We start from the raw sequence: 53,761 nt of genomic DNA, 5'->3' as shown, positions 1-53,761 counted from the left end.
CGGGTCATCGACCGCGCCGGCCGCCATTAGGGCGAGCAGCGCCCAGGCGGTCTGCGAAGCGGTGGACGAGCCGGGCTCGAAGGCCGGGTCGATCTTGTACGAGGAGGCGTCCTCGCCCCAGCCGCCATCCGGGTTCTGGATCCGGATCAGCCAGGACACGGCCTTCTGGATGCGCGGATCGGCCGGGTCCACCCCGGCGGCGTTGAGGGCGCAGAGCACCGACCACGTGCCGTAGATGAAGTTCATGCCCCAGCGGCCGTACCACGAGCCGTCCTCCTCCTGGTCGTTCAGGAGGTAGTTCACGCCGCGGTCGAGGGCGCGGGAGGTCTCCCGGGTCTCGCCGAGCTGGGACAGCATCCCGACCACGCGGGCAGTCACGTCCGCGGTCGGCGGATCGAGCAGCGCGCCGTGATCCGAGAACGGGATGTGGTTGAGGTACATGTGGTTGTTGTCGGCGTCGAACGCCGCCCAGCCACCGTCCTCCGACTGCAGCCCCTCGACCCACTCGCGGGCGCGGGCGATCGAGGCCTTGTAGTCCGGCATGCCGGCGACGAGGCCGTGCTGGTGCATGGCCCGGTCCATCGCCATCACCACCACGGCGGTGTCGTCGAGGTCGGGATAGTGCGCGTTGGCGTACTGGAACGCCCAGCCGCCCGGCCGGACCTTCGGCTTGCGCGCCGCCCAGTCACCGACGATGTCGAGCACCTGGCGCGGCTTCAGCCAGTCCAGACCGGCGCGGGCCTGGGCCTCGGCCTCGGGGCCGCCCGCCTCGAGCAGCGCGTGGCTCGCGAGCGCCGTGTCCCAGACCGGCGAGACGCAGGGCTGGACGTAGGCCTCGTCGGCCTTCTCGACCACGAGCTTCTCGATGGCGTCGCAGGCGACGCGGACCTGCGGGTGATCGGGCCGGTAGCCCATCACCTCGTACATCAGCACCGAGTTGACCATGGCGGGGAAGATGGCGCCCAGGCCGTCCTCGCCGTTGAGGCGCTCGCTCACCCAGGCGCGGGCCATCTCCATGGCGCGCTGCCGGCTCTTGCGCGGCAGGTGATTCTCGACCCGCTGCAGCACCCGGTCGATGAAGCCGAAGATCGGCGTCCACGGCCACGTGGCGTGGGGGGAGCCCGGCCAGGAGCGGACGCTCTCCGGCGGCGTGACGAACAGCTCCTGCACGCTGATGCCGCGCGGGTTGCGCGCCCGGGGCTTGGTCGCCTGGAGCACGAACAGCGGCACCACGGTGGTGCGGGCCCAGTAGCTGATCTTGTCGAGGTGGAACGGGAACCACTTCGGCAGGAACATCACCTCGACGGGCATCACCGGCACGGCGCGCCACGGCACCTCGCCGTAGAGGGCCAGCATGAAGCGGGTGAACACGTTGGCGTTGGCCGCGCCGCCGCGGGACAGGATGCCCTCGCGCGCCCGGCGCATGTGCGGCGCCTCGATATCGTCGCCGATCATCTTGAGGGCGAAGTACGCCTTGACCGTGCAGCTCATGTCGAACGGCCCCTCGTGGACGAGGGCCCATCCGCCGTGCCGCCCCTGGGTGCGGCGGAGGTAATTGCCGATCTTGGCCTCGAGGTCGCCGGGGACCTGCGTGCCGCGGAAATGGTGGAACAGGATGTACTCGGACGGGATCGTGGCATCCGCCTCGAGCTCGAAGCAGATGTGCCCGTCGTCGTGCGCCAGGGCGGTCAGCGCGCGCGTCGCCTGCGCCACGCCGCGCTCGACGTCCTCGAGCGAGATCCCCTGAGTCTTGGAGCGCTGCAGCGCCTCGACTTTGCTTACGGCCTCTCTCATAGTCCTCGCCTCGAACGACCGCCTCGCGGCGGACGCCATGCCTCAAGCTGCGCCGCGCACCTGGGTTCCAGCGCGCACGACAGATCCCGCACGCAAGGAACGTGCGGCCGTCTGGCCCGAGCGGATCGCTCCCTCGATCGTCGACGGCAGGCCGGTGGCGGTCCAATCGCCTGCCAGGACGAGATTGTCGTAGGCGGTTTCGGCCTTCGGGCGCCGCGCGGCCTCCGCCGGCGTCGCCGCGAAGGTCGCACGCTTCTCCTTTACGATCTGCCAGCTGGGCAGGTCCGGTGCAAGGTTGTACAGCTGCGCGATCTCGGCCCAGATCTGCCGCGCGAGGTCTTCGCGAGGCACGTCGAGGAGCCGGTCTGCACCGCTGATCGTGACCGAATACCGGTCCGGATAGGCGAAAAGCCACTCTGTCAGGCTGTTGACGACGCCGAGGACGAGGGGGCTGCCGGGCTTCGGCGCCAGCGCGAAATGCGCGTTCACGATGGAGCGGAATTCCGTCGGGGCGAGGAGACCGGGCAACACCTCCCGGGCCACCCACGGCGGCAGCGCCAGCACGACGCCGTCCTCCGGGCCGAGGCTCTCGGGGCCGTCCGAGAACACGAGTTGCCCGACGCGGCCCTCCGCGCTTTCCAGTCCGCGCAGGCGCCGGCCGAGGCGGATCTCGCAGCCGCGCGCCGTGAGGTAGCGGATCGCCGGATCGACGAAGGCGTAGGACAGGCCCTCGACCGCGACGAGGGGACGGCAGGCCTTGCCGCCCGCGCCCAGGGTCTCGCGCAGGATCCGCGCAGCCAGCCCGACATCGCTGTCGCGGGGCTCGGTGTTGAGGGCCGCGAGCAGCACCGGGTGCCAGAGGCGCCGGTAGAGCGTGCCCTCGCAGGCCATGTGCGCGCCGATGGTTCCGCCCGCGCCCTCCGCCTTGCCGGAGGCCGCGCGCAGGATCCCGAGGGGCGCGAGGTAGTCCCGCGCCCGCGTCCCGGGGACGCGGCGGGCGGGACTCATCACCCACCAGGGCAGCCGCCCCGCGTTGGGCCGCAGCCGCCAGCGCTCGCCGGTCTGCAGGTCGGCGAAGTCGAATTCGGCCACATCCGGGCCGACCAGGGCGTCGGCCGGCGCGCCGACGGTCCGGAGGAAGCCGAGGGAATCGGCGTTGCCGGACAAGAGCAGGTGGTTGCCGTTGTCGATGGTCAGGCCGAGGGCCGGGTCATAGTACGAGCGGCACCGGCCGCCGGCCTGCTTGGCGGCCTCGTGCAGGACCACCCGGGCGCCGGTTTCGGCGAGCGCGACGGCCGCGGAGAGGCCGGCGAGGCCGGCGCCGACGACGTGGACGGTGCCCATCAGATCAGGCCGTGGCGGAGGACGACGCCCAGCAGCGCGAGCTTGCCGGGCTTCACCCGGGCGCGGGGCATCGCCCAGCCGCGCGCGAGGACCGCCTTGAGGTAGAGGTGATAGGCGGCGGCCATCAGCCGGGCGGCCTTGGTCGCCTTGCGGGGGCTGCGCCGGATGATCTCCCAGGTCGCCTGATAATGGTCCTCGGCCTCGCGGGCGAGGGAGACGCAGACCTCGCCGATGCGGGGATGGCTGATCGCCTGGACCGGCGTCGGGTCGGTGAGGCCGATCGCCCGGAGCTTCTCCCGGGGCAGGTAGAGGCGGCCGCGCTCGGCATCCTCGTCGATGTCGCGCAGGATGTTGGTGAGCTGGAGCGCGCGGCCCTGATGCCACGCCAGCCGGATGCCGTCCGCCTCCGGCATGCCGAAGATCCGCACCGACAGCCGGCCGACCGCGCTCGCGACCCGGTCGCAGTAGAGGTCGAGGGTCTCGGCGTCGGGGGCGACGATGTCCTCGACGGCGTCCATCGCCATGCCGTCGATGACCGCCTGGAAATCCTCGCGCTTCAGGCCGAAGCGGCGCACGGGCTCCACGAGGTCGCGCACGCGCGCGGCCGGCCGGCCGGCGTAGAGGGCGTCGATGTCGGCCCGCCAGCGGTCGAGCTCGACCTGCCGGACGGCGCGGGTGCCGCCGTCGTCGGCGACGTCGTCGACGGCGCGGCAGAAGGCGTAGACGGCGTACATCGCCTCCCGCCGCTCCTTCGGCAGCAGGCGCATCGCCGTGTAGAAGGAGGAGCCGGCGGCGGGCAGCGCCGGGGCGGCGCTCTCCGGGTCCTGGGCGGGCGTGGCGGTGGCGGTCACGAGCGGATTCCCTGAGCCGCGGCCCGGACGGTCCGGCCGCGGAAGGGCCGGCGCGCCAGGGTGGCGGCGATGCCGCCCAGCGCCGTCAGCGCGAAGGCGGCCTTGCCGTGATGAACTTTCTCGGAGAGCGGGTCGCGCTCCAGCAGGCCCCGGCTCAGCACGACGGCGAGCCGGTGGATGGCGGCGATCTCCAGTGACAGGCGCAGATCGTCGATCAGGTCCGGCAGGACCGCGCCCTCATCGAGGAGCTCGAGGCATCGCTGCGCGAGCTCGCGGATCGCGGCCCGGAGCTGCGGCGGCGCCTTGGCCTCGCCGAGCATCGCCACGGTGGCGCCGTGACGGTCCAGGCAATCCTGCGGGAGGTAGACCCGGTCGAGTGCGGCGAAGTCCTTGCCGCAATCCTGGAGATGATTGATGACCTGCAGCGCCGCGCAGATGGCGTCGGAGGCTCGGTAGACCCGGGCCGGATCCTCGCCGTGGACGTCGAGCACGAACCGCCCCACCGGCATGGCCGAGTAGCGGCAGTAATGGATCAGCTCGTCCCAGTCGGCGTAGCGGTTCTTGCGCGCGTCCATGCGGAACGCGTCGAGGAGCTCGAGCGCGTGCCGGGGCGGCAGGCCGCGGGCCGCGAGCTCGCGCTTCAGCGGCTCGGCCTCGGGATCGGACGGCCCGGCGCCCGTGAGCGCGTCGGCGAGGCGATCGAGCAGCTCGATCTTGCGCTCGGGCGACAGGGCGGCGTGATCGGCCACGTCGTCGCCGGCGCGGACGAAGTTGTAGAAGGCCAGGATCGCGCCCCGATGGTGGGGATGGATCAGGTGCGAGGCGACGGGGAAATTCTCGTCCCGGTGGCCCTTGCCGGAGCGCGTCGCGGTGGCGGAATCGAGGGTGCTCATGCGAGGTAGCCCGCCTCCCGGAACCACGTGATCGCGTCGGACAGGCCCTCGCGGTAGGGCCGGGCCGTGTAGCCGAGCTCGGCGCGCGCCTTCCGGTCCGAGAAGAACATCCGGTAGCGCGACATGCGGATCCCGTCGATCGTCGCGAAGGGCTGCCTGCCGGTGACCCGGGCGGCGAGCTGCGCGAAGAACGCCACCGGGTACACGGCGGCCCGGGGCAGGTTCACGGTCGGCGGCTTGCGGCCGACCATGCCGGCGATGTCGGCGAGCATCTGCGAGAGGAACACGTCCTCGCCGCCGAGGATGTAGCGCTCGCCGATCCGCCCCCTGCGCAGTGCCAGCAGATGCCCCTGGGCCACGTCGTCCACGTGAGCGAGGTTGAGGCCGGTGTCGACGAAGGCCGGCATCTTGCCGAGCGCCGCCTCCTGGATGATCCGCCCGGTCGGCGTCGGCTTGACGTCGCGGGGACCGATCGGCGTCGACGGGTTGACGATCACCGCCGGCAGGCCCTCCCGGGCGACCATCTCCTCGACCACGCGCTCGGCCACGACCTTGCTGCGCTTGTAGGCGCCGATCGCGGTCTCGGGCGTCAGCGGCATGGTCTCGTCGGAGGGCGTGACGCCGTCGGCCGGCGGTCTGATCGTCGCCACGCTCGACGTATAGACGACCCGCTCCACCCCGGCCTCGAGGGCGGCGCGCATCATGAGGCGCGTGCCGTCGCGGTTGGTCCGGACGATCTCCTCCATGTCCGGCGCCCAGAGCCGGTAATCGGCCGCGGCATGGATGAGGTAGCGCTGGCCGCGCATCGCCGCCGCCACGGCGGCCGGGTCGCGCATGTCGCCCTCGGCGATCTCCACGTCGGTCCAGGTGAGGTTCCGGCGGGGGCTCGAGGCGCGCACGAGGATGCGCACCGGGAAGCCGGCCCGGCGGAACACGTCGACCAGGGCTGAGCCGAGGAAACCGCTCGCGCCGGTGATCAGCACGGGACCGACCTCGGAGGGGCCGGAAGATGGGGCCTCTGCCATCGCGGATCTGGAGGATTACCGAAAAACCAGCGCGGCCGGGGATCCCCAGCCGCGCCGCGCTTGTGTCATCGAACCGCCCGAGCGGCAAGCCGCGGCGGGTCCGGACGGGGCCGCGCAGCGGCGCCGGGGCGCCCACACGCCGCCGCGAGGCATCGCACTGACAGAGGCTCCGGATCGGCATCCGGAATGACGGCGCACGGTCGGGCGAAGCGCCTGACACGGAACGGCCGCGCGCCGAGGGTCGATCCTGGTCGGCGCCGGACAGGGGCGAGGCCGCGCAGAGCCGCATCCGGCTCCGTGATGGGCAAGACGACCTTGCCACGCCCGCAAAAACCGACTATGCGCCGCCCCTCGCGTTCGCTCCGGCCGGGGGCTGAACGGACGGTGCCGCTCGCGGCACAGGGCTCTCCCAGATCCCGTCGTCCGGTGTCTCCGCCTTCGATCAACCGCTCGGGCCTGAAAATCGGCTCGAAGGGCTTGGCGCCGAGCGTAGCGCGAGATGAACCGGCCCGAATCAGCCGCCCTCCGGCGGCCGGGCTCCTTTTGACGATGAAAGGCCCGACGATGCCTCTCTACGAGCATGTGCTCTTGGCCCGCCAGGACGTGACGTCCCAGCAGGTCGAGACGATGATCGACACCTACAAGGGTGTGATCGAGCAGAACGGTGGCCGTCTCGAGAAGATCGAGATGTGGGGTGTGAAGTCCCTCGCCTACCGGATCAAGAAGAACCGCAAGGCGCATTTCGCGCTCCTCAACATCGACGCCCCGCCGGCCGCCATCGCCGAGATGGAGCGCCAGATGCAGATCTCCGAGGACGTGCTGCGCTTCATGACCATCCGGGTCGAGGAGCTCGATTCCGAGCCGTCCGCCATGATGCAGAAGCGCGACCGCGACGACCGCAAGGATCGCGAGCGCGGCCGTCGTCGCGATGACGAGGGCTTCGGTGGCGGTGGCGGCTTCGGCGGCGACCGGGGTGACCGCGGCGATCGCGGTGACCGCGGCGAGCGCAGCTTCGGCGGGGAGGGCTAACCCATGGCATTCGGTGCTGGTGCGGGCGGCGGACGCCGTCCCTTCTTCCGTCGTCGCAAGACCTGCCCGTTCTCCGGCGCGAACGCGCCGAAGATCGACTACAAGGACGTCAAGCTCCTGTCCCGCTACGTGTCCGAGCGCGGCAAGATCGTGCCGTCGCGGATCACCGCGGTCTCGGCCAAGAAGCAGCGCGAGCTCGCCCAGGCGATCAAGCGCGCCCGCTTCCTCGGCCTGCTGCCCTACGTGATCAAGTAGGCCATCGGAACCCGCCGGCCCGGCATCTGCCCGGGCCGGCCCTCTCAGAGGGCGGCTCGCGCCGCCCGATCGTTGGGGCGCGTAGCCGCCTCTAACCCTGCCGCACCGGCAGCGGGACAGCGGACTTCATGGCACAGCACATCGGCATCGGTATCGGCGCGGGCCTCGTCTCCGCACTCCTGTTCGGGGTGCTGCTGAAGGCGACCCCGCTCGCGATCCTGCTCTACCTCGTGGCGCCGCTGCCGATCCTGATCGTCGGCCTGGGCTGGAGCCACAAGGCCGCGCTCGCCGCGGCCGCCGCCGGCAGCCTCGCGCTGGTCCTGGTGATCGCACCCTTCATGGGATTGGCCTTCGCGGCCTACATCGCCCTGCCCGCCTGGTGGCTCGCCTACCTCACGCTCCTCGGGCGCGAGACGCGGGCGGGCCTCGAATGGTACCCGACCGGCCGCCTGCTCGGCTGGATCGCCGCCACGGCCGCCCTCGCCTTCATCGCCATCGCTGTCCTGTCCTCGCCGAACCACGCCACCTTCGACGCGCAGCTGCGCGGCCTCGCCCAGACCCTGGTCCAGACGCGGCTGCCCGCCACCCGCCCGTCCGTCGAGCCCCCGCGCACCGGGACTCCGCGCGCCGACGCGCCCTCGACCGGCAGCGAGGCGGCCGGCAGGGACGGGACGACCGCGTCCGATCCGGCTCCGCAGGCCGATGCCGATCCGGCGGACGTCACGCGGGCCGAGGTGGCGGACGCCCTCGCCCGCGTCGTGCCCGCCTTCGCGGCCAACGGCCTCGCGCTGCTCCTGGCCTTCTATCTCTGGGCCTCGGCCCGGATCGTGAAGATCTCCGGACGCCTGCCGCGGCCCTGGCCTGACATCCCGTCCACCGCCATGCCGCGCAGCACGCTCGTGGCGGTCGCGGCGGCCGTCGCGATGTGCTTCGCGCCCGGCTACGTCGGCGTGTTCGGGGTCGCGCTCCTCGGCGCGTTCAGCGCGGCCTTCGCGCTCCAGGGACTCGCCGCTTTCCACGACCGCTCGCGCGGCCGGCCGGGGCGCGGGCTCATGCTGTTCGGCATGTACCTGATCCTGTTCGTGACCCAGGGCATCGCTCTGGTCGCCCTCACCCTGTTCGGCCTCGCCGACACAGCCCTCGACCGCCGACGTCCCAAGGGCGATCCGGCGCCGTGAGACCCCGGCCCGCGTGGCCGAACACCTGAAGGAGAAAGACCATGGAAGTGATCCTGCTCGAGCGCGTGGCCAAGCTCGGCCAGATGGGCGAGACCGTGAATGTTCGCCCGGGCTTCGCCCGCAACTTCCTGCTCGCCCGCGGCAAGGCGCTGCGCGCGACGGAAGCCAACAAGAAGCACTTCGAGGCCCAGCGCGCCCAGCTCGAGGCCCGCAACCTCGACCGCAAGAAGGACGCGGAGGTCGTCGCCGAGAAGCTGAACGGCCAGAGCTTCATCCTGATCCGGCAGTCGGGCGAGACCGGCGTGCTCTACGGCTCGGTCTCGACCCGCGACCTCGCCGAGGTCGTCTCGAAGGAGGGCTTCACGGTGGATCGCGGTCAGTTCACCCTGAACCAGCCGATCAAGACGCTCGGCCTGCACACGGTCCCGGTGGTGCTGCACCCCGAGGTCGAGGTCGAGATCACCGTCAACGTCGCCCGCAGCCCCGAGGAGGCCGAGCGCCAGGCCCGCGGTGAGTCGGTCACCGAGCGCGAGGCGTTCAACCTCGACGACCTCGGCCTCGAGGTCGGTCAGGCGCTGGCCGATGCCGGCGAGGGTGCCGACGACCGCGGCTGATCCCGGTTCGAGGTCCCGGCCAGCCAACCGGCCGGCCGGGCGGCGGGGTCCTTGCCCGCCGTGTATACCGGTGAACACTGGGGATGATTGCCCCCGAGGCTTGACACGTTCCAGTTTTGTTCCAGCATGGACGCCCGTCGCTCGCGAGAGTCGGCGGGCGTCCGCTTTTCCGCGCCCCGGCCCGGGAGAACCGGCCGTCGGCTAGGCTTCGGTAACCATACCGGGGTCAAGGTCGTGCGGTGTGATCCTGGCGCGCCCGCCGCGGCGCCTGATACGGAGTCGTCCGCCGATGGCCCTGCCCAATGCGCTCACGGCCAAGCTCGAAGCGGTCCAGGCCGAGTACCGCGTCGCCCCGCACAACATCGACGCGGAGCAGGCGCTGCTGGGCGCGATCCTGGTGAACAACGACGCCTATTACCGGGTGTCGGACTTCCTGCTGGCCGAACACTTCATGGAGGATGCCCACCAGCAGATCTTCACAGTGGCAGCGTCCCTGATCAAGGCCGGCAAGCTCGCCACGCCCATCACCATGAAGACCTATCTGGGCGACGCCGATTTCGGCGGCCAGACGGTCATGCAGTACCTCGCGCGACTGGCCGCCGACGCCACGACGGTGATCAACGCCGGCGAGTACGGCCGCACGATCTACGATCTCGCCATCCGCCGCCGGCTGATCGCCATCGGCGAGGACCTGGTGAACGGCGCCTACGAGGCGCCGGTGGAGGAGTCGCCCCGCGACCAGATCGAGCACACGGAGCGGCGGCTCTACGAGCTCGCCGAGGCCGGACGCTACGACGGCGGCTTCCAGAAATTCTCGGACGCGCTGACCGCCGCGGTCGACATGGCCGCCAAGGCCTACCAGCGCGACGGCAAGCTCTCGGGCATCGCCACGGGCCTGTCCGACCTCGACGCCAAGATGGGCGGCCTGCAGCCCTCCGACCTGATCATCCTCGCGGGCCGCCCGGCCATGGGCAAGACCTCGCTGGTGACCAACATCGCCTTCAACATCGCCAAGGCCTACCGCGGCGAGAAGCAGCCGGACGGCACGACCAAGACCGTGAACGGCGGCATCGTGGGCTTCTTCTCGCTGGAAATGTCGGCGGAGCAGCTCGCCACCCGCATCATCGCCGAGCAGTCGGGCGTGCCGTCCTACAAGATCCGCCGCGGCGACATCCGGCCCGAGGATTTCTACAAGATCACCGACGCCGCCCGGGACATGCAGACGATCCCGTTCTACATCGACCAGACCGGCGGCATCTCGATCGCGCAGCTCGCCGCCCGCGCCCGGCGCCTGAAGCGCCAGAAGGGCCTCGACCTCCTGATCGTCGACTACCTCCAGCTCCTCTCGGGCTCGTCCAAGCGCAGCGACAACCGCGTGCAGGAGATGACCGAGATCACCACCGGCATGAAGGCGCTGGCCAAGGAGCTGGCCGTGCCGATCATCGGCCTGTCCCAGCTCTCCCGTCAGGTGGAGAACCGCGACGACAAGCGGCCGCAGCTCGCCGACCTGCGCGAGTCGGGCTCGATCGAGCAGGACGCCGACGTCGTCATGTTCGTGTTCCGCGAGGAGTACTACGTCGGGAACAAGAAGCCTCGCGAGGGCACGGAGGAGTTCTTCGCCTGGGAGGCCGAGATGCAGCGCGTCCACGGCAAGGCCGAGGTGATCCTCGGCAAGCAGCGTCACGGCCCCACCGGCACCGTGGAACTGCAGTTCGACGCGAACATCACCCGGTTCTCGAACCTCGCGCAGACGGACCGGATCCCCGAGCAGATGTGAGCGTCGCGCCGTCCTCGGGAGCGCAGCACGCGACCCAGGCCAGCGCCCCACGGGGAGGCCACGGCGCGACACGGGCCGGCTTCGCTACGCTCGCACCGTCGCGGAAGCCGTCCGCTCATCCGGCCCCGGAACGACGTCTGGGGCATCCGGGCCTTCGTCGGCAGACGCGAACCATCGCCAAGCCCGGCCGTTGTGGGAGGGTGAGTCCCGCCGCGGCAGGAGCGACGATGAGTGAGCCGACCCCTCCGAAGATGCCGTACTGGCACGTCTACACCGATGCGGAGGGTGTGAGCCGCCAGGAGCTGTTCCACCTCGAGCGGTTCAAGTTCGAGGGGATCAACCCCGAGACCGCGCCCCAGTGGAACGACAAGATGGATCCTGCGCCGTCGGTCGTGACCTTCACGGTCCTGCCGGTCGGCTGGGTCGGCGAGTGGCACGAGAACCCGCGGCCGCAATGGATCGCGATCCTCTCGGGCCGCTGGTTCGTGGAAACGATGGACGGCCACCGGGTCGAGATGGGCCCGGGCGAGCTGATGATGGGCGAGGATCAGAACACCAAGGAACGGGATGGCAAGAAGGGCCACCTCTCCGGCACGGTGGGCGACGAGCCCTGCACGATGATCGTGACCGGGCTCCAGGTTGAGCCGACCGTCAACCAGCCCGGCCGCTTCAAGTAAGGGCGGCCCCATGGACGGCTTCGAACTCACGCAGCCGCGCTTCAAGGCATACATCCTGCCGAACGCCCCGCTGCAGAAGCTCGCCGACGGGTTCCGCTGGACGGAGGGCCCGGTCTGGTTCGGCGACCGCGACGAGCTGCTGTTCTCCGATCTTCCCAACAATCGGGTGATGCGCTGGGCGGAGTACGCCGGCCTGAGCGTCTACCGGGAGGCGGGCGACTTCGAGAACGGCCACGCCCGCGACCGCCAGGGGCGGATGCTGTCCTGCTCGCACCGCGGCCGGCGCATCCATCGGACCGAGCTCGATGGCCGCATCACCAGCCTCGTGGAGCGCTACCGCGGGCGGCAGCTGAACTCGCCCAACGACATCGTCTGCAAGTCGGACGGGACGATCTGGTTCTCGGATCCACCCTACGGCATCCAGACCGACTACGAGGGTGGCAAGCAGGAATCCGAGCTGCCCGCCGCCGTCTACCGCTTCGACCCCCGCGACGGCTCGCTGCGGGTGGTGGCCGACGATTTCCAGGGCCCGAACGGGCTCTGCTTCTCGCCCGACGAGCGGCGGCTCTACATCGTCGAGACCGGGCTGCAGTTCGACACCGACCCGCTGCAGCACGTGCGCGTGTTCGACGTGGCCGAGGACGGCAGCCTGTCGGGCGGCTCGGTGCTCTTCAAGATCGCGCCCGGCAATGCCGATGGGATCCGGTGCGACGAGCACGGCAATGTCTGGTCGAGCGCCGGGGACGGGGTCCACTGCATCGACCCCGGCGGCGAACTGGTCGGCAAGATCCTCGTGCCCGCGACGGTCGCCAACCTCACCTTCGGCGGCCGCAACAACAGCCGCCTGTTCCTCTGCGCCTCGCAGGCACTCTACGCGATCTACGTGAACGTGCGGGGGGCACCGCTCCTGTGAGCGGCATCGCTCCCCCGAGCGGCATCGCTCCCAAGAGCGGCGTGCGCGCCCTCGTCGGCTTCGGCCGCACCGTCGCGGACCTCGCCGTCACCGAAGCCTTCTACCGGGACGGGCTCGGCTTCGCGCGGATCGCTCCACCGGAACCCCTGCCCGGCGCGCAGGCGGAGGCGATGGGCCTCGCGGGCCGGCGCGCCACGCAGCTGCGCATGCGGCTCGGCGGGCAGAGCGTGACATTCATGACGGTGGATCCGCCCGGCGCGCCCTACCCGGCCGATCCAGCGGCGACGGATCCGTTCTTCCAGCACCTAGCGGTCCCGGTCCGCGACATGGGGGCCGCGGCGGCGCAGCTGGCACGGCTCGCACCGATGCCGATCAGCCGCGGCGGGCCGCAGCGTCTGCCGGCCTCCACGGGAGGCGTGACCGCCTACAAGTTCCGCGACCCCGACGGGCATCCCCTGGAGTTGATATACTTTCCCGACGGGCCCGCCGCGACCCGCTGGCGCGACGCGCCGGGCCTGTTCCTGGGAATCGACCACTCGGCGATCACCGTCACCGACCTCGACGCCACCCTGGCCTTCCTGACCGGGTCCCTGGGGCTGTGGGTGGCGGAGCGCGGCCTGAACCGCGGACCGGAGCAGGCGCGCCTCGACGGCGTCGACGATCCGCAGGTCGACGTGATCGCCCTCGAGCCTCCGGAGCCCGCGCCGCACGTGGAGCTCCTGCATTACCGCACGCCCGCGACCGAGCGGCGGCTCGTCTTCGGGCCCGCCGACCGGGCCTCCACCCGCTCCGTGTTCACCGCGGCGGACCCGCAGTCCCTCTCGCACCGCCTGCGCGAGAGCGGACAAACTCCGCTGACCTCCGCCGACGGCGCGGCCGCCTATTGCGCCGGCCCGGACGGACACGGCTTCTTGTTCGTGCGCGGCTGAGGCCGCGCTTTCGGAAGGGGGCCTCCGGGCTTGACGCGTCGCCCCTCCGGCGTCCAAGCCGGCCGCCCCGGAGGTGAGATAGATGCCGCTCCTCGCCCTGCCCTTTCCGGCCATCGATCCGGTGGCGATCGCGATCGGGCCGATCACGATCAAATGGTACGCGCTCGCCTACATCGCCGGCCTGATCGGCGGCTGGTACTACGCGCGCCGCCTCGTCATGGCCGACGGTCTCTGGGGCGTGGTGAAGCGCCCGCAGGTCGCCGACATCGACGACCTCGTCGTCTGGGTGGCGCTCGGCGTCGTGCTCGGCGGGCGGATCGGCTACGTGCTGTTCTACAATCTGCCGATGTACATCTCCGATCCGTGGGAGATCCTGGCGATCCGCAACGGCGGCATGTCGTTCCACGGCGGCTTCATCGGGGCGATCCTGGCCTTCGTGCTGTTCGCCCGCGGCAAGGGCCTCAACGCCTACACGCTCCTCGATATCGGCGCCGTGGTGGTGCCGATCGGCCTGTTCTTCGGCCGGATCGCCAATTTCGTGAACGGCGAGCTCTGGGGCCGGGTCGCGCCGGACTTCCCCTACGCGATCGTGTTCCCGAGCGGCGGGCCGCTGCCGCGCCACCCGAGCCAGCTCTACGAGGCGGCCACCGAGGGCCTGCTGCTGTTCATCGTGATGGCGCTCAGCGTCCGCCGGTTCGGCTTCCGCAAGCCGGGGCTCCTCGGCGGCATCTTCGTCCTCGGCTACGCGCTGGCCCGGACCTTCTGCGAGTTCTTCCGCGAGCCGGATCGCCAGCTCGGCTTCCTGTTCGGCGACCATGTTGGTCCGATGGGCGGCGGCGTGACCATGGGCATGCTGCTGTGCGTGCCGATGATGATCGTCGGCCTCACCTACATCGTGCTGGCCGCGACCGGCCGGACACGTCCCCGCCATCCCGTCGAGGCGCCGGCGGCCGAGGCGGCCCGCAAGGCGGCCGTCGAGGCGTGACACCGCTCGGAGCCGAGATCGCGGCGCTGATCCGCCAGAACGGGCCGATCGGTGTCGACCGCTACATGGCCCTCTGCCTCGGGCACCCGGTCCACGGCTACTACCGCACCCGCGATCCCCTGGGCGCCCAGGGCGACTTCACCACCGCGCCCGAGATCAGCCAGATGTTCGGCGAGCTGCTCGGTGCCTGGACAGCCTACGTCCGCGGCTCGATCGGGGCGCCGGATCCGCTCCTCCTGGTGGAGCTGGGGCCCGGCCGCGGCACGCTGATGGCGGACGCGCTGCGCGCCTTGCGGGCGGCGCTCCCCGGGGTGCGCGTGGCACCGCACCTCGTCGAGACGAGCCCGGTGCTGCGGGCCGCGCAGGCCCGCGCCCTCTCCGGGACCGGCGCCGTGTGGCACGACAGCGTCGAGACGCTGCCCGAGGGGCCCACGATCATCCTGGCCAACGAGTTCTTCGACTGCCTGCCGGTGCGCCAGTTCGAGCGCCGGCCGTCGGGCTGGCACGAGCGGCAGATCGGCCTCGATCCGGCGGGCGGTCTCGCCTTCGGCCTGTCGCCGGAGCCGGTCCCGGGCCTCGTGGCGGACGGCCCGGACGGCGCGCTGATGAGCGTGCCGGCGGCCGGCCTCGCGCTGATCCGCGCGCTGGCCCGACGGCTGATTTCCGGTGGCGGCGCCCTGCTGGTCGTCGATTACGGCCATGTCCGCCCGGGCTTCGGCGACACCCTCCAGGCGCTGGCAGGACATCGTTTCGCCGACCCGCTGGCGGAGCCCGGCGAGGCGGATCTGACGCATCACGTCGATTTCGCCGCCCTCGCCCAGGCGGCCCGGGCCGAGGGCGCAGCGATCCACGGTCCGGTCGATCAGGGTGACTTCCTGGCGGCGCTCGGCCTCGGCGCCCGTGCCGAGCGGCTGAGGGCACGGGCCAATCCGGCGCAGGTCACCGCGATCGATGCGGCCGTCACCCGCCTGACCGATCCGGGCCGGGGCGGCATGGGCAGACTGTTCAAGATGCTGGCGGTGAGCGGCCCGTCCCTCGGGCCGCTCCCGGGATTTCCGGCGCCCTGAGCCGCCGGGAAGGTCCTCGGCCCCGAACGGGGTCGGGATCGCTCAGCCGAAGGAGCCGAAGCCGGAATCGGTCTGGCTGGCGGGCCGCGGCGTCGGCGGCGCGGGCGGGTTGAGGTCGGTCGGGTCGAAGGCGGCGGGCTCTCCCGTGACGGGGTGGGCAGGCGCGCTCGGGATCCGGGGCTCTTCGGCCTCGGGCGTCTCGGGCAGGGCGTCGGTCTCGATCCCTCGTGACATTGCGATCCTTCTCAAGGCGGAGCCGGATCGGCTCCATACTGCAATGCAGCAAGAATCTGACGCTTGAACGACATCGTCAAGGGTCCGCCCTTGCGCTATCGGGGCGCGACAGGGGCAAGCGCGAGGCCGACCGTGACCGCAGGCATGTTCATCGAGGCGCCGGAACTCTCCGCCCACGCGGGCATGCGCCACGCCTTCTTCACCCGCGTCGGCGGGGTCTCGGAGGGCCTGTACGCGTCGCTCAACGGCGGCCTCGGCTCGCAGGACGCGCCGGAGCGCGTCGCCGAGAACCGGGCGCGGATGTGCGCGCGGCTCGGCCTGCCGCCGGACCGGCTGGTGAGCCTGTATCAGGTCCATTCGGCCGAGGTGGTCACCGTCGAGGCGCCCTTCGCGGCGGAGCGGCCGAAGGCCGACGCCATGGTGACGCGGGTACCGGGCCTGGCGCTCGGCATCGCCACCGCGGATTGCGGGCCGATCCTGTTCGCGGACCCCGAGAACGGCGTCGTCGGCGCGGCCCATGCCGGCTGGAAGGGGGCGCTCACCGGCGTGATCGGCGCGACCGTGTCGGCGATGGAGGCGCTCGGGGCGCGGCGGAGCCGGATCGTCGCCGTCCTGGGACCGACGATCGGGCAGGCCTCCTACGAGGTCGGCCCGGACTTCGTCGCGCGGTTCCGGAGCGACGCCCCCGGCATGGAGCGCTTCCTCGGCCCCGGCACGCGGCCCGGACACGCGCAGTTCGACCTCCCGGGCTTCATCCTGGCCCGGCTGGAAGAGGCCGAGATCGGTGAGGCTACCGCCCTGAACCTCTGCACCTACGCGGATCCCGAGCGGTTCTACAGCTACCGGCGGACCACCCATCGCGGCGAGGCGGATTACGGCCGTCTCATCTCCGCGATCGCGCTCGTCCCCTAACCGCGCGGTTCCTCACGATGCGGGGGTGCGACACTTTGTCGACCGCGAGACCGAAAAAAGCGTAGCCGTAAATGAACCTTGGCCATTCGGCCGCGTTCAGGGGTTAAGGTACCGGGGAAAACGGCGGGTTGCCACAAGGGGCCGCGAGAGCGGTCGGCGACACCGCGGAGCGCAAAGCAACCCTGGAACCGCTGGAACGCAGCCAGACCCGGTTCCGCAACCGTTCCCGCGACGGACGGCGCGGACCACCAGTGAGGACCAGATCATGAAATCCATGCTCCGTGTGACCACGGCCCTCGCGGGCGTCGCCTTCGCCGGCTCGGCCTTCGCGGCCGACCTGCCGCGCCGCGCCGCCCCGCCGCCGGTGTTCACCCCCGTCCCGGTCTTCACCTGGACCGGCGCCTACTTCGGTATCAACGCCGGCTACGCCTTCGACGCCAGCGACCGCAACACCGGCAACACCTTCGCGGTGCCCTTCCCCTACGCCGCCCCCGGCACCGTCGCCTCCTTCCGCAACCGCAGCCAGGACGGCTTCTCCGGCGGTGGCCAGATCGGCTACAACTGGCAGATCACCCCGGGCTCCGGCGTCGTGATCGGCGTCGAGGCCGACGCCCAGTACCTCGACTTCGGCCGCAACCGGAACAACGCCTTCGTCTCCGGCGCCGTCGCCCCCGGCTACTACCTCACCGACCCGCGCGGCCTCTCCAGCCTCGACTTCTTCGGCACCGTGCGCGGCCGCCTCGGCTACGCCTTCGACCGCACCCTCGTGTACGGCACCGGCGGCTTCGCCTACGGCTCGGGCAGCGCCGACCGCTCCTTCGGCGGCTACGCCGGCAACGACAGCTTCCGCACCGGCTGGGCCGCCGGCGGCGGCATCGAGTACGCCCTGCCCACCGACTCGTTCCTGAACTTCTTCCGCTCCTCGGCCGTGACGCTGAAGGTCGAAGGCCTGTACGTGAACCTCGATCGCGGCACCCGCAACCAGGGCGCGTTCGTCATCAACGCCGCCAACAACTTCCCGGTCGTCTACAGCGGCGTCGGTCGCCGCGACGACCAGTTCGCCGTCGTCCGCGCCGGTCTGAACTACAAGTTCGGCACGTTCTAGGATCGCGCGGCCGCGGCCGCGCCCCACCGTCGACATGCGGGAAGCCCGGCCGGCAGGTCGGGCTTCTCGCTTTTCGGGGTCGGCGGATGAAGTTTTCGCAATCCCCCTGACAAAGCGTCGCCGCGCACCCATGTCCTAGCTGCCATGCGGCGCGTTCGGGCCCGCGGGTGAGATTCGAGGAGGACGACTCCATGAACAGCGAAGAACGCGACGTCATTTCGGGAATCTTCCAGCGGCTGGAGCAGGCGCAGACCCAGCCCCGCGACGCGGAGGCGGAGCGCTTCATCGCCGACAAGCTCCGCGCGCAGCCCTACGCACCCTACGCGATGGCGCAGCTGATCTACGTGCAGGAAGAGGCGATCAAGAGCCTGAACCAGCAGCTGGAGCAGGCCCGCAGCCAGGCGGCCTCGGCCCAGCCCTCCGGGGGCGGCGGCTTCCTGTCGAGTATCTTCGGCGGCGGCAGCCAGCAGCGCCAGGAGCCGCAGCCCGGCTACGGGCAGCCGCGTCCGGGTGGCCAGCCCTGGGGCAACCAGGGCGGCGCGCCGCAGGGTTACCCGCAGCAGGGCTACCCGCAGCAGGGCGGCTACCCGCAGCAGCAGGGCGGCCCGTGGGGCGGCCAGCCCCAGGCCCCGGCGCGCGGCGGCGGCTTCATGGCGACGGCGCTGCCCATGGCGGCCGGCGCGGCGGGCGGCATGCTCCTCGGCAGCGCCCTGTCGAACGCCTTCGCGGGCGGCCATTCGAGCCTCGGCAGCGCCGCGGCGGCCGGCCTCGGCGGCGGTGGGGGCGAGACCATCGTCAACAACTACTACGGCGACGGCGGCAACCAGGATCTCGGCTCGGCCCTCGACAACAGCGGCAGCGACCTGGGCGGGTTCCAGGACGCCGGCTACAGCGATCCGGGCGGTGATTTCGGCGGCGACCTCGGCGGCGGCGACGACAGCGACTGGACCTGATCGGCGCTGACATCGAGCGGAAGGCCCGGTCGCGTCAGGCGCGGCCGGGCCTTCTCCGTATCGGCGGGTTCGATCCGCGACGGCGCGCGCGTCGGGCGCTCAGAGCACCTCGACCCGGGTTCCGACCGGCACGCGGTCGTAGAGGTCGATGACGTCGTCGTTCATCATCCGAATGCAGCCCGACGAGACCGACTGCCCGATCGTGTTGGGCTCGTTCGTCCCGTGGATGCGGTAGAGCGACGAGCCGAGGTAGAGGGCGCGGGCGCCCAGCGGGTTCTCCGGGCCGCCGGCCATGTGGCGCGGCAGATCGGGACGACGGGCGAGCATCTCGGCCGGCGGCGTCCAGTCCGGCCACTCCGCCTTGCGGCTGACCGTCTTGAGACCGCTCCAGGCGAAGCCGGGGCGGCCGACGCCGATCCCGTAGCGCAGCGCGCGCTGCCCCGCCTGCACGAGGTAGAGATGCTTGCCGGCGGTGTCGATCACGATCGTGCCGGGCTTCTGCCGCCCCGCGAAGGCGACTTCCTGGCGCTGATACTCGGGCGGGACTGCGCGGCCGATCCGCCCCGGATCCGCCTGGGGCGCACCGGAGGCGGCCGCGGGCGGCGCGCCGTAGGGCTGCGGGGCACCGTAGGGCTGCCCGTAGGACTGGCCGTACGCCTGCCCGTACGCCTGCCCGTACGCCTGCCCGTAAGCTTGGGCAGGCTCCGGCTCGACCGGCACCAGCTCGCCGGAATAGGCGGCGACCCGCTGCTGCGGCGCGGCGCGCTGCGGCCAGCCGCGCCCGGCGCCGCCGGCGCTGCCGGTGACGAGGTACTCGATGAGGCCGCCGCCGTAGCCGCCCTCGGCGTAGCGCGCCTGCTGCGCCCGGGCGGGGCCGCACAGCACGAACGCGGCCGCAGCCACCCCCATTCCCAGACGGACTGAACGCCGCATCGCCGCATGCTCCCGAGCCGGAGCCCCTGCTCCCGGCCCGCGAACGATCCCGTCACATTTTACCGAATCGGGTGAACGAACGTGGTGAATCGTCTCCGCGGCCCGGCCTCTCCCCGGCCCGTCGCCGCCAGCGTGAATCGGCGGTTAAGCTTGGCGGCACCGCCCGGCCTCACCCCGGAGCGGGCGGAGCCCGCCGGAAGAAGCTCGGCAGTCACAGTCCGCTAACCGTTATGGTAGACAGTCTCGGCGACGGAACCCGAACGCTCACGCCCGGACGATGACCCAGAAGCGCTATCGCATCGAAGACAGTCTCGGGCTTCCCGCGGCTCCCCCTCCCGGGCCGGGGGCGTCCGCCTCGAGCGAGCGCCTGGAGGAGATCTTCAACGCCATCCAGGACTTGCGCCGCGTCACGCAGATGAGCGCGAGCGAGACCATCGAGTCGTGCCGGCGCGAGCTGCACGAGGCGCTGGCGATGCGCACCGAACTCGACGTGATGAAGGAGGCGATCACCCGCACCAAGTCGGAGCTGGCGACGCTTCACCGGACCGAGAATACCGGCAAGGGCATGCGCCGGGCGGCCGACGAGCTCGACGCGGTGGTCGACTCCACGGAGCGCGCCACCACGCAGCTCCTCGGCGCGGTCGAGGAGATCGAGAGCCACGCCGGCATGCTCAACGCTGCGACGCTGCCGCCCGGCATGAAGCCGCACGTCGACGTGATCCTCGAGCGCGTGATCACCGCCTACGAGGCCTGCAACTTCCAGGACCTGACCGGCCAGCGGATCACCAAGATCGTCGGCGTGATGAAGTTCATCGAGGAGCATCTCGACCGGCTGATCGCCACGTGGTCGGAGCTCGACAGCTTCAAGGAACTCATCACCGTCATGCCGGTGCCGACCTCCCTGGACGACGAGAGCTCGCTCCTCAACGGGCCGAAGCTCGACCACGACGTCGGTCACGTGGATCAGAGCGACATCGACTCGCTGTTCGACTGATTGATCGGACCGGGCGCGCGATTTTTGTCGCCGCCCCCGTCCCCCTGGCGGTCCGGAGCGCTTAGATCTGCGGTATGAGCCGCAGAGCCCTCTCAGACCTGCCCCCCGACACCTTCGACGACGGCCGCGACGCCGAGCGGGACGAGACCGTCGACGAGCCGGAAGCCGAACTCCCCGACACGGAGACGCCGGAGATCGACTTCGATTTCGAGCCGGGCGCCGTCCAGGCCGGCACGGAGGTGATCCGCCGGTTCTGGTCGACCCTGCCGTCGTCGCCCGGCGTCTACCGGATGTTCGACCATCGCGGCGACGTCCTCTACGTCGGCAAGGCCAAGAACCTGAAAGCGCGGGTCGGCTCGTACGCGCGGGGCCAGGCGCACTCGAACCGCATCGCCCGGATGATCTCGCAGACGGCGGCGATGGAGTTCGTCACCACCGCGACCGAGACCGAGGCGCTCCTCCTCGAGGCTAACCTCATCAAGCAGCTGAAGCCCCGCTTCAACGTGCTGATGCGGGACGACAAGTCGTTCCCCTACATCCTGGTCACCGACGACGGCCCCGCCCCGCAGATCGTCAAGCACCGGGGGGCCCGGCGCCGGAAGGGCAACTATTACGGCCCCTTCGCCAGCGTCTGGGCGGTGAACCGGACGGTGAACGCGCTGCAGCGCGCCTTCCTGCTGCGCACCTGCACCGACAGCTACTACGAGAACCGCACCCGGCCCTGCCTGCTCTACCAGATCAAGCGCTGCTCCGGCCCTTGCACGAACGAGATCGGGCCCGAGGACTACGCCGCGATGGCGGATTCCGCGCGGGCGTTCCTCGCGGGCAAGTCGAACGCCGTGAAGGACCGGATGCGCGCCGAGATGCAGGCGGCGTCCGAGGCGATGGAGTTCGAGCGTGCCGCCCGGTTCCGCGACCGCATCGCAGCCCTGTCGGCGATCCAGGGGGTGCAGGGGGTCAACACCCAGGGTGTGGAAGAGGCGGATGTGTTCGCCCTCGACGAGCAGGCCGGCCAGTTCTGCATCGAGGTGTTCTTCTTCCGGAACTTCCAGAACTGGGGCAACCGCGCCTATTTCCCGAAGGCCGACCGGACCATGACGCCCGACGAGGTGCTGGGCTCGTTCATCGGCCAGTTCTACGACGACAAGCCCGCGCCCCGGACGGTGCTGACGAGCCACGCGATCGAGGACGCGGAGCTGGTGGCGGCGGCCCTGTCGAGCCGGGTGGAGTACCGCGTCGAGATCCACCGGCCGAGCCGCGGCGAGCGGAAGAACCTCGTCGACTACGCCCAGCGCAACGCCAAGGAGGCGCTGGCCCGGCGCCTCGCCGACACGGCCTCGCAGGGCAAGCTGCTCGCGGCGCTCGGCCAGGCCTTCGGGCTCGACGGCGCACCCCGCCGGATCGAGGTCTACGACAACTCGCACATCATGGGCACGAACGCGGTCGGCGGCATGATCGTCGCCGGCCCGACGGGCTTCATGAAGGCGCATTACCGCACGTTCAACATCAAGTCCGAGGATCTCACGCCCGGCGACGATTACGGCATGATGCGCGAGGTGCTGCAGCGGCGCTTCAAGCGGCTCGCGAAAGAGGCGCCGCGCACCGAGCGCGAGGCGGCCGCATCCGCGGGCGAGGGCGAGGTGCCGGAGCCGGTGCCCGCGCCGGCGGAGGAGAGCGATGCGTTCCCGGCCTGGCCGGATCTCGTGCTGATCGACGGCGGCAAGGGCCAGCTCGAGGCCGCGCGGGCGGCGCTGGAGGAGGTCGGCGTGGCGGGCGTTCCCCTGGTCGGCGTCGCCAAGGGCCGCGACCGCGATGCCGGCCGCGAGACGTTTTTCGTGCCCGGCCGCCTCCCCTTCAAGCTTCCGCCGCGCGACCCGACGCTCTACTTCGTGCAGCGGCTCCGCGACGAGGCGCACCGCTTCGCCATCGGCAGCCATCGGGCCAAGCGGAAGCGAGAGATGGTGAAGAATCCCTTGGACGAGATCGCCGGCATCGGCCCGAGCCGCAAGCGCGCGCTCCTGCACCATTTCGGGACCGTGAAGGCGATCCAGCGCGCCGCCTTCGAGGATCTGGCCAGGACCCCGGGCGTGAACGCCGCCACAGCGCGGGCGGTCTACGACTTCTTCCATGCCGGCGCCTGAGAACCCGGCCGCGATGGCCGAGGCAGACTCAGAGGCGTTGACGCCCGGGCCCCGCTCTGATTTCACCCCTGCGATGAACGCCGTCCTTCCCCGACGACGGTCGCCGGCCTGGACGCTCGCGAATTGCCTGACCTACGGGCGCCTCGTTGCCGTGCCGGTGATGGTCGCGCTGCTGTTCTGGCCCGAATCCCACACGGCGCGGTGGACGGCGCTGGGGGTGTTCGTCGCGGCCGCGATCACCGACTACCTCGACGGCTACGTCGCCCGCACCTACCACCAGAGCTCGGCGCTCGGCCGGATGCTCGATCCGATCGCCGACAAGCTCCTCGTCTCGGCCTGCCTGCTGATGCTGGCGGCGGACCACACCATCGTCGGTTCGAACATCTGGGCGGCGATCGTGATCCTGTGCCGCGAGGTGCTGGTCTCCGGCCTGCGCGAGTATCTGGCGGAGCTGAAGGTCGGCGTGCCGGTCAGTCGGATCGCCAAGTGGAAGACCACCGTGCAGCTCCTGGCGCTCGGCTTCCTGGTGGCCGGCCCGGCGGGCGAGACGGTGCTCCCGGGAACCGAGGCGATCGGCCTGACGCTCCTGTGGCTCGCCGCCGCGCTCACGCTGTGGACCGGCTGGGACTACATGCGGGCCGGGATCAAGCACGTCATCGACGATCCGCGCTGACGGATCCGCCTCCGGGACGCGCGGTCCCTGCCCTGTCTCCGGTACGGTGATGCGATGAAGCTCGTCTATTTCGCCTGGGTCCGCGAGCGGATCGGCCGCTCCGAGGAGGAGCTGGCGCCGCCGCCGGAGGTCGCCACCGTCGCCGATCTGGTCGGGTGGCTCCGGGGCCGCGGCGAGGAGTACGCCTACGCCTTCGAGGATCCGGGCGTCGTCCGCGCCGCGATCGACCGGGCCCATGCCAAGCCGGACGCGCCGATCGCGGGTGCCCGCGAGATCGCCTTCTTCCCGCCGATGACGGGCGGCTGAGAACCGGCCGCGCCGCGCACGTAGTCCGCCGGGGTTGCAACGGGTCGGCTTCCGCGGACATTGGCGCCGTCGCTCCGGCTGCCCGTCAGCCGAACGGCGCGCGGGCCGAGCCGAGTTTTTTACGGGTTCGGCCCGCCTCGGGACGCCACAATCCGCGGAACGCCCAAGCTGGCATTGCCGTTACCCGCTACCGAAATCGGTATTGGAGTTTCAGCATGCGCATGACCTTGCTCGCGACCGCCGCCCTGTTGAGCCTCGGCGCCGCCGCGCAGGCCCAGACCACCGTCATCGAGCGCGACCGACCGGCCGTCGTCGTCGATCGCCCGGCGAGCGAGTCGAAGTCCGTGACCGTCCATGACCACGGCGACGGCTGCGTCACCAAGACGGTGCGCAAGGAGAACGACATGGGCGATACGAAGACCGTGAAGAAAGAGAGCTGCGACTGAGGCACGCGAGCGGGTCGGGCCGGAGCGCGGTCCCGCGCGCCCAGCCCGGCCAGGCCCCTGCGCGTCTTCGGTTCAGCGCCAGCCCGCGTCGATGAAGTACGGGTGGCCGGTGCACATGCGCGCGTCGTCCGAGGCCAGGAACAGGACCAGCGCGGCGACGTCGGCCGGCTGGATCCGCCCGTCCAGGCATTGCGCGGCGACGATCTCCGCCTCGCCCTCCGGCGTGTACCATCGCTCCTGGCGGGGCGTCTGAACGTTGCCGGGCACGACCGTCGCCACCCGGATGTTGTCGCGACCGAGGTCGCGGGCCAGGGCGCGTGTCATCCCCTCGATCGCCGCCTTGGCGGTCTGGTAGAGCGGCATCTCCCTGAGCCCGAGATGCCAGCTGATCGATCCGAAGTTGAGGATCACGCCGCCGCCGGCGCGCTGCATGGCCGGGACCGCCGCCTGGGCGGCGAAGAACAGGTGGCGCAGGTTCACCGCCATCCGGTCGTCCCAGTAGGCGGGCGTCACGTCCGCGAGGGCGTGGCGGTCGTCGTTGCCGGCATTGTTGATCAGGACGTCGAGCCCGCCCAGGGCCGCGTCGGCCTCGGCGACCAGCGCGCGGACCGCGTCGACATCGGTCAGGTCGCAGCGCCGGTAGAGCGGGGCGTGCGCGGCGCCGGGCCCGAGACGGGCCACCACGGCGCGGGCCGCATCGTCCGCGATATCGCAGAACAGGACGCGGGCCCCCTGCTCGACGAAGGCCTCGACCAGCCCCGCGCCGATGCCCGAGGCGCCGCCGGTCACGAGGACGCGCTTGCCGGCGAGGCTCGGATACCGCGCGCGCTGATCCGGCTGCGCCGCCATCGGACCTCCTCGAGGTTTTAAGGTAGACCGGAACTTGTCTGAGTTTACCACGGTGGCCGGCCGCCGCAACGGTGGCGGGGCCGCCTGAGATTCGCGAAACGTTAACGGTTCGCGAATGACATCGTCGGGTCTTCTAGAAAGGAACACCCGATGCCCCTGCGCCTGGAACTCAAGCCGTTCGAGCGGCTGATCATCAACGGCGCGCTGCTGCGCAACGGCGACCGCCGCTCGACCTTCCTGATCGAGACGCAGTGCAAGTTCCTGCGCGAGAGCGAGATCATCACGGAGAGCGAGGCCGACACGGCCTGCAAGCGTCTCCACCTGACGCTGACGGTCATCTACCTCGCCGACGACCCCACACAGAGCATCGACCTGTTCTTCCGGCAAGCCACCGACCTGCTCGGGCTGGCGCCGGCCGCGGCCGGGCAGATCGCCGCGATCGCGCAGGCCGTCGAGGCCGGCGAGTATTACCGATCGCTCAAGCTGAGCCGCAAGCTCGTCGAGTGGGAGGCCGCCGGCTCGGCATCGCAGGCCGTCGTGCCGGACCAGGCGGCCGCTCCCTGATGGGAGAGCCCGGCCTCAGCCGGGATTGCCCTGAAGACCGGCGGCGATGTGATTGTTGATCGACACCAGCGTGGCGATCTTCTCGGGCGTCGGCGCGATCATGGTGTCGATGCAGCTCTGGAGCACGAACACGCCCAGGCGGCCGACGCCCTGCTTCACGTCGGCGGGGAGCGGGTTCACGTCGGACGTCGCCTCGGAGGTCAGCAGCGTCCAGACCCGCTGGTTGAACGTCAGGGCCTCGTTGATGCGTCCGGCATCGCCGCTGGCGAGCCCCTGACTGGCGCCGATGAGCTTCTGTGCGGCCTTCAGCAGCACGGCGGATTCGGCCTCGCGGGGCGACAGCGCGCTGTGGGAAGTCTTGGCGTAGGCGTTGGCGGCGTAGTTCATCGGCGGTCCAGCCCCGTCGTCGGGCCTGCCACTGAGGCAAGCTAGCGCGTAGCTGTCGCAGACCAGGAGTTAAAAGCGCGTGAGCACCGCGTCCGCCATGATCCCGCCGGGTTGGTTATCGACGACGCTCTGCGGCCGAAAGAAACCGGCCCCCGGATCCCGACCCCGATGTTGAATTTCGTTCTCGGAACTGTTGCCGGCGGCCTGATCGCCTGCGTGCTGACCATCGCGGCGGCGCGGCAGCCCGAAGTTCAGTCCCGACTCGGTCTGATACCGGCGGCGCCCGCGACGCTGGCGGCCGTCACGAAGCCGGTCGAGCACGATTGCGGACGACGGACGGAGCCGGCCCCGAAGATCGGCTCCCAGGAGATGCTGTTCAACCGCCAGAGGTTTTGGTCGGTCGCGCCGTAATCAGAACGTGCCGATCAGCATCAGCAGCATCGTCGTGGCGACGGTGGTGCTGACGAAGCCGCAGAGGGCGGCCGCGAAGGACGGACCGGTGCGGGTGACGGCGGGCTCGATGTCGTTCGGGAGCGTGGCGGGGGTCATCGGCGCAGAACCTTCTCGGCGACCAGCGTCGCGCGTGTCGCGGTGATGCTTCAGGAACGGGACGTCCGAGGTGCGATCGCGCACCCGGTCAGTCGCAGCGGTTGATTTTCTTGGCGATCCGCAGACCCCGCAGCTCGCTGCGGAGATCGATGGCCACGACACCCTCGCCGCATCGCTCGAACGCGTCGCGGGCATCGTCGTAGCGGTCGCCCACCTCGTCGAGCGTGTCGCAGACGCGGTCGTGGTTGCCCAGGCGGGCTTCCTGACGCGCCTGGAAGCGCAGGGCGTTCGCCTCGTCGACCTTGCGCTGGGCTTCGATGCAGGACGGCAGGGCCGACGCGGCGGAAGTCAGGGCGAGGCCTGCCAGAAGGCTGGCGAGGCAGCGGGTCAGAGTGACCGACTTGGCACTCACGGGAACACTCACACACGGTTTGTGATGGCAGATCCGCGGGCGGACCTGCCGGGTTTCTCGGAGCGGCTCAGATCCACTCCCTCTCTGTCCGCTGAAACAGTGAAGCTGACGTGAAAGTTCCGCCCCGAATCACGCCTTCCGGCGCAGGCGGGAGGTCAGGATTACCGAGAGTTGCACGGGGGCCGCACCCATCGGATCGACGCCGACATCGTACTGCTTCGGCATCGGCTTGAGCTTGCCGTGGCTGTGGCCGTGGAGGTTGAGAGCCCCCCGGCTCATGCCGTTCCAGGTGCGGAACGCGTAGTGGCAGAGCACCACCATCCGACCCTCGACGGCGAGTTCCGCGTAGTGCCGCACCGACGCCCAGCCGGGCGCCGTCAGCGTGTCCGGCCCGTCGTTGTTGCCGACAATCAGGTGCTTCTCGCCGTTCAGTCCGGCGAGGATCGCGCGGATCCGGTCGCCGCTCGGTCCGAGGGCGAAATCGCCGAGGTGCCAGACCGTGTCGTCGGGCGAGACCGTCGCGTTCCAGGCCGCGATCAGCCCGGCATCGTGGGCCTCGAGATCCGGATAGGGCCGGTGATCGAAGCGCAGCGCCCGCGGGTCGCCGAAATGGGTGTCGCCCGTGAAGAAGATGGTCACCGCTCTGCTCCGCCATGCCTCTGCGTCTTGCTTCAGCGTCTCGCCCCGGCGCCTCGCCTCGGCGCCTTGCCTCGGCGCCTTGCCCGGCAACGCCGCCGGATTGCCGCCGAAATCGGCCTGCGGCCGCCTTGTTCCCGCGGACCCGCGTCCGCCTGGCGCGTTGACGGCCCGCGCGGCAGGGTCGAAGCCTCCCCCGGCGAGGCGCCAGCGGGAGGGCACGGGGCATGCTGGGAACGGTGGGATTCGCGTTCCTGGCCGGCCTGCTCTCGGTGCTCTCGCCCTGCGTGCTGCCGCTGATCCCCATCGTGCTCGGGACGGCGGCAGCCGAGCATCGCCTCGGTCCGGTCGCGCTGGCAGCCGGCCTCGCCGTCGCCTTCACCGCCATCGGGCTGTTCGTCGCGACGATCGGCTTCACCGTCGGGCTGGACGGCGACGTGTTCCGGCGCGCCGGCGCGGTGCTCTTGGTGCTCCTGGGCGCGGTGCTGATGCTGCCGCGACTCCAGGCCCGGGTCGCGACGGCGGCCAGCCCGATCGGCGCCTGGGCGGAGGACCGCTTCGGCGGCGCCGGCTCCGGGGGTGTGTCCGGCCAGTTCGCCGTGGGGCTGCTGCTCGGCGCGGCCTGGAGTCCCTGCGTGGGCCCGACCCTGGGCGCGGCCTCGCTGATGGCGGCGCGGGGCGAGCGTCTCGGGGGTGTCGCCCTGACCATGCTGGCCTTCGGGATCGGCGCCGCGGCCCCGCTGATGCTCCTCGGCTTCGTCTCCCGCGAGGCGCTGCTGCGCTGGCGGGGCGGCCTCGCCGCGGCCGGCCGGGCCGCGAAGGCCGCGCTCGGCGCCGTGATGGTCGTGCTCGGCCTGCTGGTGCTGACGGGCCTCGACAAGCGGGTCGAGGCCGCGGCCGTCGCGGCCTCGCCGGACTGGCTCAACGCGCTGACAACGCGCTACTGACCCGGCGAGGCCCCCGGGTTATCCGGAACGGAGTTCAGCCATGAGCGATGCCCCCCGCCTGACCAGTCTCGCCCACGGAGGCGGATGCGGCTGCAAGCTCGACCCGGCCACCCTGCGCCAGCTCCTCGCCCAGCAGCCGGCGGCGGGCCCGTTCGAGCGGCTCCTCGTCGGCAACGAGACCGCGGACGACGCGGCGGTGTGGGAGCTCGAGGACGGCACCTGCCTCATCGCCACCACGGACTTCTTCACCCCGATGGTGGACGACCCCGTCGATTTCGGCCGGATCGCCGCGACGAACGCCATCTCGGACGTCTACGCCATGGGCGGCCGGCCGCTCTTCGCGCTGGCGATCCTCGGGATGCCGCTGGGCAAGATCGACCCGGAGGTGGTCGCGCGGATCCTGCGCGGCGGCGCGGAGCAATGCGCCGAGGCCGGCATCCCGGTCGCGGGCGGCCACTCGATCGACGCGCCGGAGCCGATCTACGGTCTCGCGGTGATCGGAACCTGCCGCCGCGAGGCGGTGCGGCGCAACGCCGACGCGGTGGCCGGCGACGCCGTCCTGCTCACCAAGGCTCTCGGGGTCGGGGTCTACTCGGCGGCGATCAAGCGGGCGACCCTCGACGAGGCCGGCTACCGCGACTTCATCGCGACCACGACGCTGCTCAACCGGATCGGAACCGACCTCGCCGCCGATCCCGCCGTGCACGCCCTCACCGACGTCACCGGCTTCGGCATCCTCGGGCACGGCCTGGAGATCGCCCGCGGCGCCGGCCTCACGCTCGCCCTCGAGGCCGACGCCCTCCCGCTGCTGCCGCAGGCGGAGGCGCTGGCGCGCGCCGGCGCCGTCACCGGCGCCTCGCACCGCAACTGGGCGGCGTTCGGCGAGGCGGTGGACCTGCCCGCCGACCTCCCCGAGTGGCGCCGCCACCTCCTGACCGACCCGCAGACCTCGGGCGGCCTGCTGGTGACCTGCTCGGCCGACCGCGCCGACGCGATCCTGGCGCGCGTCCGGGCGGCCGGTTACCCGGCGGCCGCCCGGATCGGCCGGATCGAGCCCGGCCCGGCACGGATCCGCGTGGCGGCCTGAGGCACCGCCCGATCCGAGAGGCAATCTTCAACCTTCCCGTCCAATCTGCCGCCCCGCACGAGACCCGAGCCGCCGCCAGAGCCGCCTTGACCGACGCCGCAGACATGTCACCGCCCGCCCACGGCGTCGTCGGCTGGCCGCTCGGGCGCCGCGCCCACGCGCCGTCCCGCCCCGGGTCGCTGCCCGACGGGCGTCCGTGGCCGCGGATCCGCGTCGTGACGGTGGCCCGCGCGGATGCCGCCCTGGCCGGGACCGTGGCGTCGGTTCTGCGCCAGGGCTACCCGGAGGTGCGGCACGACGTGCTGGACCCGACGGCCGGCCGCGCGGCCGCGGCGCGGGTTTTGGCGGATCCCGACCCGGAGCTTCTGTTCTGGCTCCGCGCCGGCGACCTGCTCGCGCCGGGCGCGCTGACCGCCCTGGCGCTGGAGGCCGCGCTCACCGGCGCCGACGCGGTGGCGGGGCTGCGCGTCCTGTTCGACGCCGCCGTCCGCGGCCTCGACGGCCCTGGGGTCGCGGAGGACGCGCAAGGTCCGGTGCCGGCGGCAGACGGCATTCTCTGGCGGCGGGGCGCCCTCGCGGCCGGCGCGCCCCTCGATGCCGACGGCATGCTCGACGCCGCCTCCGCCTGGTCGACGATTCCCGAGAACCGGCGCAGTCTGATCGGCCGCCCGGTGCTGCTCCGCAGGCTCGACGCGCCGCTGCCCCCGCCCGCCGCCGGCCTGTCGATCGTGTCGCTGACCGGCACCGGCACCCGGGGGGGCGCGGGCGTGGCCCAGCGCCGCCTGGCCGAAGCGCTGACGCTCGCGGGCCATAGGGTCGCGGAGGTGACGCTGAGCGGGCGCCCCGAGGCCGCCGAATGGAGCGACGAGTTCCCGCGGGCGGAGGCCGCGGTCGCGGCGGCCGACCCCGATCTCGTCCTCGCCGGCAACCTGCACGGCGCCACCCGCAGCCTCGACGTTGTCGGCCGCCTCGCGCGGCGGGTGCCTGTCGGCCTCGTGCTGCACGACCTCTTCCCCCTGACCGGCCGGTGTGCCCACCCCCGCGACTGCGGGCGCGCCGCGTCCGGCTGCGACGCCGCCTGCCCCGGCCCGGACGAGTACCCGGAGCTGGCGCCCGGCCGGATCGCCGGGATGCACGGCCGCAAGCGCGCAGTGCTCGCCGGCGCCTCGCCCGCGTCACCGACCGAGTCCTCCGCGCCCTGGCTGCTGGCCAATTCCGACTGGACGCTGGCGCGGGCCCGCGAACTGGCACCGCCCGGCAGCGTGGTCGAGCCCGTCCGGCTGGCCTTCCCGACCGCCGTGTTCCGGCCGGGCGATCGCGCCGCGCTGCGCCGCACGCTCGACCTGCCGCCCGACGAGGTCCTGATCCTCGTTTCGTCGGTCATCGTCGACGGGCCCGACAAGGGCTTCGCCGACCTCCGGGCCGCGCTTCAGGCCGTCGCGGGGCCCGGCGTCGGCGTGGTGGCGATCGGCCGGCTCGACGACCCGGCCCGGCTCGGCGTCGCGAACCTGTTCGCGCCCGGCCTCATCGCCGACGAGGCGGTCCTGGCCGCGTGGTACGGAGCCTGCGACCTCCACGTCACCGCCAGCCGCCACGAGACCCTCGGGCAGACGCCCATCGAGGCCGGGCTGTGCGGGGTGCCGACGCTCGCCTACCGCACCTCCGGCCTGACCTCCGCGGTGATCGACGGCGTGTCGGGCCGCCTCGTGCCGGTGCGGCCCGGCGCCCTCGCGGAGGCGCTGGCCGCGCTGGTCGGCGACCGCGAGGCCCGCACACGGCTCGGCGCCTTCGCGCGCATCGCCCTGGAGAGCCGCTACAGCCCGGCCGCGTCGGCGCTGTCACTGGACGCCGTCTTCCGGCGTCGGGGTCTGCCGAGCGCCGCGACAGGCCCGCGCTTCGCCCCCGAGATGCTCGGACACTTCCCGTTCGCGGCGGCCCTGCGGCCGGGCGCGGCCGGCACCGTCCCGACCGTCTCGCGCCCGCTCGTGCGCCGGCTGCGGCGGGCCAAGCAGATGGTCTTCGGGCGGCGGATGCCGCTCCTCGTGCGCCGGTGCCTCTACCTCGCCGGCGCGCTGCGCCGGAGCACACCGTGACGGCGAGCGGCGCAGATGCGGGCGGCGCGCGGGCGGCGCCGGGGCGGCGGCGGATCTACCTCGATCAGACCCATCTGCGCGACCACGTGACGGGGATCGAGCGGGTCACCCTCGACCTGTTCGCTCCCGACCGGCTCGCCCCGCACGCGGTGCGGCCGGTGACCGCGGGCTCCCTGCCCGGCATGATCGCCGCGCAGCAGCTCGGACTGCCGGCGCGGGCGCTGACGGATCGGGACGCCCTGTTCCTGTTCCCGGGCTTCCCGCCCGGGCCGCTCTGCGCCGTCGCGGCGTCGCGCTGCCTGCTCTACGTCCACGACACCTTCCTGCTCACGCGGAAGGAGGATCTGAGCCTGCGCAGCCGGCTCTACATGAGCCCGAGCTTCGCCCTGGCCCTGCGCTGGTGCCCGAACCTGTTCGTCAACAGCCGCACCACCGGGGCGGACGTGCGCGCGCTCTGTGCCAGGCGCGCCCGCGTCGCGCTGCTGCGGCCGCCCGTCCGCGACGCCTTCGGCCTGGAGGACCTGCCCGGACCGGCGGCCTACGCGCCGGGCCGGACGCTGCGGATCCTGGCCATCGGCACCATCGAGCCGCGCAAGAACTATCCGGCGACCCTCGCGCTGACGGCGGCGCTGATCCGCGCCGGCATCCCGGCGGAACTCCATCTCGTCGGCCGGGTCGGCTGGGGGCGGCACGCCTTCCTGGAGGCACCGCCGCCGTTCCTGCACCGCCACGGATACCTCACCGACGCCGAACTGCGCGCCCTCGCGGGCTCGTGCCACCTGCTGCTCTCCACCTCCAAGGCGGAGGGGCTCGGCCTGCCGCTGCTGGAGGTGCAGCACGGCGGCCTGCCGGTGGTGGCGCCGGACGACCCGGTCTTCCGCGAGGTGCTGGGCGGGTCGGCCCTGCTGATCCGGCCGGAGCAGCCCGACGCGGCCGCGTGCGCCCTCGCCGGGTGGATCCGCGACGGCGCCCTGGCCCGCGCCGCCGGGATGAGTCGGGCCAACGTCGCGCGCTGGAACGCGGCCGCGGCCGAGGACGGGGCGCGCTTCCAGCGCTTCCTGGCCGGCGATCCCGCGGCCTACGATGCGCTGGAGTCAATTGTCGCACACGAGGGCGATGGCTGACGCGGCTTACGTAGTCCCCAACAAATCGGGAACTTTTCACGCCGGATTGTCGTGACAGTTAGGACTGCATCAGTAAGCGATATCTGCCAGCTTCCTGCTGCAGATGCCGCATCGGAGCGACACTACTGGCCCGGTATGTCGATTGCTGGGCTCCCGGAGAAGGCAGCGCCTCGGACGCGCACCTGTTCCAGACCGGCACGGAGCTGGTCAGAAAGGGAACGGGCGAAGAGGCTGGTGACGGGCGGCGGTCTCCGCCGAGGCAGGTCAGGGAGCGGGGCGTATGTTCGACTTCTCGACACGGATGAGCGGCGAGCAGCCCGTCCGGATGGTGCTGCCGCAGGTCGCGCCGCCGAGCGATAGCCGCGTGATCCTGCGGCGCCTGTGGCGCGGCAGCGGCTTCATCGTGCTGGGCGGCCTGTTCATGGTCGCGGTGGCGGTGGCGCTCCTCGGCCTGATCCCGCCGCGCTACACGTCGAGCATCCAGGTCCTGGTCGATCCGAGCGACCTGCGCGTCGTCGAGAACGACGTGAACGCGCGCCAGCCCCAGGCCGACAGCGGCGTGTCGATTGCCGAGAGCCAGGTGCGGGTGATCCAGTCGGACAGCGTCCTGCGCCGGGTGATCGCCAAGCTCCACCTCGACCAGGACGACGAGTTCGTCCTGCCGGACGGCAACAACCCGACGCTGACCTGGATCAAGGGCGCGCTGGGCATGCTGCCCCCGCCGGCGAGTCGCGACCCGGTCATCACCGCCCTCGACACGCTGCAGAACCGCCTCACCGTCCGGCGGGCCGAGCGGACCTTCGTGATCGACGTCTCGGTGCAGTCCCGCGATCCCGAGAAGGCCGCCCGCATCGCCAACGCCGTCGGCGACGCCTACTTCGCCGAGGAGGCCGCGGCCCGGACCGAGACCGCGCGGCGCGCCTCCGACGCCCTGGCGGGGCGGCTCAACAGCCTCAAGCGCGACGTCGAGCAGGCCGAGAGCGCCGTGGTGCGCTACCGCGAGGACCACAAGCTCGTGGCCGCCAGCGGCCGCCTGCTCACCGACCAGCAGCTCGGCGACCTGAACCAGCAGCTCGTCACCGCCTCGATCAAGACCGCCGAGGCCAAGTCGCGCCTCGAGCAGGCGCGCCGGATGCGCTCGTCGGATCCCAGCACCGCCCTGCCGGAGATGCTGCAGAGCCTGGAGATGCAGGCCCTGCGGCAGCAATACGCGACGCTGTCCCGCAACACCGCGGAGCTCGCCACCCGCCTCGGCGAGCGCCACCCGGCCATGGCCGAGCAGTACGCCCAGCAGCGCGACCTCCAGCGCCTGATCCAGCGCGAGAAGGAGCGGATCATCGAGACGACCCAGAAGGATTACGACCGCGCCGCCGCGAGCGAGGCGGCGATCCGGGCCAATCTCGACCGGGTGAAGAACGAGACCGCGTCCAGCGACCGGGCCTATGTCGGCCTGCGCGAGCTGGAGCGGACCCTCGACGCCCGCCGCGGCATCTACGAGGCCTACCTGAAGCGCGCCCGCGAGGCGAGCGAGCAGGAGCGGCTCAACACCACCAACGTCCGGATCATCTCGGCCGCGGTGCCGGCGCGCCAGCGGACCTTCCCGCCCTCGCCCAAGATCGTCCTGCCGGTGGCGCTGGTCCTCGGCCTGCTGCTCGGCGGCGGCATCGCCCTGCTGCTGGGCGCCGACAGCGACCGGCGCCGCAGCCTGCGCGCCGCTACCCGGCCGGCCGCGAGCTTCCGGGCCGCCGATGCGTGACAGCGGTGAGATCAGCCTCTACCTGGGCGCTATGGATCCGGTCCTCAGAGAGGCACACACGGTGAGCGCCCCGGCCTCCGCGGCGTCCGGGTCGCCGCAGACAGGCGCGACCGTCGAACTCTTCGGGCACCGGTTTCACACCGGTCCGGCCGCGGCCCTCGTGGCCGCCGTCGCGGCCCGGCGAGACGGCCGGCCGCGCATGATCGTCACGGCGAACGTCGATCACATCGTCCAGCTCAGCGAGAACGCGCCGTTCCGCGAGGCCTACGCCCGCGCCGCGGCCAGGACCCTCGACGGGATGCCGCTGGTCTGGCTGGCCCGGAAGGCGTGCGGCCGGCCCGTGCACCGGATCACCGGCCACGATCTTCTGGGCTGCGTCCTGGCCGATCCGCCGGCCTTCGCGCAGCGGGTCTTCTTCGTCTCGGCCCGCCAGGATGCGGCGGACGCGCTGGCGACCCGGCTGCAGGCGGCGGGGCTTCCGGCCGGCGCCGTGGCGAGCGCCGTGCCGCCCTTCGGCTTCGAGCACGACGCGGCCTACAGCCGCGCCCTGGCCGAGCGGATCCGCGCCCACGGGACGACGCTGCTGGTGATGGGGGTCGGGGCGCCCAAATCCGAGATCTGGGTGGATCGTCACGGGCAGACGCTCGGCGAGCCGGTGGTCTTCTGCGTCGGCGACGCCCTCAACGTCGCCGCCGGTTTCCTGCCGCGCGCGCCGCGGCTGATGCAGCGCCTCGGCCTCGAGTGGATCTACCGGTTCCTTCAGGCGCCGCGCAGGCTGTTCCGGCGCTACTTCATCAAATCCTGGCGCTTCATCGGCCTCGCCGCGCGGGACCAGCTCCGGCGGCGCCCCGGCTGACCTCAGCGCCGCTCCGCGAACAGGTCCGGCCGCCGCAATTGCAGCGCGAAGAGCAGCGTCAGCGACTTCATGTCGGTGATCGCCCCGCGGCGGCCCATGGCGGCCAGTTCCGGCAGCGGGATCTCGTGGACGGCGACGGCCTCGCCCTCCGCGGCGAGACCGCCGCCGGTGCCGGTCCGGTCGGCCTCGCCGTAGGCGGCGAGGAACAGATCCATGCGCTCCGTGGAGATCCCCGGCATCGACCAGGCGCTGGCGACGAAGTCGAGGGCGCTCAGGCGCAGGCCCGTCTCCTCCATCGCCTCGCGCCGCGCCTCGTCCTCGGACGCGCCCTCGTCGAGGAGCCCGGCCGGCACCTCGATGTGGCTCGGCGGCCCGCCCGAGTAGAGGACCGGCGCCCGGAACTGCGAGACGAGCGTGGCGACCCGACGGTCCGGATCGTAGGGGAGCACCGCGACCGCCCGGCCGTGATCCTCCATCTCCCGCGTGATGCGGCTTCCGTCCTCCTGCATCACCTCGGCGACGAGGTAGCGCGCCCAACCGTCATGTACGAGGCGCACGCCCCCGATCCGCGGTGCCATTCCGATCTCACCTCGCTCCTGGAAGCCCGACGGATCGTTCAGGAATGCGGCGGCCTTGCGGACACGGTGATGCGGAAGCGCAGGCGCACCGCGGGCGGCCCTCCGAGCCGCTCGGCGGCGTCGAGGCGGGCGCCCTCCTCGCGCACGAGGTTCGGGATGTCGAGGGCGGCCAGCGGGTCGGTGCAGGTCACCACCAGCGTCTGGCCGGCAGCGAGGCCGCGCAGCGCCTTGCGGGTGCGCAGAACCGGAAGCGGACATTTCAGGCCGCTCAGGTCGAGGTCGACGCAGTCCGGATCCTCGTCCCGCACACCGGAAGCTCCCGAACCGGCGCGGATGCCGGCCCCGGCGCGTCATAGGCACCGCCGCGCCCCGGCGCCAGCGGCGCCCTCACCACACGTGATAGCCGAAGGCGGGTCCGGAATAGCTGTCCGGCGCCGTCCAGACGTAGCGGGGGCCGTTGTAGCCGTACTCGAAGCCGCGGCTCGGGACGGGCGCGTAGGCGTAGCCGTAGCCGAACGGCGCGGGATAGCCGTACTCGCCGTAATAGCTGTACTCCGGCCGCCCCCGCGCGGCCACGGTGCCGGTGACGCGGCCACCGGCTCCGGTGTGCCAGCGACCCGGTGTCGGCGCCGGACCTGAGCCCTGGAACGGCGCCAGGTCGGCGGCCTGCCCCGTACCGGAGCTCGCCGGCACGGATGCCAGCCCGGCGAGGATGGCGGCGATGATGCGGGTCATGATGCGTCCTCTCCCCGAGCGCGGCGCCCTGTCGGAACGTTCCATTAGCACGTTCCAAGGCCGATTCGCGCGGGCCACGAGCGCCGCTCAGGCGGTCGCTAGAAGACGCACTCGGTGAAGGCCGGACGCACGCAGGCGCCCCAGCGTCCCTCGTAGTCGGCGAGGAGATCCTCGGCCCGGGTGCGCCCGGCCGCGACGATGGCCTCGAGCGGCTGCAGGTAGATCACCTCGTCCCGACCCTCGGCGTCGCGGCGGCCCCGCGCCCGGAGGCCCGCCCGGGCGATCGCCAGGGCCTCGGCGGCGACGGCCCCGAGCGTGGTGTTGGCCACCGGGGTCGCGAGCCCCAGGCGCGGCGCCGTGGCCCGCGCGGCCTCGCGGTTGGCGGGGCTCCACCCCTTCACGAGGTCGAGGGCCGCGTCCAGGGCCGACTCGTCGTAGAGGAGCCCCGCCCAGAAGGCCGCCTGGGCGGCGATCATGCCGGGATCGCCGACATCGGCGCCGCGCATCTCGAGGAAGCGCTTGAGCCGCACCTCCGGGAAGGCCGTTGAGGCGTGGTTGGCCCAGTCCGAGACCGTGGCGAACTCGCCGGGCAGTTGCGGGAGCTTGCCGGCCATCAGGTCGCGGAACGAGGCGCCCGACACGTCGTGGTAGGTGTCGCCCCGCTTGACGAAGTACATCGGCATGTCGAGCAGCCAGTCGACATAGGCCTCGTAACCGAAGCCCGCGTCGAAGGCGAAGGGCAGCATTCCGGTGCGGTGGGCATCCGTGTCGCGCCAGATCTCGGACCGGCGCGACAGGAAGCCGTTCGGCCGGCCGTCGGTGAAGGGCGAGTTGGCGAAGAGCGCGGTCGCGACCGGCTGCAGCGCCAGGGACGCGCGCATCTTGCGCACCATGTCGGCCTCGGAGGCGAAATCGAGATTCACCTGCACGGTGGCGGTGCGCAGCATCATGTCGAGGCCGAGGGACCCGACCTTGGGCATGTAGCCGGCCATGATCCGGTAGCGGCTCTTGGGCATGACCGGGGTCTCGTCGCGCCGCCATCGCGGGCTCATGCCCAGCGTCAGGAAGCCGATGCCGAGGGGATCGGCGACCCGCTTCGTGGCGGCGAGGTGCGTGGCGAGCTCCGCCGCCGTGGCGTGCACGTCGGGGAGCGCCGCGCCGGACAGCTCGAACTGGCCGCCGGGCTCGATCGAGATCGCGCCGCCCGCCTCCGCCGACAGGCCGATGATGTTGCCGAGATCGAGGATCGGCTCCCAGCCGGTCTCGCGGGCGAGCCCCTCCAGGAGCGCCCGGATGCCGCGGTCGCCCTCGTAGGGAACCGGCGTCCGGGTCTCGCGGTAGAACGGGATCTTCTCGTGCTCGGTGCCGATCGCGAAGCGCGCGCGCGGCTTCTCGCCCGCCGCGAACCATTCGATCAGTTCGGCGCGCGTGGTGAGCGGCGTGGTGTCGTTGCTGTCGCGCGCCATGCGCTGCCTGCCCGTGCGTCTGACCTGTGCCTGGGAACGGGCGCGCCGGACTGCTCCGGCGGATCCACCCGGTACGAACCCGCTCTCGCGAGCGGGATCCGGGCGGACACCCGCCCCCGACCCCGATGAGCACGCGGCGCAGGCGGCGTCCGATCCGGGACATAATCGAGCCGCCGTGAACCCACAACGCGGCGGTCTCCACCGGCGCGCCGCTTCACGTCCGATCCAGCGAAACAATCGCCCGGCGCGATCCTACCATGTGCGCGGGCACACATGGAAGGATCGGCCCGCCGTCAGCGCGCGTCGCCGAGCACCGCCTGCACCAGGGTCAGCACGGCGACGGCGGCGGTGTCGGCCCGCAGGATGCGCGGCCCGAGGGAGAGCGCCACGGTGTTCAGCCGAGCCCGGATCAGCGCCCGCTCCTCCTCCGAGAAGCCGCCCTCGGGGCCGACCAGCACGGCGAGCGGGGGCGGCGCCAGCGGGTCGCCGGCCGCCCGCAGGGCCGCGACGGGGTCGCGCACGGGCGCGTCCTCGTCGCAGAACACGAGGAGCCGCCCGGGCGCGAGGCCCGCGAGCGCGGCCGGGAGGCGCTCGGGCTCGGGACATTCGGGAATCGCCAGGATCCCGCACTGCTCGGCGGCCTCGACGGCGTTGGCTCGCAGCCGGTCGATGTTGACGCGGTCGCCCTGCGTGAACCGGGTGATGACCGGACGGATCGTCCCGGCCCCCATCTCCACCGCCTTCTGCGCGAGGTAGTCGAGCCGCGCGCTCTTCAGCGGGGCGAACAGGTAGTGCAGGTCGGCGCGCTCGGTCTGCGGGCGCGTCTGCGCGGCGACGTGGAGGTCGGCGCCCTTGCGCCCGGTCTGGACCAGGTGCGCGCGCCACTCGCCGTGGCGGCCGTTGAACACCAGGACCGGATCGTCCGGCCCGCGGCGCAGCACGTTGAGCAGGTAGTTGGCCTGGGCTCGGTCGAGGGGCAGAATCACCCCCGCGGCGAGATCGGCCGCGACGTGGAGGCGCGGAGCGGTGAAGTCGTAGGCCGGCATGGCGGCGTGGTCGCGCGGGTCGGCGGGCCTGTCAACGCGGGATGCGTTCCCGAAAGTGTTGCCGAATGGTTACGAGCCCCGGTTTTCCGCAGCCAGTCCACCGGCTCATGGCGCAGCCGGTTTGCCGCTCGATTGACGCCACAATCCTATGGCGAACCCAAGGGAACGGAAGAGAGCCGGCCGCTCGCGGAGTCGGCAGGGGCGTCGAGGGAGTCGCGGAATGGCGAAGGGGAGTCTGAAGCTGGGGGCGGCGGTGCTGGTCGGCACCGTCCTGTTCGGCACCGGCGCGTTCGCGCAGAGCGCGGCGCCGGAATGCGGCGCCATCCAGAAGACCCTGGCCGAGCGCAAGGCCCTGGTCGGCCGCGCCAACGCGGCGTCGCAGTCCAAGAAGAAGATGACCCCGCAGGAGGCCTGCGCCCTGTTCGGGAAGCTCCAGGCCAACGGCGCCGAGGGCATCAAGTGGATCGCCGCCAACAAGGAATGGTGCTCGATCCCCGATTCCTTCGCCGAGGGCTTCAAGGCCGACCACATGAAGGTCAGCGGCATCCGCACCAAGATCTGCAGCGTCGCCGCCCAGGCGACCAAGATGGAGGCGCAGGCCCGCGCCCAGGCTCAGGCCCAGGCCGGCGGCGGCGGCGGCGGGCTGCTCGGCGGTCCGGGCTTGACCGGAAGCTTCAAGCTGCCGCAGGGCGCTCTCTGAGATCGTCTGAGAGGATCACGGATCCGGCGCGGGTCCCCCTCTGCAGCGGCGGGGATTTCACGTGCGGGACGACCGGAGATCCGACCGATGAACGGCACGGTGTTTGACGACGGGCGGCCGGCCGATGCCGTCTCCGGGCACTGGGTCGACCGGCGGGCGCCCCGACCCTGGCGCCCGTACCTGCGCCTGGCCCGGATCGACAGGCCGATCGGCTGGTGGCTCCTCCTCCTCCCCTGCTGGTGGTCGGCCGCCCTGGCGGCGATCGCCGCGGACCAGGCCTTTCCCGATCCCTGGCACTGCCTCCTGTTCCTGATCGGCGCGGTCGCGATGCGCGGGGCGGGCTCGACCTACAACGACATCGCCGACCGCGACCTCGACGCGCAGGTCGAGCGCACGCGCCTGCGCCCCCTGCCCTCCGGGCAGGTGCGGCCGCGCCACGCGGCCCTGTTCCTGGTGATCCAGGCCCTGATCGGGCTCGCCGTCCTGCTGCAGTTCAACGCGGAGGCGGTGGTCATCGGCCTGTGCTCGCTGCTGCCGGTGGCGATCTACCCGTTCATGAAACGGGTCATGCCGATGCCGCAGGCCATCTTGGGCCTGGCCTTCGCCTGGGGCGCGCTGATGGGCTGGGCCGCGGTGTTCGCCCGCCTCGACCCGCCGGCGCTCCTGCTCTACGCGGGCGCCCTGTGCTGGGTGATCGGCTACGACACGATCTACGCGGTGCAGGATATCGAGGACGACGAGATCGCGGGGATCCGCTCCTCGGCCCGCCTGTTCGGCCGGCACGTGCGGCTCGCCGTCGGGCTGTGCTACGCGCTGGCGGCGCTGTTCGTAGTGCTGGCGGCGCGCGGGGCCGGAGCGGGGCCCGTCGGGTATCTGGGGATCGCCGCCTTCGCCGGGCATCTCGCCTGGCAGGTCCTGTCGCTGCGCGAGCGCGACGGGCGCGGTGCTCTGACGCTGTTCCGGTCGAACCGGGATGCGGGCCTGATCCTGTTCGTCGGCCTCACCGCCGACGCGCTGCTGCGCAACCTGGCCTAGGCGCGGGCGGCGCCCTCAGGTGCGGGCGATGATCTCGTTCTCGCCGCGGAAGATCTGCGGGCGCGCCGGCAGCCGGCCGGTCTTGCGGCGGGCCAGGAAGCGCGGGCGCCGGCGGCCGAGGCCGGCATGGCGGCGGCGGATGCGGACCTGACCGAGAATCAGCCGGCCGATCTGCTGGGAGACCGGGACGAGGAGGCCGTCCTCGCGGACGATCATCCGCACGAGTCCCGCCCGCGCCGCGATGTCGCGCCACACGGCGACGACGTCGTCCTCCTCGAAGCTGCCGAGGCGCTGCAGCACGTCCCCTTCGGCATCGACCAGGATCAGGCTGAACCGGTCGGCGCCCACGATCTCCGCGTCCTCGGCGGCGTAGGCGAGCGCGATCCCGGCGGCCCGGCGCGCCCCGGAGACGCGGCCGACGACCGGAAGCGGCGAAACGACGAAGCGGGGCGCGGTGTCGGCACCGTGCATCGGGTGTCCTGCGTGGCTTTTGTCCGTGGCCGGGGAAGTGTTCATCGGTCCGAGTCCCTGGAGCAAGTGGCGGCCGCTGTCGGGCCGTCCGTTATGCCAAGCAAAATCGCACCCGAACTCCTCCGCACCGCTTAAGAGCCGTCGTTAAGCGAATCTGGACAGCGCTGTCATTTGCGGAATGCTCAATGCTTCCTTGAATGCTCAACATTTCCTTGCGCAGATCGGTCGTTATCGATCGATCAACCAGCATCCTTGTGGCGCTGCGGGAGGCGCCGTACAACGGGGTGACCGGGCGCGCGATCCTCCGCGCCGGGTCTTCACAGCCCGAGCGGGTGAGCCCAGGCGGGCCCGGACGTCCGCGTCGCCGGACGGGCGGGACGGCGAGGCCCTCGCGGGCCGCACGGATTCCACGCGGAGCGCGATGCCCGAGCCTCTCACCGACGATGCCGTATCCGCCCTGATGCCGGAACTGCGCGCCGTGATGCGCGAGGCCGCCGACATCGCCCGGCCCTTCTTCAGGCTCGGCGGTCAGACCTCGGCCCGGATCTGGTCGAAGTCCGGCGGCTCGCCGGTGACCGAGGCGGACGTCGCGGTCGACGCCTTCCTGAAGGTGCGCCTGAGCGCCCTCGTGCCGCGGGCGGCGTGGCTGTCGGAGGAGACTGCCGACGACCCGGCCCGCCTCGGCCATGACCTCGTCTGGATCGTCGATCCGATCGACGGGACGCGGGCCTTCCTGTCGGGCCATCCGGACTGGTCGATAGCGGTGGCGCTCCTGTCGCGCGGCGAGCCGCTGATCGGCTTCGTCCACGCGCCGGTGGGCGACGCGGATTACGAGGCCGTGCGCGGGCGCGGCGCGACGCGGAACGGCGAACCGATCCGCGTCGATCCCAGGCAGAGCCTGCCGGGCGCCCGCATCACCGGCCCGAAGCCGATGCTCGACCGTCTGGCCCGGGGCGCCGGAGAAGACCCGGACTTCGAGGTGGTCGCGCGGATCCCGTCCCTCGCCCTGCGGCTCGCCCGCGTGGCGGACGGCACGGTCGATATCGGGATGATCTCCGGCAATGCCCGCGACTGGGACTTGGCCGCCGCCGACCTGGTTCTCCGCGAGGCGGGCGGCGTGGTCTGCGATTTCTCCGGCGCGGCGACCCCGTACAATCGCGCCGACCCGGTGCACGGCGAGCTGCTCGCCGCGCCGGTGGGTCTGCGCGACCCGGTCCTCGCCGCCTGGGAGCGCTGAGGCCGAGGCCTCGGACGACTCCTGAGGAAGGAGCCGCGGACGGCTCAGGCCGCCGCGGTCTCGCGGATCCTCACCGCGGCGGGCGCGAGCCCGAGACGCTCGGCGAGATGCCAGTGCAGCTCACGCGGGGAGTGGTAGTTGTAGGACCGGTCGATCAGGTCGCTGAGATCGGCCCCGGTCTGATCCGCGGTCTTGGCCCGCGCCAGCTTGCCCACCCGGAAGGTCGGGGCATCGGTGACGGGGGAACGGACGCCGCGGCGCCGTGTGTACTCGAATAACATCAATGTCTTTTCTTCTCTGGACCGGACGTTGGCTGCGTCCGGCGTCGTTTCTGGGATATTGCCTCCGACGCGACCGGAATCCGGGCAGTCTCGCCCGGGAAGGCAGCGTCGGAAGGGGGAACCGCGTCAGGCGGCCGCTTCATGCGTCCCCACGACCTTCGGTTGCGCGCGCTGGCGCACCGAGAGCCGCGGGAGGCGCTTCAGAACCCGCGACGGTCAGGCCGCCTGCAGGTTGCCGGCGGCGTCCTTGCCGCTGCGCTTGTCCGTGAGGATCTCGTAAGCGATCCGCTGGCCTTCGATCAGGTTGCGCATCCCGGCGCGCTCGACGGCCGAGATGTGGACGAACACGTCCTTGCCGCCATCGTCGGGCTGGATGAAACCGTAGCCCTTGGTCTCATTGAACCACTTCACAGTGCCGGTATTCACGTAGTGTACCTCGTTCGTCCATAGGCCATCCGCGCGGCGCGAGGGCCGCGTGATGCACCACGGTCTTTCTGGATTTGGCCAGTGCGGCGGGGCGCGAGTCGCTGAACCTTAAACAGCGTCAGCCTCGGTGGATGAGCCCCCCGAGGACGTATTTAGGCGCAGGCTGCGGCCGCAACAAGGCATGGACGGCGTATCATCTGCGCCGCAGGCCGGGATCGGGAGGCGACCGTGCGGCGCCGCCCCCTGTGATTCCGGGCATTCACGATGCATATACGGAATGCGCTCAAGCAGTTAAGGCGCGTGGCTCTGGACGATACATGGCAGGCATCTCGGTCTCGCTGGACGGTGCGAACATCCAGCTCTCCTTCCAGAAGGACGATCAGGCGACGGCGGTGGTGATGGATGCCCGCGCCGCCCGGGCGCTGGTGCGCGCCGTCGGGCAACTCCTCACGGCGATCGACGATACGGACGAGCCCGACATGGCCGACGAGATGGGCGACGAGGAGGTCGCCATGCTCGACGTGACGTCGTCCGCCATCGAGATCGGCACCGACGACGAGGGCCAGGCGGTGGTCGCCCTGCAGGCCGGCGCTCTTCCGCCGTTCCAGCTCCGCCTCACGGACGAAGAGGCCCGCCACGTCGTGACGAGCCTCTCCGAGATCCTCAACGCTCCGCGCGACGTGCGGACCTCGCACGGCGGCCACTGACGGCCGGGCGCGCCGCCGTCCGTGGCGCGGACACAGTCACATGCGCGTGCCGGGGTCCGTCGGCGTGCCGGGGAAGATGTCCGGCTCTGAGCCCGGACCACCGGGTTCTCCGATGCCCGGGTCGTTGACCGGGTAGGGCGTGCGCGGGCCGGTCGGGCCGATATCGGGCTCCTCTTCGGGCGTCGGCGGGGGCGGCGGCAGGTCGCCGGGCGTGGGCTCGGGAAGGCCGGGATTGGCCATGACGCGACTCCTGATGGTTGGGATGCGGACCAACGGGCCGTCCTCGCGGGGGTTCCGATCGCCGGACCGGCTTCCGCTCCCGGAGGCGGTCGGGCGGCCGAGGGCCGCGGGAACGGGCGGGACGACCCTCCGTTAGCCGGGCTGATCCCCGAACCGGAGACCCGCCATGCCCGACATCCGCCAAGCCAAGATCCTGATCCTCGCCACCGACGGTTTCGAGGAGAGCGAGCTGACCGTGCCGCAGGCGAAGCTGGCCCAGGCCGGCGCCACCGTGACCGTCGCCGCCCCGCAGTCGCGCCAGAGCAAGGGCACGATCCGCGGCTGGGACAAGACCGACTGGGGCCAGGAGGTCACCGTCGACGCCGACCTGGAGCAGGTCGACCCGGCGTCCTACGATGCCCTCGTCCTTCCGGGCGGCCAGATCAACCCGGACAAGCTCCGGCTCGAGCCGCAGGCACTCGCCGTGATCAAGAGCTTCCTGACGTCCGGCAAGGTCGTGGCCGCGATCTGCCACGCCCCCTGGCTGCTCATCGAGACCGGCGCGGCCAAGGGCCGCGACCTGACCTCGTTCAGCTCGATCCGGACCGACGTGATCAATGCCGGCGGCCGCTGGCACGACAAGGACGTCGTGACCGATCACGGCATCGTCACGAGCCGCAACCCGGGCGACCTCGACGCCTTCTGCGCGAAGATCGTCGAGGAGATCCAGGAGGGTGGCCACGGCACCCGCCAGCTGGCGGCGTGACCCGGGCGGGCGCCGCCGCTCGCGGCGCCCGGCCTCAGCCGCGGCCGCGCTCGCCGGTGACCTCCAGCACCGCGCAGCCGCGGATCGGACGGCCGTACTCGTCCGCGCCCTCCACGGTGACCCGGTGGGCGCCCGGGGCGAGGTCGTCCGGAAGCCGCGCCGTCCAGATATGGGTCGAGGGCATCGCCTTCACCCAGCTCTTCTTGGTCTCGGGGTAGCGCTCGTAAAGTTCCGTGACGAACGGGTCGAGGCGGCGGGTGCGCGCCATCGGCCGGGGCGGCGCGTCCCCGACCCGGAACGCGAGCTGCGTGCGCGGGCCGCCGTCGAACACGTTGACCACCAGGGTGGTGTCGGCGAGCGCGTCCTGCGGCACCGGCGGCCGCAGCCCCTGCACGGGCCGGGTCCAGCGCACCACCTCGGGCGCGCCGGCCCGCAGCTCGCTCTCGAACAGGATCCGCATGGTCTCGTCCGGCTGACCCTGCGCGGCGACGTAGCGCGACGTGTAGGCGGTGCCGCGGATCGACAGGACGTGGAACCCGTTCGGCGTGCCGTCGCGGCTGTCGGCTGAGGGGATGCCGGTCCGGGTGTCGGGGCCGCTCCACCACGAGCCCGAGACGGCCGTCAGCACGTGGTGATGGTGCCCGTCGGCGAGGTAGTGGTGCTCGGTCGTGTGGGTGTGGCCGGCGAGGCTCAGGACCTTGCGGCCTGCGAGCAGCTCGAGGAGCGCGGCGCGGTCGGCGGTGGTGGTGCGGGGATCGTCCGGCGCCGTGTCGGTGTGCAGCGGGATGTGCATGGCCAGCACGATCAGGTCGTCCCGCGGGATCTCGGCCAGGAGGTTGCGCAGGAAGGCCAGACCGCGCTCGCCGATCCGGCCCCGGTAGGTGTTGGCGCCCACCGGCACCGGCGGCCCGAGCCACTCGACGTTGTCGAGCATCACGAACCACGCCCGGCCGTGACGGAACGCGTAGGTCGGCGCGCCGAACACCCGCTTCCAGGTCTCGCGGCTGTAGCGCGCATCCGGCGCCTGCATGTTGAGGTCGTGGTTGCCCGGCAGGTTGTACCAGGGCAGGCCGATCCGCCCGACGATCCGGTTGGACCGGCCGTAGAGCGAGAGATCGTCGAACAGCACGTCGCCGGTGGTCAGGCCGAAGGCCGCCGGGATCGCCATGGCGCGGGCGACCGCGGTGTCCCGCACGTGGTCCAGCTCGAACCGGCTCTCGGGCTGGGGATCGGTGAACAGCACGACGTCGAAGTCGTCCGGCTCGTCCGCCCGGGTCAGCGTGAAGTCGATCGAGGCCGGGAGCGGGCCGGTGGGCGCGAGCCCGCGGTAGCGCAGGCCCAGCTCGGCGGGCGTGCCGCCGGGCTGGTGGATGTAGGAGTGACGCGGCACGTTGTCGGCGTCGCGCGGCAGGGCGTAGCCCGGCGGCTTGATGACGAAGACCGCGCCGTCGCCCGGCATCGGCAGGCGGTAGCGGCCCCGCTCGTCGGTCCGCGCGATCTCGCGACCGTTGGACACCAGCACGCCCGGCAGCGGGACCGGCTCCCCGCCGGCCGCGTCGCGCGCGGAGACGATCCCGGTGGCCTCGGCGGCCTCGGCGGCCTCCTGCGCGCCGGCCCGGCCAACGACGAGGCCGAGGGCGGCGGCCCCCGCCATGGTGCTCCGGCGGGTCAGGCCTCCGGGCTGGGTGTCGCGCGACATCGATGGCTCCTGCACGGCTTCGCGGCGCGGCGTCCCGCGGGAGGCCGGCAGCCGGCATCCGGGACGCTGCCTCCGGGGCCAATCAGACGCGTTTGACCTCCGGATGACAGGCGCGGCCCCGAACGCGCGAGGCCCGCGCCTCGGCAGAGGTGCGGGCCTCGGATCGGGTTCGACGGACGGGCGTCGCCGGGGGCGGCCGGCGCCCGCGGATCCGACTACTCCTCGTCGCCGGGCTCGAAGGTCTGCGGCATCGGCTCGGCGCTGGCGACCGGGGTCGGCGCGCCGATCGTCGAGGGCACGTTCACGCCGTCGCGCTTGTAGATGTCGTCGCGGAACTGGACGATGCCGTCCGGGGTCGACCAGGCGGTGATGTAGGTCCAGTAGACCGGCACGGGCTGGGCGATGTTGGCGTCGATGCGCTTGCCGCTCTCGATCGCCTCCTCGACCTTCTGGCGGTCCCAGCCGGGCGTGTCCTTCAGCAGCCACGTGATGTACTCGCGCACGTTCTGCACGCGCACGCAGCCCGAGGAGATGAAGCGGAAATCGTCGCCGAACACGCCCTTGGTGTTCGTGTCGTGCATGAACACGCCGTAAGGGTTCGGGATGTTGATGCGGACGATGCCCATCGAGTTGAAGTCGGCGCCCGAATCCTGCCGGTAGGTGTAGCGGGTGCCCTCGTCCGAGAACCAGTTCACCGACTTCGGCGAAACCTCGGAGCCGTTCGACAGGATCCGGATCTTGTTGTCCGTGAGGTAGTTCGGATCCTTCTGCATCTTCGGGATCAGGTCCTTCTTCACGATGGAAGCCGGGACCGTCCAGGTCGGGTTGAAATTGATCTGCGTCGCCTTGGTGTTCATGATCGGCGACTGGCGGTCGATCTTGCCCACGCCGGCGGCGTGGAGCGTGACGACCTGACCGTTCTCGACCGTCTCGACGAGCGCGGCCGGGATGTTGGTGATCACGAAGCGCCGGCCGAGATCGCCCGAGTAGGAGCGCAGGCGCACGACGTTGATCTCGAGCTGGCGCAGACGGACATCGGCCGGCACGTTCATGGCCTGCTGGGTGGCCATCGTCATGGCGCCGGTCTGGCTGAGGCCGTGCCGGGCCTGGAACCGCTTCACGCCCGCGGCGACGTAGGAATCGTAGACGCCCGAGCTGCCGGCGGCCGGGTCGAGGTCGCCGGTGACGATCAGGCGCTGGCGGATGGCCGCCACGGCCGGGCCGCGCGAGCCGATCCGCAGGTGGTCGGCGCCGGAGACCTGCCGCCAGCCGCCGCGGGCGACGATATCCTTGTAGCGCTCCACCATCTGCTCGGTGGATGCCACGGTCTGGGGCGAGAGGATCGGCACCGTCTCGCGCTGCACCTGCATGCCGGCGGGCGAGGCGTAGTCCTGCGCCCATTCGGCCTGGGCGTAGTTGCCCTGGTCGCGGGCTTCGGCGGCGCCCATGCCGAGCGCGCCGAGGGCGGCGACGCTCAGGATCGTGGTGAACCGGTTTTGTGCCTTCTTGCGCATCGGTCGCTGGCTCTGGTCCGGGGTTCGTCAGGTCGTGACGGGAGCGGATTGTCTCGGACGCCACGGTGTCGGGATGGCGTTAAGACTCCCTATCGAAGGGGCCGGAATGTGGCGTCGCCGTGCGCCAGCGCACGCCGCGTCCCCGTGCGGCACCCTGGCAACAGCCATCGTCGCGCCGGTGTGGCAGGGATGCCATAGCGGTCCGGCTCGGACGGCGCGCGGGAGCAGCATGGATTCGGGCGAGGCCCTTTCGGATCGCGGTGTCGGGCCGGCCCTGCGGGCCGCCATCGCCGTGCTGGCGCTCTACGCCCTGCTGCTCCAGGCCTTTCTCGGCGGCCTGATGCCGTCGCCGACGACGACCGACGGCCTCTGCGCGCAGCATTCCGACGCGCCCGCTCTGCCGGGCGCGCCCGTCCCCCGCGACCACGGCGAGTGCTGCACGGCCGCCCAGGCCACCGGCCCGGCGCTTCCGCCGCGGCCGGCCGCCGTCGGCGTCCGGTGGGCAGTGGCCGCGAACCGCCACCCGGCCTGGCCCCTTGCCCAGAGGGTCGGCGCCCGCGCGCCGCCGGGCACCATCGCGGCCCCGAGGGGGCCGCCGACCGCCTGAGCGATCACCACCTCTCGGATCCCTCAGGACGGATGTATTCCCATGAAGACCCTTGTCTCGGCCGCCCTCGGCCTCGGGCTGCTCGCCTCCGCGGCGCAGGCCCACGCGGTGCTGGAACGCAAGCAGGCCGCTCCCGGCACCTCGTATCGCGGCGTCGTCCAGATCATGCACGGCTGCAACGGCAAGCCGACGACCCGCGTGAGCGTCACCATCCCGGAAGGCCTGATCGGCGCCAAGCCGATGCCGAAGCCCGGCTGGACGCTGACGACGGCGCGCGGCCCGTATGCGAAGACCTACGCGAGCCATCACGGCACGGTCTCGGAGGGCGTGACGGCGATCACGTGGAGCGGCGGCTCCCTGCCGGACGATCAGGTCGACGAGTTCACCTTCCTGGCGCAGGTCGCCGGCACGTTCGAGCCCGGCGCGACCGTCTACGTCCCGGTCCAGCAGGATTGCGCGGAGGGCAGCTACGCCTGGTCGGAGATCCCCAAGGCCGGTCAGGACGCCCACGACCTGAAGGCGGCCGCGCCGTCCTTCCGGATCGTCCAGGTCGCCCAGGCGGGCGGCGCGCCGCCCGCGGGGACGGCCGCGGCCGCGACGACCGTGAAGGCCGGGGACCTGACGATCGAGACGCCGTGGCTGCGCGCCACGCCGAACGGCGCCAAGGTCGCCGGCGGGTACGTGCGCATCACCAACACGGGGCGCGCGCCCGACACGCTCACGGGCGCGACGGTGCCGTTCGCCAAGAGCAGCGACATCCACTCCATGTCGATGGAGGGCGGCGTCATGAAGATGGCGCCGGTCACGAACGGCCTGACCATCAAGCCCGGCGAGACCGTGGAGTTGAAGCCCGGCGGCTATCACCTCATGTTCGAGGACCTGACCGGCGCGCCGAAGGCGGGCGAGACCGTCGCGGGGACGCTCACGTTCCAGCGGGCCGGCGCCGTGCCGGTGACCTTCACGGTGGCGCCGATCGGCGCGGGCGCGCCGGGCGGCCAGCACCAGCACCAGCACTAGCCGCCCGGACGGAGCGTCGGTCGCCGGGCGACCGACGTGACGCGCGAAGCTCCACGGGGCCGGGCCGCGGCGCCCGGCCGTCGCGGCCGCGCGGCACCGCTCTGTTCGTGGATGCCGGCAACCTCACGAATGCCCGCGACGTCTCGGACATCGCCGCGGCGGCCGACGCCGCCGCGACTGCGGGCGGCCCGGGCGCGCTGGCCGCGCTCGATCCCGGGCGGCCGCAGCGTCTTCGACGGTATCCGCGCCTCGTTCCGAGCGCGGGTCGGACGGTTCGGGGCTCTTCTCCCGGCACCGGACGGCGCGTTAAGGTTAAAAAAACATGAACCCTGCTGTCCGGGCCGATCGGCGCTAAGATTGCGGCGTCGTCCGAAAGCCACGGACGGAGCGTCCCGGATCGGAACGAGCCGGGCCGTCGGACGGCACAGGAGAGGCAGATGAACGGCTTCGATGTCACGTTCCGGGACGATCAGGACTGGGTCGATTTCGGCAGGTCCTACGTCAACTCGGAAGCCTTTAAGGCGCTGTTCCGCGACGGGATGACCCTGGTCGAGGAGACGGCCGCCTATCTCGACGGCGAGGGCCGCGACGAGTCGCGCCTCGTCTCCCGGGACGCGACGCTCAGCTACGCGGCCGAGAGCATGCGCCTGACCACGCTGCTGATGCAGATCGCCTCGTGGCTCCTGGTCCAGCGCGCCGTCGCCGAGGGCGAGATGACTCCGGCCGAGGCCCTGCAGGAGAAGCACCGGGTCAAGCTCGGCACCGCAGAGCCGCCGAAGCAGCAGGATTTCAACCTGCTGCCGATGCGTCTGCAGCAGCTGATCGTCCGGGCCCGGCGTCTGCACAGCCGTATCCTGCACCTCGACGCGCTGATCGCCGAGGACCGGCCGACGCCGCAGCCCGTGGAGAGCCCCGTCGCCGCGCAGCAGGGACTGCTGCGGATGGCGTTTCGGATGAGCGAGGGCTGAGCGAAAGCCGAGCGACGCTCCGGGGAGCGCCGCCGCCGCGCAGGGCCGGCGCTCCGGCCCCGACGGTCAGAATGCCGGGAACTGACCCGGGAACTGCTCCTTCAGGATCTGGCGGATCGCGTCGTTCTGGAACGCGCGGACCAGCTTCGGCACCCAGGGCTTCTGCGTGTCCGCCTCGCGGACGACGATGACGTTGTTGTAGGGGTTGTCGACCTTGGACTCGATCGCGATGGAGTCCTTGCCCGGGATCAGGCCGGCATCGACGGCGTAGTTGGTGTTGATCACCGCGGCGTCGAGATCCTCGAGGCTGCGGGGCAGCTGCGCGGCGTCGACCTCCTGGAACTTCAGGCGCTTGGGATTGTCGACGACGTCGAAGACCGTCGGCAGCAGGCCGACGCCGTCCTTCAGGCGGATCAGCTTCTCGGCCTGCAGCAGCAGGAGCGCCCGACCGCCGTTCGACGGGTCGTTCGGGATGCCGATCAGCGCCCCGTCCTTCAGATCCGCGACAGCCTTGACGCGCTTGGAGTACAGGCCGATCGGCGTCACGATCGTCTCGCCGACCGGGACGATCTTGTAGCCCCGGGCCTTGATCTGGTTGGCGAGAAACGGCTTGTGCTGGAAGGCGTTGGCGTCGAGGTCACCGGCCTGGAGCGCCTCGTTCGGCAGCAGGTAGTCGGAGAACACCACCAGGTTGATGTCGAGCCCGTCGCGGGCCGCGATCTCCTTGGCCCTCGCCCAGAGGACTTCGGCATCCCCGCCCATGATGCCGACCTTGATCTTGTCCGCGGCCAGGGCCGGCGCGGCGGCCAGAGCGGCCAGGGCGAGGAACAGCAGCAGCAGACGTCTCATCGTGTCTCGATCCTAGCAGTGCGTCCGGAGACGATCGGGCCCGGACAGGCAGGGGCACCCGCGTGACCGCCGCGGCTCCGGCGCGGAGCCCGGGCGAACCGCGGGTGACCGGAGAAGGATACGACGGCCCGGCCGCGCTTTGAACGAACCGGCAGCGGCCGATTCAGGCCACGCGGGCCGCGAGCGCGGCCCGCACGAGAAGAAGCGTTCCGCCGGCGCGCACGGACGCGCGGTACGCCGCGCGGTCCGCGCGATCTTTGCAAACCCGTCCTGTGGATAACGCGCGCCGCGACCGCGCGACACCGCGCACGAAAACGGGCGGCCCCGCCAGGGACCGCCCGTCTCGAACAGCGTCACCGTGTGGGCTGCGACGCTCAGCGCTTGCCGAGGTTGCCGAACCGCGAATTGAAGCGCGACACGCGACCGCCGCGGTCGAGCATCTTCTGCTCGCCACCGGTCCAGGCCGGATGGGTCAGCGGATCGATGTCGAGATTGAGGGTGTCGCCCTCCTTCCCGTAGGTCGAACGGGTCTGGTACTCGGTACCGTCCGTCATCACGACCTTGATGAAGTGGTAATCGGGGTGCTCGGTCCCCTTGGCCTTCGCGGCCGCGTCCTTCGCCATGACCTTGGTCCCTGTCTGGCACGCCGGCGGGAAGCGCAGGAGGCGCCGCCCGGCCCGGAATGCGGAAGATGTCACCGGTTGCACCGAACCATGGGTTCGTGGCAACGGCACGTCCAAGCCGACCGTGGTGGCGGCCCGCGGCCATTGAACACACGCAATCGGATGAGCGGCGGCCTATACCGCAGCCGCTCCCCGGTCACAAGCGCCGCGGACCGGGAGAAAGAAGAACACGTGAGGCGTGATGGCCCGTAAGACCAAGGCGGCCGCGGCCGGCCGACCCAGAGCCCCGCTGAGCGCCCTCCGGCCGCTCCTCCCCTTCGCGCTGCGCTACCGCGCGCGGATCGCCGCGGGACTCGTCGCCCTCATCTGCGCGTCGGCCTCGACGCTCGTCGTCCCGATCGCCATGCGCCGGGTCATCGACCACGGCTTCACCGCCGACGGCTCGAACGTGATCGACGCCTACTTCCTCGCCCTGCTCGGCGTCGTCGCGGCCTTCGCGCTGTCGAGCGCGGCCCGCGTCTACACGGTGGTGACGCTGGGCGAGCGGGTGGTCGCGGACCTCCGCAGCGCGGTCTTCGCCCGGCTGACCCAGCTCGATCCGGCGTTCTTCGACCGGGCGCAGTCCGGCGAGATCGTCTCGCGGCTAACCGCGGACGCGACGCAGATCAAGTCGGCCTTCGGCGTCTCGGTCTCGATCCTGCTGCGCAACCTGTTCCTGTTCGTGGGCGCCACCGCCATGATGGTGGTGACGAGCCCGCGCCTGTCGGTGATGGTGCTGGCCGCCATCCCGATCATCGTCTTCCCGCTGATCGTGTCGGGCCGCGGCGTGCGTCGGCGCTCCCGGGCGGCCCAGGACCGGCTCGCCGAGGCCTCGGCCTACGCCGCCGAGGCGGTCGGGGCGGTGCGGACGATGCAGGCCTTCGGCCGCTCCGACTCGACGGCGGCCCGGTTCGCCGCGGCCTCCGAGGAGGCCTACGGCGCCGCCCGCGCCTCGGTCCGGGCCCGCGCGCTGCTCACCGGCGTCGCGATCTTCCTGATCTCGGCCTCGGTGGTCGGGGTGATGTGGTACGGCGCCCAGGGCGTCCTGAACCACACGATGACGGGCGGCGAGCTCTCGCAGTTCGTGCTCTACGCCGTGTTCGGCGCCGGCGCCCTCGGCCAGCTCTCCGAAGTCTACGGCGACCTCGCCATGTCGGCCGGCGCGGCCGAGCGGCTCACCGAGATCCTGGCCGCGGAGCCCGCGATCCGCGCGCCGTCCCCGGCCCTGCCGCTGCCCGAGCTGGCCCGGGGCGCGGTGGCCTTCGAGGACGTGCGCTTCGCCTACCCGACCCGCCCGGAACACGCCGCCCTCGGCGGGCTGAGCTTCGCGGCCGCGCCCGGCGAGCGCATCGCCATCGTGGGGCCCTCCGGGGCCGGCAAGTCGACGGTGTTCCAGCTGCTGCTGCGCTTCTACGACCCGCAGGGCGGCCGGATCCTGGTCGACGGCGCCGATATCGCCCAGGTCGATCCGGAGCGCCTGCGCGCCCGCA

60 protein-coding genes (2 of these 60 only partly in view) are annotated in these 53,761 nt (G+C 71.8%); 35 read left to right on the top strand and 25 right to left on the bottom strand.

Annotation, left to right across the window (positions count from 1 at the left end):
- The 5 genes in view from shc to hpnA are tightly spaced (at most 42 nt apart) and all read right to left on the bottom strand, a layout consistent with a single transcriptional unit that may run on beyond the window.
- Positions 1-1,794, bottom strand: partial view of a squalene--hopene cyclase gene (gene shc / locus BKE41_RS28785; RefSeq protein WP_012322316.1) — the 5' portion only. It extends 204 nt beyond the left edge of the window; only the first 1,794 of its 1,998 coding nucleotides appear in the window; the start codon lies at positions 1,792-1,794; its stop codon lies off the left edge, out of view.
- A gap of 42 nt (positions 1,795-1,836) precedes the next feature.
- Positions 1,837-3,138 carry a hydroxysqualene dehydroxylase HpnE gene (gene hpnE / locus BKE41_RS28780; protein ID WP_012322315.1) on the bottom strand — a complete coding sequence of 434 codons (1,302 nt, stop codon included), beginning with the start codon at positions 3,136-3,138 and terminating at the stop codon, positions 1,837-1,839.
- Positions 3,138-3,989 (bottom strand): presqualene diphosphate synthase HpnD, encoded by an 852-nt coding sequence (hpnD, locus tag BKE41_RS28775; protein WP_012322314.1) that lies wholly within the window; start codon positions 3,987-3,989, stop codon positions 3,138-3,140. Before hpnD ends, hpnE begins: the two co-directional genes overlap by 1 nt.
- Entirely contained in the window at positions 3,986-4,882 is an 897-nt protein-coding gene (hpnC, locus tag BKE41_RS28770) for a squalene synthase HpnC (RefSeq protein ID WP_071000557.1), read from the bottom strand. Before hpnC ends, hpnD begins: the two co-directional genes overlap by 4 nt.
- Positions 4,879-5,907 (bottom strand): hopanoid-associated sugar epimerase, encoded by a 1,029-nt coding sequence (gene hpnA / locus BKE41_RS28765; RefSeq protein WP_029357992.1) that lies wholly within the window; start codon positions 5,905-5,907, stop codon positions 4,879-4,881. The genes hpnC and hpnA overlap by 4 nt, the downstream gene beginning before the upstream one ends.
- Before the next feature lie 564 nt (positions 5,908-6,471).
- Here hpnA and rpsF point away from each other — a divergent pair.
- From rpsF to BKE41_RS28715, 10 genes are all read left to right on the top strand, one after another.
- Complete coding sequence (gene rpsF, locus BKE41_RS28760) at positions 6,472-6,936, top strand: 30S ribosomal protein S6 (RefSeq protein WP_012322311.1); 465 nt, start codon at positions 6,472-6,474, stop codon at positions 6,934-6,936.
- 3 nt (positions 6,937-6,939) lie between these two features.
- A complete protein-coding gene (gene rpsR, locus BKE41_RS28755; RefSeq protein WP_007561044.1) occupies positions 6,940-7,191 on the top strand; it encodes a 30S ribosomal protein S18 in 252 nt (83 codons plus the stop codon).
- Between the two features lie 128 nt (positions 7,192-7,319).
- Positions 7,320-8,369 carry a DUF2232 domain-containing protein gene (locus tag BKE41_RS28750; protein WP_024828103.1) on the top strand — a complete coding sequence of 350 codons (1,050 nt, stop codon included), beginning with the start codon at positions 7,320-7,322 and terminating at the stop codon, positions 8,367-8,369.
- A 41-nt stretch (positions 8,370-8,410) separates the two neighbouring features.
- The gene (gene rplI / locus BKE41_RS28745; protein ID WP_012322309.1) at positions 8,411-8,983 is read left to right on the top strand and encodes a 50S ribosomal protein L9; all 573 of its coding nucleotides are present in this window, start codon (positions 8,411-8,413) and stop codon (positions 8,981-8,983) included.
- A 289-nt stretch (positions 8,984-9,272) separates the two neighbouring features.
- Positions 9,273-10,760, top strand: coding sequence for a replicative DNA helicase (locus tag BKE41_RS28740; protein WP_012322308.1), 1,488 nt, complete (start codon positions 9,273-9,275; stop codon positions 10,758-10,760).
- Between the two features lie 227 nt (positions 10,761-10,987).
- Positions 10,988-11,437, top strand: a complete 450-nt coding sequence (locus BKE41_RS28735) for a cupin (protein WP_012322307.1) — start codon at positions 10,988-10,990, stop codon at positions 11,435-11,437.
- A 10-nt stretch (positions 11,438-11,447) separates the two neighbouring features.
- On the top strand, positions 11,448-12,350 hold the full coding sequence (locus BKE41_RS28730; protein ID WP_071000556.1) for an SMP-30/gluconolactonase/LRE family protein: 903 nt from the start codon (positions 11,448-11,450) through the stop codon (positions 12,348-12,350).
- A gap of 41 nt (positions 12,351-12,391) precedes the next feature.
- A complete protein-coding gene (locus BKE41_RS28725) occupies positions 12,392-13,279 on the top strand; it encodes a VOC family protein (protein ID WP_245295865.1) in 888 nt (295 codons plus the stop codon).
- A gap of 82 nt (positions 13,280-13,361) precedes the next feature.
- Positions 13,362-14,264 (top strand): prolipoprotein diacylglyceryl transferase, encoded by a 903-nt coding sequence (gene lgt, locus BKE41_RS28720; protein ID WP_071000554.1) that lies wholly within the window; start codon positions 13,362-13,364, stop codon positions 14,262-14,264.
- The gene (locus BKE41_RS28715) at positions 14,261-15,331 is read left to right on the top strand and encodes an SAM-dependent methyltransferase (RefSeq protein WP_071000553.1); all 1,071 of its coding nucleotides are present in this window, start codon (positions 14,261-14,263) and stop codon (positions 15,329-15,331) included. Before lgt ends, BKE41_RS28715 begins: the two co-directional genes overlap by 4 nt.
- Positions 15,332-15,373: 42 nt before the next feature.
- Here the strand turns inward: BKE41_RS28715 and BKE41_RS28710 are convergent, their stop codons facing one another.
- The gene (locus BKE41_RS28710; protein ID WP_012322302.1) at positions 15,374-15,565 is read right to left on the bottom strand and encodes a hypothetical protein; all 192 of its coding nucleotides are present in this window, start codon (positions 15,563-15,565) and stop codon (positions 15,374-15,376) included.
- A gap of 144 nt (positions 15,566-15,709) precedes the next feature.
- On the opposite strand from BKE41_RS28710, the gene pgeF reads away from it, so the two are divergent.
- From pgeF to BKE41_RS28695, 3 genes are all read left to right on the top strand, one after another.
- On the top strand, positions 15,710-16,477 hold the full coding sequence (gene pgeF / locus BKE41_RS28705) for a peptidoglycan editing factor PgeF (protein WP_024828108.1): 768 nt from the start codon (positions 15,710-15,712) through the stop codon (positions 16,475-16,477).
- 265 nt (positions 16,478-16,742) lie between these two features.
- A complete protein-coding gene (locus BKE41_RS28700) occupies positions 16,743-17,582 on the top strand; it encodes a porin family protein (RefSeq protein WP_071000552.1) in 840 nt (279 codons plus the stop codon).
- 191 nt (positions 17,583-17,773) lie between these two features.
- Positions 17,774-18,535, top strand: a complete 762-nt coding sequence (locus BKE41_RS28695) for a DUF2076 domain-containing protein (protein WP_012322299.1) — start codon at positions 17,774-17,776, stop codon at positions 18,533-18,535.
- Between the two features lie 99 nt (positions 18,536-18,634).
- Here the strand turns inward: BKE41_RS28695 and BKE41_RS28690 are convergent, their stop codons facing one another.
- The gene (locus tag BKE41_RS28690) at positions 18,635-19,468 is read right to left on the bottom strand and encodes a L,D-transpeptidase (protein ID WP_071000551.1); all 834 of its coding nucleotides are present in this window, start codon (positions 19,466-19,468) and stop codon (positions 18,635-18,637) included.
- A 277-nt stretch (positions 19,469-19,745) separates the two neighbouring features.
- Here BKE41_RS28690 and BKE41_RS28685 point away from each other — a divergent pair, with 277 nt between their 5' ends.
- The 5 genes from BKE41_RS28685 to BKE41_RS28665 all read left to right on the top strand — a co-directional run bounded on the left by BKE41_RS28685 (position 19,746) and on the right by BKE41_RS28665 (position 24,028).
- On the top strand, positions 19,746-20,462 hold the full coding sequence (locus tag BKE41_RS28685) for a protein phosphatase CheZ (protein ID WP_012322297.1): 717 nt from the start codon (positions 19,746-19,748) through the stop codon (positions 20,460-20,462).
- Positions 20,463-20,536: 74 nt separating this feature from the next.
- Positions 20,537-22,603 carry an excinuclease ABC subunit UvrC gene (gene uvrC / locus BKE41_RS28680; protein ID WP_071000550.1) on the top strand — a complete coding sequence of 689 codons (2,067 nt, stop codon included), beginning with the start codon at positions 20,537-20,539 and terminating at the stop codon, positions 22,601-22,603.
- A 73-nt stretch (positions 22,604-22,676) separates the two neighbouring features.
- Complete coding sequence (gene pgsA, locus BKE41_RS28675; RefSeq protein ID WP_012322295.1) at positions 22,677-23,276, top strand: CDP-diacylglycerol--glycerol-3-phosphate 3-phosphatidyltransferase; 600 nt, start codon at positions 22,677-22,679, stop codon at positions 23,274-23,276.
- 54 nt (positions 23,277-23,330) lie between these two features.
- Positions 23,331-23,582 (top strand): molybdopterin converting factor subunit 1, encoded by a 252-nt coding sequence (gene moaD, locus BKE41_RS28670; protein WP_029357972.1) that lies wholly within the window; start codon positions 23,331-23,333, stop codon positions 23,580-23,582.
- A gap of 215 nt (positions 23,583-23,797) precedes the next feature.
- A complete protein-coding gene (locus tag BKE41_RS28665) occupies positions 23,798-24,028 on the top strand; it encodes a hypothetical protein (RefSeq protein WP_012322293.1) in 231 nt (76 codons plus the stop codon).
- Positions 24,029-24,100: 72 nt separating this feature from the next.
- On the opposite strand, the gene BKE41_RS28660 is transcribed toward BKE41_RS28665, so the two are convergent.
- Positions 24,101-24,877, bottom strand: coding sequence for an SDR family oxidoreductase (locus BKE41_RS28660; protein WP_071000549.1), 777 nt, complete (start codon positions 24,875-24,877; stop codon positions 24,101-24,103).
- 150 nt (positions 24,878-25,027) lie between these two features.
- Here BKE41_RS28660 and BKE41_RS28655 point away from each other — a divergent pair, with 150 nt between their 5' ends.
- Positions 25,028-25,441, top strand: a complete 414-nt coding sequence (locus BKE41_RS28655; RefSeq protein ID WP_012322291.1) for a flagellar biosynthesis repressor FlbT — start codon at positions 25,028-25,030, stop codon at positions 25,439-25,441.
- 15 nt (positions 25,442-25,456) lie between these two features.
- Here the strand turns inward: BKE41_RS28655 and flaF are convergent, their stop codons facing one another.
- Positions 25,457-25,828: a flagellar biosynthesis regulator FlaF gene (gene flaF, locus BKE41_RS28650; RefSeq protein ID WP_012322290.1), complete on the bottom strand. Its 372-nt coding sequence runs from the start codon at positions 25,826-25,828 to the stop codon at positions 25,457-25,459.
- Positions 25,829-25,996: 168 nt separating this feature from the next.
- Between flaF and BKE41_RS28645 the strand changes: the two genes are divergently transcribed.
- Positions 25,997-26,239: a hypothetical protein gene (locus BKE41_RS28645; RefSeq protein WP_024828112.1), complete on the top strand. Its 243-nt coding sequence runs from the start codon at positions 25,997-25,999 to the stop codon at positions 26,237-26,239.
- Here BKE41_RS28645 and BKE41_RS31830 read toward each other — a convergent pair whose 3' ends face one another.
- The 3 genes from BKE41_RS31830 to BKE41_RS28635 form a co-directional block, all read right to left on the bottom strand.
- Positions 26,240-26,377, bottom strand: a complete 138-nt coding sequence (locus BKE41_RS31830) for a hypothetical protein (RefSeq protein ID WP_012322288.1) — start codon at positions 26,375-26,377, stop codon at positions 26,240-26,242.
- An 88-nt stretch (positions 26,378-26,465) separates the two neighbouring features.
- On the bottom strand, positions 26,466-26,789 hold the full coding sequence (locus tag BKE41_RS28640) for a hypothetical protein (protein WP_012322287.1): 324 nt from the start codon (positions 26,787-26,789) through the stop codon (positions 26,466-26,468).
- Between the two features lie 129 nt (positions 26,790-26,918).
- Positions 26,919-27,428, bottom strand: a complete 510-nt coding sequence (locus BKE41_RS28635; RefSeq protein WP_012322286.1) for a metallophosphoesterase — start codon at positions 27,426-27,428, stop codon at positions 26,919-26,921.
- Between the two features lie 224 nt (positions 27,429-27,652).
- Here BKE41_RS28635 and BKE41_RS28630 point away from each other — a divergent pair, with 224 nt between their 5' ends.
- The 6 genes from BKE41_RS28630 to BKE41_RS28605 all read left to right on the top strand — a co-directional run bounded on the left by BKE41_RS28630 (position 27,653) and on the right by BKE41_RS28605 (position 35,288).
- The gene (locus BKE41_RS28630) at positions 27,653-28,372 is read left to right on the top strand and encodes a cytochrome c biogenesis protein CcdA (RefSeq protein ID WP_029357966.1); all 720 of its coding nucleotides are present in this window, start codon (positions 27,653-27,655) and stop codon (positions 28,370-28,372) included.
- 40 nt (positions 28,373-28,412) lie between these two features.
- Positions 28,413-29,459, top strand: coding sequence for a selenide, water dikinase SelD (gene selD / locus BKE41_RS28625; protein ID WP_012322284.1), 1,047 nt, complete (start codon positions 28,413-28,415; stop codon positions 29,457-29,459).
- 86 nt (positions 29,460-29,545) lie between these two features.
- Positions 29,546-31,552: a glycosyltransferase gene (locus BKE41_RS28620; RefSeq protein WP_245295864.1), complete on the top strand. Its 2,007-nt coding sequence runs from the start codon at positions 29,546-29,548 to the stop codon at positions 31,550-31,552.
- Positions 31,549-32,676, top strand: a complete 1,128-nt coding sequence (locus BKE41_RS28615) for a glycosyltransferase (RefSeq protein ID WP_012322282.1) — start codon at positions 31,549-31,551, stop codon at positions 32,674-32,676. Before BKE41_RS28620 ends, BKE41_RS28615 begins: the two co-directional genes overlap by 4 nt.
- A 280-nt stretch (positions 32,677-32,956) precedes the next feature.
- A complete protein-coding gene (locus BKE41_RS28610; protein WP_071000547.1) occupies positions 32,957-34,432 on the top strand; it encodes a GumC family protein in 1,476 nt (491 codons plus the stop codon).
- Positions 34,425-35,288 carry a WecB/TagA/CpsF family glycosyltransferase gene (locus tag BKE41_RS28605; protein ID WP_012322280.1) on the top strand — a complete coding sequence of 288 codons (864 nt, stop codon included), beginning with the start codon at positions 34,425-34,427 and terminating at the stop codon, positions 35,286-35,288. The genes BKE41_RS28610 and BKE41_RS28605 overlap by 8 nt, the downstream gene beginning before the upstream one ends.
- 2 nt (positions 35,289-35,290) lie before the next feature.
- On the opposite strand, the gene BKE41_RS28600 is transcribed toward BKE41_RS28605, so the two are convergent.
- From BKE41_RS28600 to BKE41_RS28580, 5 genes are all read right to left on the bottom strand, one after another.
- On the bottom strand, positions 35,291-35,866 hold the full coding sequence (locus BKE41_RS28600) for an NUDIX hydrolase (protein WP_012322279.1): 576 nt from the start codon (positions 35,864-35,866) through the stop codon (positions 35,291-35,293).
- A gap of 38 nt (positions 35,867-35,904) precedes the next feature.
- On the bottom strand, positions 35,905-36,174 hold the full coding sequence (locus tag BKE41_RS28595; protein WP_012322278.1) for a sulfurtransferase TusA family protein: 270 nt from the start codon (positions 36,172-36,174) through the stop codon (positions 35,905-35,907).
- Positions 36,175-36,253: 79 nt separating this feature from the next.
- A complete protein-coding gene (locus tag BKE41_RS28590) occupies positions 36,254-36,601 on the bottom strand; it encodes a hypothetical protein (RefSeq protein WP_012322277.1) in 348 nt (115 codons plus the stop codon).
- Between the two features lie 98 nt (positions 36,602-36,699).
- Positions 36,700-38,067 carry a glutamate--cysteine ligase gene (locus tag BKE41_RS28585; protein ID WP_012322276.1) on the bottom strand — a complete coding sequence of 456 codons (1,368 nt, stop codon included), beginning with the start codon at positions 38,065-38,067 and terminating at the stop codon, positions 36,700-36,702.
- A 293-nt stretch (positions 38,068-38,360) separates the two neighbouring features.
- The gene (locus BKE41_RS28580) at positions 38,361-39,113 is read right to left on the bottom strand and encodes a 16S rRNA (uracil(1498)-N(3))-methyltransferase (protein WP_071000546.1); all 753 of its coding nucleotides are present in this window, start codon (positions 39,111-39,113) and stop codon (positions 38,361-38,363) included.
- A 220-nt stretch (positions 39,114-39,333) separates the two neighbouring features.
- On the opposite strand from BKE41_RS28580, the gene BKE41_RS28575 reads away from it, so the two are divergent.
- Together BKE41_RS28575 and ubiA are read left to right on the top strand one after the other, a co-directional pair.
- Positions 39,334-39,813 (top strand): hypothetical protein, encoded by a 480-nt coding sequence (locus tag BKE41_RS28575; RefSeq protein WP_012322274.1) that lies wholly within the window; start codon positions 39,334-39,336, stop codon positions 39,811-39,813.
- Between the two features lie 87 nt (positions 39,814-39,900).
- The gene (gene ubiA, locus BKE41_RS28570; protein WP_012322273.1) at positions 39,901-40,848 is read left to right on the top strand and encodes a 4-hydroxybenzoate octaprenyltransferase; all 948 of its coding nucleotides are present in this window, start codon (positions 39,901-39,903) and stop codon (positions 40,846-40,848) included.
- Positions 40,849-40,863: 15 nt separating this feature from the next.
- Here ubiA and BKE41_RS28565 read toward each other — a convergent pair whose 3' ends face one another.
- Positions 40,864-41,319 carry a DUF6101 family protein gene (locus tag BKE41_RS28565; RefSeq protein ID WP_029360358.1) on the bottom strand — a complete coding sequence of 152 codons (456 nt, stop codon included), beginning with the start codon at positions 41,317-41,319 and terminating at the stop codon, positions 40,864-40,866.
- Positions 41,320-41,740: 421 nt separating this feature from the next.
- On the opposite strand from BKE41_RS28565, the gene BKE41_RS28560 reads away from it, so the two are divergent.
- Positions 41,741-42,556: a 3'(2'),5'-bisphosphate nucleotidase CysQ gene (locus BKE41_RS28560; protein WP_012322271.1), complete on the top strand. Its 816-nt coding sequence runs from the start codon at positions 41,741-41,743 to the stop codon at positions 42,554-42,556.
- A 44-nt stretch (positions 42,557-42,600) separates the two neighbouring features.
- On the opposite strand, the gene BKE41_RS28555 is transcribed toward BKE41_RS28560, so the two are convergent.
- Together BKE41_RS28555 and BKE41_RS28550 are read right to left on the bottom strand one after the other, a co-directional pair.
- A complete protein-coding gene (locus BKE41_RS28555; RefSeq protein ID WP_024828118.1) occupies positions 42,601-42,837 on the bottom strand; it encodes a hypothetical protein in 237 nt (78 codons plus the stop codon).
- A 216-nt stretch (positions 42,838-43,053) separates the two neighbouring features.
- Positions 43,054-43,263, bottom strand: a complete 210-nt coding sequence (locus tag BKE41_RS28550) for a cold-shock protein (RefSeq protein WP_012322269.1) — start codon at positions 43,261-43,263, stop codon at positions 43,054-43,056.
- Positions 43,264-43,580: 317 nt separating this feature from the next.
- Between BKE41_RS28550 and BKE41_RS28545 the strand changes: the two genes are divergently transcribed.
- On the top strand, positions 43,581-43,970 hold the full coding sequence (locus BKE41_RS28545) for a hypothetical protein (RefSeq protein ID WP_012322268.1): 390 nt from the start codon (positions 43,581-43,583) through the stop codon (positions 43,968-43,970).
- A gap of 36 nt (positions 43,971-44,006) precedes the next feature.
- Here BKE41_RS28545 and BKE41_RS28540 read toward each other — a convergent pair whose 3' ends face one another.
- The gene (locus BKE41_RS28540; RefSeq protein ID WP_012322267.1) at positions 44,007-44,210 is read right to left on the bottom strand and encodes a hypothetical protein; all 204 of its coding nucleotides are present in this window, start codon (positions 44,208-44,210) and stop codon (positions 44,007-44,009) included.
- Positions 44,211-44,376: 166 nt separating this feature from the next.
- On the opposite strand from BKE41_RS28540, the gene BKE41_RS28535 reads away from it, so the two are divergent.
- The gene (locus BKE41_RS28535) at positions 44,377-44,955 is read left to right on the top strand and encodes a type 1 glutamine amidotransferase domain-containing protein (protein WP_071000545.1); all 579 of its coding nucleotides are present in this window, start codon (positions 44,377-44,379) and stop codon (positions 44,953-44,955) included.
- Positions 44,956-44,989: 34 nt separating this feature from the next.
- Here the strand turns inward: BKE41_RS28535 and BKE41_RS28530 are convergent, their stop codons facing one another.
- The gene (locus BKE41_RS28530) at positions 44,990-46,654 is read right to left on the bottom strand and encodes a calcineurin-like phosphoesterase family protein (RefSeq protein ID WP_071000544.1); all 1,665 of its coding nucleotides are present in this window, start codon (positions 46,652-46,654) and stop codon (positions 44,990-44,992) included.
- A gap of 215 nt (positions 46,655-46,869) precedes the next feature.
- A complete protein-coding gene (locus tag BKE41_RS28525; protein WP_012322264.1) occupies positions 46,870-48,168 on the bottom strand; it encodes a L,D-transpeptidase family protein in 1,299 nt (432 codons plus the stop codon).
- 229 nt (positions 48,169-48,397) lie between these two features.
- On the opposite strand from BKE41_RS28525, the gene BKE41_RS28520 reads away from it, so the two are divergent.
- The 3 genes from BKE41_RS28520 (at position 48,398) to BKE41_RS28510 (ending at position 50,760) form a co-directional block, all read left to right on the top strand.
- Positions 48,398-48,775, top strand: coding sequence for a hypothetical protein (locus tag BKE41_RS28520; protein WP_071000543.1), 378 nt, complete (start codon positions 48,398-48,400; stop codon positions 48,773-48,775).
- A 42-nt stretch (positions 48,776-48,817) separates the two neighbouring features.
- The gene (locus BKE41_RS28515; protein ID WP_053621199.1) at positions 48,818-49,792 is read left to right on the top strand and encodes a DUF1775 domain-containing protein; all 975 of its coding nucleotides are present in this window, start codon (positions 48,818-48,820) and stop codon (positions 49,790-49,792) included.
- Between the two features lie 437 nt (positions 49,793-50,229).
- Positions 50,230-50,760 (top strand): DUF1465 family protein, encoded by a 531-nt coding sequence (locus BKE41_RS28510; protein WP_012322261.1) that lies wholly within the window; start codon positions 50,230-50,232, stop codon positions 50,758-50,760.
- A 66-nt stretch (positions 50,761-50,826) separates the two neighbouring features.
- On the opposite strand, the gene BKE41_RS28505 is transcribed toward BKE41_RS28510, so the two are convergent.
- Positions 50,827-51,609, bottom strand: coding sequence for a MetQ/NlpA family lipoprotein (locus BKE41_RS28505; protein ID WP_043075029.1), 783 nt, complete (start codon positions 51,607-51,609; stop codon positions 50,827-50,829).
- Between the two features lie 374 nt (positions 51,610-51,983).
- The gene (gene rpmE / locus BKE41_RS28500) at positions 51,984-52,232 is read right to left on the bottom strand and encodes a 50S ribosomal protein L31 (RefSeq protein WP_012322259.1); all 249 of its coding nucleotides are present in this window, start codon (positions 52,230-52,232) and stop codon (positions 51,984-51,986) included.
- Positions 52,233-52,473: 241 nt separating this feature from the next.
- Here rpmE and BKE41_RS28495 point away from each other — a divergent pair, with 241 nt between their 5' ends.
- Positions 52,474-53,761, top strand: the 5' portion of a protein-coding gene (locus tag BKE41_RS28495) for an ABC transporter transmembrane domain-containing protein (RefSeq protein WP_071000542.1). Its footprint extends 557 nt past the window's final position; 1,288 of the gene's 1,845 nt are visible here — the first part of the coding sequence; its start codon is at positions 52,474-52,476; the stop codon falls past the right edge of the window.

Origin of the sequence: Methylobacterium sp. C1, from assembly GCF_001854385.1 — a bacterium.
In the GTDB taxonomy this organism is placed as follows: Bacteria; Pseudomonadota; Alphaproteobacteria; order Rhizobiales; family Beijerinckiaceae; genus Methylobacterium; species Methylobacterium radiotolerans.
The sequence above is the reverse complement of the archived record's forward strand: the minus strand, read 5'-3'. Positions and strand labels throughout refer to the sequence as shown.

Bases quoted from the DNA above. Each gene is read 5' to 3' on its own strand.
- pgeF (WP_024828108.1), top strand. From the start codon at position 15,710: ATGTTCATCGAGGCGCCGGAACTCTCCGCCCACGCGGGCATGCGCCAC.
- BKE41_RS28505 (WP_043075029.1), bottom strand. From the start codon at position 51,609: ATGAGACGTCTGCTGCTGCTGTTCCTCGCCCTGGCCGCTCTGGCCGCC.
- lgt (WP_071000554.1), top strand. From the start codon at position 13,362: ATGCCGCTCCTCGCCCTGCCCTTTCCGGCCATCGATCCGGTGGCGATC.
- BKE41_RS28610 (WP_071000547.1), top strand. From the start codon at position 32,957: ATGTTCGACTTCTCGACACGGATGAGCGGCGAGCAGCCCGTCCGGATG.
- BKE41_RS28700 (WP_071000552.1), top strand. From the start codon at position 16,743: ATGAAATCCATGCTCCGTGTGACCACGGCCCTCGCGGGCGTCGCCTTC.
- BKE41_RS28750 (WP_024828103.1), top strand. From the start codon at position 7,320: ATGGCACAGCACATCGGCATCGGTATCGGCGCGGGCCTCGTCTCCGCA.
- BKE41_RS28645 (WP_024828112.1), top strand. From the start codon at position 25,997: ATGTTGAATTTCGTTCTCGGAACTGTTGCCGGCGGCCTGATCGCCTGC.
- uvrC (WP_071000550.1), top strand. From the start codon at position 20,537: ATGAGCCGCAGAGCCCTCTCAGACCTGCCCCCCGACACCTTCGACGAC.
- moaD (WP_029357972.1), top strand. From the start codon at position 23,331: ATGAAGCTCGTCTATTTCGCCTGGGTCCGCGAGCGGATCGGCCGCTCC.
- rpsF (WP_012322311.1), top strand. From the start codon at position 6,472: ATGCCTCTCTACGAGCATGTGCTCTTGGCCCGCCAGGACGTGACGTCC.
- rplI (WP_012322309.1), top strand. From the start codon at position 8,411: ATGGAAGTGATCCTGCTCGAGCGCGTGGCCAAGCTCGGCCAGATGGGC.
- BKE41_RS28525 (WP_012322264.1), bottom strand. From the start codon at position 48,168: ATGCGCAAGAAGGCACAAAACCGGTTCACCACGATCCTGAGCGTCGCC.
- BKE41_RS28590 (WP_012322277.1), bottom strand. From the start codon at position 36,601: ATGACCCGCATCATCGCCGCCATCCTCGCCGGGCTGGCATCCGTGCCG.
- hpnE (WP_012322315.1), bottom strand. From the start codon at position 3,138: ATGGGCACCGTCCACGTCGTCGGCGCCGGCCTCGCCGGCCTCTCCGCG.
- BKE41_RS28510 (WP_012322261.1), top strand. From the start codon at position 50,230: ATGAACGGCTTCGATGTCACGTTCCGGGACGATCAGGACTGGGTCGAT.
- BKE41_RS28555 (WP_024828118.1), bottom strand. From the start codon at position 42,837: ATGTTATTCGAGTACACACGGCGCCGCGGCGTCCGTTCCCCCGTCACC.
- BKE41_RS28695 (WP_012322299.1), top strand. From the start codon at position 17,774: ATGAACAGCGAAGAACGCGACGTCATTTCGGGAATCTTCCAGCGGCTG.
- BKE41_RS28685 (WP_012322297.1), top strand. From the start codon at position 19,746: ATGACCCAGAAGCGCTATCGCATCGAAGACAGTCTCGGGCTTCCCGCG.
- BKE41_RS28535 (WP_071000545.1), top strand. From the start codon at position 44,377: ATGCCCGACATCCGCCAAGCCAAGATCCTGATCCTCGCCACCGACGGT.
- BKE41_RS28565 (WP_029360358.1), bottom strand. From the start codon at position 41,319: ATGCACGGTGCCGACACCGCGCCCCGCTTCGTCGTTTCGCCGCTTCCG.
- pgsA (WP_012322295.1), top strand. From the start codon at position 22,677: ATGAACGCCGTCCTTCCCCGACGACGGTCGCCGGCCTGGACGCTCGCG.
- BKE41_RS28600 (WP_012322279.1), bottom strand. From the start codon at position 35,866: ATGGCACCGCGGATCGGGGGCGTGCGCCTCGTACATGACGGTTGGGCG.
- rpmE (WP_012322259.1), bottom strand. From the start codon at position 52,232: ATGGCGAAGGACGCGGCCGCGAAGGCCAAGGGGACCGAGCACCCCGAT.
- BKE41_RS28730 (WP_071000556.1), top strand. From the start codon at position 11,448: ATGGACGGCTTCGAACTCACGCAGCCGCGCTTCAAGGCATACATCCTG.
- BKE41_RS28710 (WP_012322302.1), bottom strand. From the start codon at position 15,565: ATGTCACGAGGGATCGAGACCGACGCCCTGCCCGAGACGCCCGAGGCC.
- BKE41_RS28575 (WP_012322274.1), top strand. From the start codon at position 39,334: ATGGCGAAGGGGAGTCTGAAGCTGGGGGCGGCGGTGCTGGTCGGCACC.
- BKE41_RS28690 (WP_071000551.1), bottom strand. From the start codon at position 19,468: ATGCGGCGTTCAGTCCGTCTGGGAATGGGGGTGGCTGCGGCCGCGTTC.
- BKE41_RS28560 (WP_012322271.1), top strand. From the start codon at position 41,741: ATGCCCGAGCCTCTCACCGACGATGCCGTATCCGCCCTGATGCCGGAA.
- BKE41_RS28540 (WP_012322267.1), bottom strand. From the start codon at position 44,210: ATGGCCAATCCCGGCCTTCCCGAGCCCACGCCCGGCGACCTGCCGCCG.
- rpsR (WP_007561044.1), top strand. From the start codon at position 6,940: ATGGCATTCGGTGCTGGTGCGGGCGGCGGACGCCGTCCCTTCTTCCGT.
- BKE41_RS28580 (WP_071000546.1), bottom strand. From the start codon at position 39,113: ATGCCGGCCTACGACTTCACCGCTCCGCGCCTCCACGTCGCGGCCGAT.
- BKE41_RS28655 (WP_012322291.1), top strand. From the start codon at position 25,028: ATGCCCCTGCGCCTGGAACTCAAGCCGTTCGAGCGGCTGATCATCAAC.
- BKE41_RS28605 (WP_012322280.1), top strand. From the start codon at position 34,425: ATGCGTGACAGCGGTGAGATCAGCCTCTACCTGGGCGCTATGGATCCG.
- hpnC (WP_071000557.1), bottom strand. From the start codon at position 4,882: ATGAGCACCCTCGATTCCGCCACCGCGACGCGCTCCGGCAAGGGCCAC.
- BKE41_RS28545 (WP_012322268.1), top strand. From the start codon at position 43,581: ATGGCAGGCATCTCGGTCTCGCTGGACGGTGCGAACATCCAGCTCTCC.
- flaF (WP_012322290.1), bottom strand. From the start codon at position 25,828: ATGAACTACGCCGCCAACGCCTACGCCAAGACTTCCCACAGCGCGCTG.
- hpnA (WP_029357992.1), bottom strand. From the start codon at position 5,907: ATGGCAGAGGCCCCATCTTCCGGCCCCTCCGAGGTCGGTCCCGTGCTG.
- BKE41_RS31830 (WP_012322288.1), bottom strand. From the start codon at position 26,377: ATGACCCCCGCCACGCTCCCGAACGACATCGAGCCCGCCGTCACCCGC.
- ubiA (WP_012322273.1), top strand. From the start codon at position 39,901: ATGAACGGCACGGTGTTTGACGACGGGCGGCCGGCCGATGCCGTCTCC.
- selD (WP_012322284.1), top strand. From the start codon at position 28,413: ATGAGCGATGCCCCCCGCCTGACCAGTCTCGCCCACGGAGGCGGATGC.
- BKE41_RS28515 (WP_053621199.1), top strand. From the start codon at position 48,818: ATGAAGACCCTTGTCTCGGCCGCCCTCGGCCTCGGGCTGCTCGCCTCC.
- BKE41_RS28585 (WP_012322276.1), bottom strand. From the start codon at position 38,067: ATGGCGCGCGACAGCAACGACACCACGCCGCTCACCACGCGCGCCGAA.
- BKE41_RS28520 (WP_071000543.1), top strand. From the start codon at position 48,398: ATGGATTCGGGCGAGGCCCTTTCGGATCGCGGTGTCGGGCCGGCCCTG.
- BKE41_RS28735 (WP_012322307.1), top strand. From the start codon at position 10,988: ATGAGTGAGCCGACCCCTCCGAAGATGCCGTACTGGCACGTCTACACC.
- BKE41_RS28740 (WP_012322308.1), top strand. From the start codon at position 9,273: ATGGCCCTGCCCAATGCGCTCACGGCCAAGCTCGAAGCGGTCCAGGCC.
- BKE41_RS28630 (WP_029357966.1), top strand. From the start codon at position 27,653: ATGCTGGGAACGGTGGGATTCGCGTTCCTGGCCGGCCTGCTCTCGGTG.
- BKE41_RS28665 (WP_012322293.1), top strand. From the start codon at position 23,798: ATGCGCATGACCTTGCTCGCGACCGCCGCCCTGTTGAGCCTCGGCGCC.
- BKE41_RS28530 (WP_071000544.1), bottom strand. From the start codon at position 46,654: ATGTCGCGCGACACCCAGCCCGGAGGCCTGACCCGCCGGAGCACCATG.
- BKE41_RS28660 (WP_071000549.1), bottom strand. From the start codon at position 24,877: ATGGCGGCGCAGCCGGATCAGCGCGCGCGGTATCCGAGCCTCGCCGGC.